47 protein-coding genes (1 of these 47 cut by a window edge) are annotated in these 52,142 nt (G+C 67.6%); 30 read left to right on the forward strand and 17 right to left on the reverse strand.

Going from position 1 to position 52,142, the window contains the following annotated elements; all coding sequences use genetic code 11:
* Both BKG60_RS14185 and BKG60_RS14190 read left to right on the forward strand, forming a co-directional pair.
* Positions 1-379 carry the 3' portion of a nitrilase-related carbon-nitrogen hydrolase gene (locus BKG60_RS14185; protein WP_070946423.1) on the forward strand. It extends 617 nt beyond the left edge of the window, so 379 of the gene's 996 nt are visible here — the last part of the coding sequence; its start codon lies off the left edge, out of view; the stop codon is at positions 377-379.
* A complete protein-coding gene (locus BKG60_RS14190) occupies positions 376-1,407 on the forward strand; it encodes an agmatine deiminase family protein (RefSeq protein ID WP_070946424.1) in 1,032 nt (343 codons plus the stop codon). The genes BKG60_RS14185 and BKG60_RS14190 overlap by 4 nt, the downstream gene beginning before the upstream one ends.
* Before the next feature lie 26 nt (positions 1,408-1,433).
* On the opposite strand, the gene BKG60_RS14195 is transcribed toward BKG60_RS14190, so the two are convergent.
* Positions 1,434-1,703 (reverse strand): hypothetical protein, encoded by a 270-nt coding sequence (locus BKG60_RS14195; RefSeq protein WP_070946425.1) that lies wholly within the window; start codon positions 1,701-1,703, stop codon positions 1,434-1,436.
* Positions 1,704-2,040: 337 nt separating this feature from the next.
* Between BKG60_RS14195 and pafA the strand changes: the two genes are divergently transcribed.
* The 7 genes from pafA to BKG60_RS14230 all read left to right on the forward strand — a co-directional run bounded on the left by pafA (position 2,041) and on the right by BKG60_RS14230 (position 10,318).
* Positions 2,041-3,399, forward strand: a complete 1,359-nt coding sequence (pafA, locus tag BKG60_RS14200; RefSeq protein WP_110765169.1) for a Pup--protein ligase — start codon at positions 2,041-2,043, stop codon at positions 3,397-3,399.
* An 18-nt stretch (positions 3,400-3,417) separates the two neighbouring features.
* A complete protein-coding gene (locus BKG60_RS14205) occupies positions 3,418-4,407 on the forward strand; it encodes a helix-turn-helix transcriptional regulator (RefSeq protein ID WP_070946426.1) in 990 nt (329 codons plus the stop codon).
* Entirely contained in the window at positions 4,404-5,360 is a 957-nt protein-coding gene (locus BKG60_RS14210; protein WP_070946427.1) for a helix-turn-helix transcriptional regulator, read from the forward strand. Before BKG60_RS14205 ends, BKG60_RS14210 begins: the two co-directional genes overlap by 4 nt.
* Positions 5,361-5,390: 30 nt before the next feature.
* The gene (gene tatA / locus BKG60_RS14215; protein WP_070188734.1) at positions 5,391-5,636 is read left to right on the forward strand and encodes a Sec-independent protein translocase subunit TatA; all 246 of its coding nucleotides are present in this window, start codon (positions 5,391-5,393) and stop codon (positions 5,634-5,636) included.
* Positions 5,637-5,712: 76 nt separating this feature from the next.
* The gene (gene tatC / locus BKG60_RS14220; protein ID WP_070946428.1) at positions 5,713-6,669 is read left to right on the forward strand and encodes a twin-arginine translocase subunit TatC; all 957 of its coding nucleotides are present in this window, start codon (positions 5,713-5,715) and stop codon (positions 6,667-6,669) included.
* A complete protein-coding gene (locus BKG60_RS14225) occupies positions 6,659-9,487 on the forward strand; it encodes a DEAD/DEAH box helicase (protein WP_070946429.1) in 2,829 nt (942 codons plus the stop codon). Before tatC ends, BKG60_RS14225 begins: the two co-directional genes overlap by 11 nt.
* Positions 9,488-9,526: 39 nt before the next feature.
* Entirely contained in the window at positions 9,527-10,318 is a 792-nt protein-coding gene (locus BKG60_RS14230; protein WP_070188737.1) for a DUF4333 domain-containing protein, read from the forward strand.
* A 21-nt stretch (positions 10,319-10,339) separates the two neighbouring features.
* Here the strand turns inward: BKG60_RS14230 and BKG60_RS14235 are convergent, their stop codons facing one another.
* Positions 10,340-11,302, reverse strand: coding sequence for a 5'-3' exonuclease (locus BKG60_RS14235; RefSeq protein ID WP_075909699.1), 963 nt, complete (start codon positions 11,300-11,302; stop codon positions 10,340-10,342).
* Complete coding sequence (locus BKG60_RS14240) at positions 11,299-12,150, reverse strand: hypothetical protein (RefSeq protein ID WP_070946430.1); 852 nt, start codon at positions 12,148-12,150, stop codon at positions 11,299-11,301. Before BKG60_RS14240 ends, BKG60_RS14235 begins: the two co-directional genes overlap by 4 nt.
* A 42-nt stretch (positions 12,151-12,192) precedes the next feature.
* On the opposite strand from BKG60_RS14240, the gene BKG60_RS14245 reads away from it, so the two are divergent.
* Complete coding sequence (locus BKG60_RS14245) at positions 12,193-13,320, forward strand: M24 family metallopeptidase (protein WP_070188739.1); 1,128 nt, start codon at positions 12,193-12,195, stop codon at positions 13,318-13,320.
* On the opposite strand, the gene BKG60_RS14250 is transcribed toward BKG60_RS14245, so the two are convergent.
* On the reverse strand, positions 13,317-13,742 hold the full coding sequence (locus tag BKG60_RS14250; protein WP_070188740.1) for a F420-dependent biliverdin reductase: 426 nt from the start codon (positions 13,740-13,742) through the stop codon (positions 13,317-13,319). The two genes, BKG60_RS14245 and BKG60_RS14250, sit on opposite strands and share 4 nt — an antisense overlap.
* A 35-nt stretch (positions 13,743-13,777) precedes the next feature.
* On the opposite strand from BKG60_RS14250, the gene dprE2 reads away from it, so the two are divergent.
* The 4 genes from dprE2 to BKG60_RS14270 are packed head-to-tail and all read left to right on the forward strand — an operon-like array spanning position 13,778 to position 17,218.
* Positions 13,778-14,536, forward strand: coding sequence for a decaprenylphospho-beta-D-erythro-pentofuranosid-2-ulose 2-reductase (gene dprE2, locus BKG60_RS14255; protein ID WP_070946431.1), 759 nt, complete (start codon positions 13,778-13,780; stop codon positions 14,534-14,536).
* A gap of 29 nt (positions 14,537-14,565) precedes the next feature.
* The gene (gene cbiE, locus BKG60_RS14260; protein ID WP_070946447.1) at positions 14,566-15,747 is read left to right on the forward strand and encodes a precorrin-6y C5,15-methyltransferase (decarboxylating) subunit CbiE; all 1,182 of its coding nucleotides are present in this window, start codon (positions 14,566-14,568) and stop codon (positions 15,745-15,747) included.
* Positions 15,744-16,499 (forward strand): precorrin-4 C(11)-methyltransferase, encoded by a 756-nt coding sequence (cobM, locus tag BKG60_RS14265; RefSeq protein WP_070946432.1) that lies wholly within the window; start codon positions 15,744-15,746, stop codon positions 16,497-16,499. The genes cbiE and cobM overlap by 4 nt, the downstream gene beginning before the upstream one ends.
* Positions 16,499-17,218, forward strand: a complete 720-nt coding sequence (locus tag BKG60_RS14270) for a cobalt-precorrin-6A reductase (protein ID WP_070946433.1) — start codon at positions 16,499-16,501, stop codon at positions 17,216-17,218. Before cobM ends, BKG60_RS14270 begins: the two co-directional genes overlap by 1 nt.
* Here BKG60_RS14270 and BKG60_RS14275 read toward each other — a convergent pair.
* From BKG60_RS14275 to cobG, 5 genes are all read right to left on the reverse strand, one after another.
* Positions 17,208-18,281, reverse strand: a complete 1,074-nt coding sequence (locus BKG60_RS14275) for a phosphotransferase family protein (RefSeq protein WP_070946434.1) — start codon at positions 18,279-18,281, stop codon at positions 17,208-17,210. The genes BKG60_RS14270 and BKG60_RS14275 overlap by 11 nt on opposite strands.
* Positions 18,278-18,916 carry a TetR/AcrR family transcriptional regulator gene (locus tag BKG60_RS14280; protein ID WP_070946448.1) on the reverse strand — a complete coding sequence of 213 codons (639 nt, stop codon included), beginning with the start codon at positions 18,914-18,916 and terminating at the stop codon, positions 18,278-18,280. Before BKG60_RS14280 ends, BKG60_RS14275 begins: the two co-directional genes overlap by 4 nt.
* Positions 18,917-19,016: 100 nt before the next feature.
* Positions 19,017-20,543 carry a precorrin-2 C(20)-methyltransferase gene (locus BKG60_RS14285; RefSeq protein ID WP_070946435.1) on the reverse strand — a complete coding sequence of 509 codons (1,527 nt, stop codon included), beginning with the start codon at positions 20,541-20,543 and terminating at the stop codon, positions 19,017-19,019.
* A complete protein-coding gene (locus BKG60_RS14290; protein WP_070946449.1) occupies positions 20,540-21,166 on the reverse strand; it encodes a precorrin-8X methylmutase in 627 nt (208 codons plus the stop codon). The genes BKG60_RS14285 and BKG60_RS14290 overlap by 4 nt, the downstream gene beginning before the upstream one ends.
* 9 nt (positions 21,167-21,175) lie before the next feature.
* Entirely contained in the window at positions 21,176-22,294 is a 1,119-nt protein-coding gene (gene cobG / locus BKG60_RS14295) for a precorrin-3B synthase (protein ID WP_070946450.1), read from the reverse strand.
* 355 nt (positions 22,295-22,649) lie between these two features.
* On the opposite strand from cobG, the gene cobN reads away from it, so the two are divergent.
* From cobN to BKG60_RS14330, 7 genes are read left to right on the forward strand one after another with little or no spacing between them, the layout of a single operon-like run.
* Positions 22,650-26,285: a cobaltochelatase subunit CobN gene (cobN, locus tag BKG60_RS14300; protein ID WP_165617831.1), complete on the forward strand. Its 3,636-nt coding sequence runs from the start codon at positions 22,650-22,652 to the stop codon at positions 26,283-26,285.
* A 27-nt stretch (positions 26,286-26,312) separates the two neighbouring features.
* Positions 26,313-26,696, forward strand: a complete 384-nt coding sequence (locus tag BKG60_RS14305) for a PPOX class F420-dependent oxidoreductase (RefSeq protein ID WP_070188746.1) — start codon at positions 26,313-26,315, stop codon at positions 26,694-26,696.
* 5 nt (positions 26,697-26,701) lie between these two features.
* Complete coding sequence (locus BKG60_RS14310; protein WP_070188747.1) at positions 26,702-27,127, forward strand: PPOX class F420-dependent oxidoreductase; 426 nt, start codon at positions 26,702-26,704, stop codon at positions 27,125-27,127.
* A 6-nt stretch (positions 27,128-27,133) separates the two neighbouring features.
* Complete coding sequence (locus BKG60_RS14315) at positions 27,134-27,628, forward strand: FxsA family protein (RefSeq protein ID WP_070188748.1); 495 nt, start codon at positions 27,134-27,136, stop codon at positions 27,626-27,628.
* A gap of 17 nt (positions 27,629-27,645) precedes the next feature.
* The gene (locus tag BKG60_RS14320) at positions 27,646-29,241 is read left to right on the forward strand and encodes an amidohydrolase (RefSeq protein WP_070188749.1); all 1,596 of its coding nucleotides are present in this window, start codon (positions 27,646-27,648) and stop codon (positions 29,239-29,241) included.
* Positions 29,231-31,153, forward strand: coding sequence for an apolipoprotein N-acyltransferase (lnt, locus tag BKG60_RS14325; RefSeq protein ID WP_083339386.1), 1,923 nt, complete (start codon positions 29,231-29,233; stop codon positions 31,151-31,153). The genes BKG60_RS14320 and lnt overlap by 11 nt, the downstream gene beginning before the upstream one ends.
* A complete protein-coding gene (locus BKG60_RS14330; RefSeq protein WP_070188750.1) occupies positions 31,150-31,935 on the forward strand; it encodes a polyprenol monophosphomannose synthase in 786 nt (261 codons plus the stop codon). The genes lnt and BKG60_RS14330 overlap by 4 nt, the downstream gene beginning before the upstream one ends.
* Positions 31,936-31,999: 64 nt before the next feature.
* Here BKG60_RS14330 and rbpA read toward each other — a convergent pair whose 3' ends face one another.
* Positions 32,000-32,338 (reverse strand): RNA polymerase-binding protein RbpA, encoded by a 339-nt coding sequence (rbpA, locus tag BKG60_RS14335; RefSeq protein ID WP_070188776.1) that lies wholly within the window; start codon positions 32,336-32,338, stop codon positions 32,000-32,002.
* A 123-nt stretch (positions 32,339-32,461) separates the two neighbouring features.
* Here rbpA and BKG60_RS14340 point away from each other — a divergent pair, with 123 nt between their 5' ends.
* Positions 32,462-32,800 (forward strand): hypothetical protein, encoded by a 339-nt coding sequence (locus tag BKG60_RS14340; RefSeq protein WP_070188751.1) that lies wholly within the window; start codon positions 32,462-32,464, stop codon positions 32,798-32,800.
* On the opposite strand, the gene BKG60_RS14345 is transcribed toward BKG60_RS14340, so the two are convergent.
* The gene (locus BKG60_RS14345; RefSeq protein WP_070188752.1) at positions 32,797-33,513 is read right to left on the reverse strand and encodes a hypothetical protein; all 717 of its coding nucleotides are present in this window, start codon (positions 33,511-33,513) and stop codon (positions 32,797-32,799) included. The genes BKG60_RS14340 and BKG60_RS14345 overlap by 4 nt on opposite strands.
* 76 nt (positions 33,514-33,589) lie before the next feature.
* Here BKG60_RS14345 and BKG60_RS14350 point away from each other — a divergent pair, with 76 nt between their 5' ends.
* From BKG60_RS14350 to BKG60_RS14360, 3 genes are all read left to right on the forward strand, one after another.
* Positions 33,590-35,104 (forward strand): carboxylesterase/lipase family protein, encoded by a 1,515-nt coding sequence (locus BKG60_RS14350; protein ID WP_070188753.1) that lies wholly within the window; start codon positions 33,590-33,592, stop codon positions 35,102-35,104.
* A gap of 65 nt (positions 35,105-35,169) precedes the next feature.
* Entirely contained in the window at positions 35,170-37,107 is a 1,938-nt protein-coding gene (locus BKG60_RS14355) for a primary-amine oxidase (protein ID WP_070188754.1), read from the forward strand.
* A gap of 45 nt (positions 37,108-37,152) precedes the next feature.
* Positions 37,153-39,168 carry a DUF7064 domain-containing protein gene (locus tag BKG60_RS14360; RefSeq protein WP_070946437.1) on the forward strand — a complete coding sequence of 672 codons (2,016 nt, stop codon included), beginning with the start codon at positions 37,153-37,155 and terminating at the stop codon, positions 39,166-39,168.
* Here BKG60_RS14360 and BKG60_RS14365 read toward each other — a convergent pair.
* The 5 genes from BKG60_RS14365 to BKG60_RS14385 form a co-directional block, all read right to left on the reverse strand.
* Positions 39,146-39,367, reverse strand: a complete 222-nt coding sequence (locus BKG60_RS14365) for a DUF167 domain-containing protein (RefSeq protein WP_070946438.1) — start codon at positions 39,365-39,367, stop codon at positions 39,146-39,148. The two genes, BKG60_RS14360 and BKG60_RS14365, sit on opposite strands and share 23 nt — an antisense overlap.
* Positions 39,368-39,437: 70 nt before the next feature.
* Positions 39,438-40,640 (reverse strand): lipid-transfer protein, encoded by a 1,203-nt coding sequence (locus BKG60_RS14370; RefSeq protein WP_070946439.1) that lies wholly within the window; start codon positions 40,638-40,640, stop codon positions 39,438-39,440.
* The gene (locus tag BKG60_RS14375) at positions 40,637-41,074 is read right to left on the reverse strand and encodes a Zn-ribbon domain-containing OB-fold protein (RefSeq protein ID WP_070188758.1); all 438 of its coding nucleotides are present in this window, start codon (positions 41,072-41,074) and stop codon (positions 40,637-40,639) included. The genes BKG60_RS14370 and BKG60_RS14375 overlap by 4 nt, the downstream gene beginning before the upstream one ends.
* A 62-nt stretch (positions 41,075-41,136) precedes the next feature.
* Positions 41,137-41,823: an alpha/beta fold hydrolase gene (locus BKG60_RS14380; RefSeq protein ID WP_070946440.1), complete on the reverse strand. Its 687-nt coding sequence runs from the start codon at positions 41,821-41,823 to the stop codon at positions 41,137-41,139.
* Entirely contained in the window at positions 41,823-42,965 is a 1,143-nt protein-coding gene (locus BKG60_RS14385) for an FAD-dependent monooxygenase (protein WP_070946441.1), read from the reverse strand. Before BKG60_RS14385 ends, BKG60_RS14380 begins: the two co-directional genes overlap by 1 nt.
* 70 nt (positions 42,966-43,035) lie before the next feature.
* On the opposite strand from BKG60_RS14385, the gene BKG60_RS14390 reads away from it, so the two are divergent.
* The 3 genes from BKG60_RS14390 to BKG60_RS14400 all read left to right on the forward strand — a co-directional run bounded on the left by BKG60_RS14390 (position 43,036) and on the right by BKG60_RS14400 (position 47,897).
* Positions 43,036-43,923, forward strand: coding sequence for a LysR family transcriptional regulator (locus tag BKG60_RS14390; RefSeq protein ID WP_070946442.1), 888 nt, complete (start codon positions 43,036-43,038; stop codon positions 43,921-43,923).
* Positions 43,924-44,011: 88 nt separating this feature from the next.
* Entirely contained in the window at positions 44,012-46,672 is a 2,661-nt protein-coding gene (gene polA / locus BKG60_RS14395) for a DNA polymerase I (protein ID WP_207549610.1), read from the forward strand.
* A gap of 7 nt (positions 46,673-46,679) precedes the next feature.
* Positions 46,680-47,897: a threonine/serine exporter family protein gene (locus BKG60_RS14400; RefSeq protein ID WP_070946452.1), complete on the forward strand. Its 1,218-nt coding sequence runs from the start codon at positions 46,680-46,682 to the stop codon at positions 47,895-47,897.
* 5 nt (positions 47,898-47,902) lie between these two features.
* On the opposite strand, the gene BKG60_RS14405 is transcribed toward BKG60_RS14400, so the two are convergent.
* On the reverse strand, positions 47,903-49,093 hold the full coding sequence (locus BKG60_RS14405; RefSeq protein ID WP_374242727.1) for a PrsW family intramembrane metalloprotease: 1,191 nt from the start codon (positions 49,091-49,093) through the stop codon (positions 47,903-47,905).
* Between the two features lie 239 nt (positions 49,094-49,332).
* On the opposite strand from BKG60_RS14405, the gene rpsA reads away from it, so the two are divergent.
* Positions 49,333-50,772, forward strand: coding sequence for a 30S ribosomal protein S1 (gene rpsA, locus BKG60_RS14410; RefSeq protein WP_070187137.1), 1,440 nt, complete (start codon positions 49,333-49,335; stop codon positions 50,770-50,772).
* A gap of 78 nt (positions 50,773-50,850) precedes the next feature.
* Positions 50,851-52,014, forward strand: a complete 1,164-nt coding sequence (coaE, locus tag BKG60_RS14415; protein WP_070946445.1) for a dephospho-CoA kinase — start codon at positions 50,851-50,853, stop codon at positions 52,012-52,014.
* Positions 52,015-52,142 lie beyond the last annotated feature (128 nt).

Raw genomic sequence — 52,142 nt, forward strand, 5'->3', positions numbered from 1 at the left:
CTACCCGACGGCCATCGGTTCGGAACCGGTGTTCCCGGCCTTCGACACCCAACCGCTGTGGCAGCACGTGATCGTCGCCAACGGCATCAGCAGCGGCCTGTTCATGGTGGTGCCCAACCGCACCGGTGACGAGGGCAAGGTCAGCTTCTACGGCTCGTCGTTCATCTCCGACCCGTTCGGCCGGGTGCTGGTACAGGCTCCTCGTGACGAAGAAGCCGTGCTGGTCGCCGATCTGGATCTGGATCAGCGCCGGGACTGGCTGGAGCTGTTCCCGTTTCTGCTCACCCGGCGGCCGGACACCTACGCCGCGCTGACCGCGCCCGTCGACGCGGCGCATCCGTATGGGCTCGGCCACGAAGCCACGGCGGTAGTGAAATGACCACCTACCGGATGCCGGCCGAGAGTGCACCGCAGGATCGGGTGTGGATGGCGTTCCCGTCCGCAGGCTATTCGCTCGGCGACAGCGTGGCCGAACATCACGAAGCGCGCAGCACCTGGGCGGCAGTCGCGCACGCGGTGCTGGAGTTCGAGCCGGTGACGATGGTGGTGGACCCCGCCGAGATGGCCGCGGCCCGGCGCTACCTGTCCGCTGCTGTCGACATCGTCGAGGCGCCGCTGAACGACGCCTGGATGCGCGACATCGGTCCCACCTTCGTCCATACCGGGGACGGCTCGGTGGCTGCGGTGGACTGGGTGTTCAACGGTTGGGGGGCCCAGGATTGGGCGCAGTGGGATCGGGACTCGAAAATCGGTGCCGCCGTGGCTGACTGGTCTGGCGTGCCGGTGGTCGATTCGCGCCTGGTGAATGAGGGCGGCGGAATCCAGGCCGACGGGCTGGGCACCGTCCTGCTCACCGAAACCGTGCAACTGGATCCCGGCCGCAACCCCGGATCCACCAAGGCCGATGTGGAAGCCGAGTTGGCCCGCACCATCGGTGCCGACCACGCGGTCTGGCTGCCGCGCGGGCTGACCCGCGACTCGCAGCGCTTCGGCACCCGTGGGCACGTCGACATCGTGGCGGCGATCCCCGCGCCCGGGCGGTTGATGCTGCATACGCAACGCGCGGCCTCACATCCGGATCACCTGGTGTGCAAGGAAATTCGGGCAGCGATTGAGCAGACGCACGATGTCGCCGGGCGGCCGTGGGAGATGGTGGAGCTACCCGCGCCCGACCAGTTGACCGATGCCGAAGGGTTCGTCGACTACAGCTACATCAACCACCTGGTGGTCAACGGCGGGGTGATCGCCTGTGCGTTCGGCGATCCGAGGGACGCGGACGCAGTGGCGATACTGGCCGAACAATATCCGGGCCGCCGGGTCCTCAGCGTGGATGCCCGTCCGTTGTTCGAACGTGGCGGTGGCATTCACTGCATCACCCAGCATCAGCCTTCGCCCTTCCGGCGGTGATCAGATTGCCGGCCCGCCGGCGGTGATCAGACGGTGACGGCGCTGACGTCCGGCGTGTGTTCGCGCCGCCGGCCGACGTAGGTCAGCCACAGGCCCATGGCGGTCATCAGCAGGAAGAAGATGCGGGCAGCCATGGCCAGCTCGCGCAGCGCCACGAACCAACCGAACGGGGAGATGAGCGCCGCCGTGACGCGGTACCAGTACTGGTGGAACACGATCACGATCAGACCCATCATCAGCATCACCGCGCGGGCTGTGGTCGCCGACGACAGCCTCGACGCAGTCGCCAGCTGCATGCCTATTTCGGGGCGTCGGCCGCCTGGAAGGCCGACAACCCGGAGATCGTGGCCGTCCCGGACCTGTGGCGGGACGAGAACGCGCCGTTCCGTCAGAAGCCGGCCAAGGAATCCATGCGCACGCGGTCGCGCCGAGGGCGACGGATCCAGTGGTGTCGAGGCCGGCGGTCCGCGCGCAGCGGGTGGTCGGCGCATAGCCGGTCACCCCACGTCGGCCCGGCTCAGATCGGTGATGCCGGTACCGATCAGCCCGAGCATCTGCGATGTCCAGATTTTGCCGCACGGTCACCGCGCGCTTGTCCACCGTTGCGGTGAACCACCCCGTAAGCTCGTTAGCGTGCAGCGACGAATCATGGGTATCGAGACGGAATTCGGTGTGACCTGCACGTTCCATGGCCATCGCCGGCTCAGCCCCGACGAGGTTGCCCGCTATCTGTTCCGGCGGGTGGTGTCGTGGGGCCGCAGTTCCAACGTGTTCCTGCGCAACGGTGCGCGGTTGTATCTCGACGTGGGCAGCCACCCCGAGTACGCGACCGCCGAATGCGACAACCTGACCCAGCTGGTCACCCACGATCGCGCCGGCGAGCGCGTCCTGGAAGACCTGCTGATCGATGCCGAGCAGCGGCTCGCCGACGAGGGTATCGGCGGGGACATCTACCTGTTCAAGAACAACACGGATTCGGCGGGCAACTCCTACGGCTGCCACGAGAACTACCTGATCGTGCGGGCCGGTGAGTTCTCCCGGATCTCCGATGTGCTGCTTCCGTTCCTGGTCACCCGCCAGCTCATCTGCGGTGCGGGCAAGGTGCTGCAGACGCCCAAGGCCGCCACCTACTGCCTGAGCCAACGTGCCGAGCACATCTGGGAGGGCGTCTCCAGCGCGACGACCCGGTCACGTCCGATCATCAACACCCGCGACGAGCCGCACGCCGACGCCGAGAAATACCGTCGGCTGCACGTCATCGTCGGTGACTCGAATATGTGCGAGGCCACCACGATGCTCAAGGTGGGCACCGCCTCGCTGGTGCTGGAGATGATCGAGGCCGGCGTCCCGTTCCGCGACTTCTCCCTCGACAACCCGATCCGCGCCATCCGCGAGGTGAGCCACGACCTCACCGGGCGGCGCCCGGTCCGGCTGGCCGGCGGGCGCCAGGCCAGCGCATTGGATATTCAGCGCGAGTACTACAGCCGGGCCGTGGAGTATCTGCAGACCCGTGAGCCGAGCACCCAGATCGAGCAGGTGGTCGATCTGTGGGGCCGCCAACTGGACGCGGTCGAGAGTCAGGACTTCGCCAAGGTCGACACCGAGATCGACTGGGTGATCAAGCGCAAGCTGTTCCAGCGCTACCAGGATCGCTACAACATGGAGCTGTCGGACCCGAAGATCAGCCAGCTGGATCTGGCCTACCACGACATCAAGCGCGGTCGCGGGGTCTTCGACCTGCTGCAGCGCAAAGGACTGGCCGCCCGCATCACCACCGACGAGGACATCGACGCCGCGGTCGACACCCCGCCGCAGACCACCCGGGCCAAGCTGCGCGGCGAGTTCATCAGCGCCGCACAGGAAGCGGGCCGGGACTTCACCGTCGACTGGGTGCACCTCAAGCTCAACGATCAAGCGCAACGCACCGTGCTGTGCAAGGATCCGTTCCGGTCGGTCGATGAGCGGGTCAAGCGCCTGATCGCCAGCATGTGAGCTCTAAGCTTTCATCTCGTGGCGGTATCCAAAGTCGAGCGGTTGATGAACCTTGTCATCGCCCTGCTGTCCACCGATCGTTTTCTGCCGGCAGAAAAGATCCGCAAAATCGTCCAGGGCTACGACGACAGCGCCAGTGACGAGGCGTTCTCGCGAATGTTCGAGCGCGACAAGAACGAATTGCGCGATCTGGGAATTCCGCTGGAGACCGGTCGGGTGTCGAAGTTCGATGCAGGCGAGGGGTATCGGATCAACCGCGAGGCGTACGCGCTTCCGGCCGTCGAGCTGACCACCGACGAGGCCGCTGCCGTCGCGGTGGCCACGCAGCTGTGGCAGTCACCGGAGTTGATCACCGCGACCCAGGGGGCGGTGCTCAAGTTGCGGGCGGCCGGTGTGGACGTCGAGGGTGGTGATCCGGCGGTCGCGATCACCTCCACCGCGGTGTTGCCCGGCATCCGCGGTTCGGAGAAGGTGCTGGGAACCTTGCTGTCGGCCATCGACACCGGCCGGGTGGTGCAGTTCGAACATCGCTATTCGCGCAGCGATCCCTACACGACGCGCACCGTCGAACCGTGGGGAGTGGTGACGCACCGGGGTCGTTGGTACCTCGTGGGTCATGACCGGCTCCGTGACGACACCCGTACCTTCCGGCTGTCCCGGCTCGGTGAGACGGTCGCCGCGATCGGCGAGGCCGGTGCCGTGCAGAAACCCGACGGCGTCAACCTGCGCGAGGTCGTCGAGCGCGTCGTCGCCGAGTCGCCGACCGGGGAGCAGGCCCGGGTCTGGGTGGCTGACGGGCGGGCCACCGCCTTGCGGCGCCAGGCCACCGCGACCCAGGCGCGAACGCTGGCCGGTCGCACCGGGGAGGAGATCACCGTCGACGTCGGGGGATACGACAGATTGGCCAGGGAGATCGCGAGTTACGGGGCCGACGCCGTGGCGTTGGCGCCGCAATCGCTGCGCGAGGACGTATTGGTGCGGTTGCGGGCGCAGGCGGGCCGCGCATGAGCCAGGTGTCGACCCGGCTGGTCCGGATGCTGAACATGGTGCCGTACTTCCAGTCGAACCCGAAGGTCACGCGCGCGGAGGCGGCCGGGGCGCTGGGGGTGACCCCCAAACAGCTTGACGACGACCTACGGCAGTTGTGGATGTGTGGGCTGCCCGGATACAGCCCCGGCGATCTCATCGACTTCGATTTCGAGGGTGACACCGTCGAAGTCACGTTCAGTGCCGGTGTGGATCGCCCGCTGCGGTTGACCTCTACCGAGGCCACCGGCATCTTGGTCGCGTTGCGGGCTTTGGTCGATGTGCCCGGCATGGTCGATCCGGAGGCCGCACGCAGCGCGATCGCCAAGATCGAATCCGCCGCCGGCAGCAAGCTGGCGGCCGTCGACGAGCCGGCGCCGTCCGAGAGCGTCGCCGCCGCTGCCGTGCGGGCTGCGGTGCGCGACGGGCGGGCGGTGACACTGGAGTACTACTCGGCGTCGCGGGACTCGTTGAGCCGTCGCACTGTCGATCCGATCCGGGTCGCACTCGTGGGCGACAACAGCTATCTGGAGGCGTGGTGCCGCACTGCCGAGGCGGTGCGGTTGTTCCGTTTCGACCGCATCGTCGACGCACAGGTGCTCGACGAGGCGTCGGTACCGCCGCCACCGGCGGTGCAGGCCGGCCCCGACACGTCATTGTTCGACGCCGATCCGGCGCTGCCGTCGGCCAGCCTGCTGGTTGATGCGACTGCGGCGTGGGTGTTCGACTATTACCCGCTGCGGGTGGTCAACGAACTGCCCGGCGGAGCCTGCGAAGCGGCGATGACCTACGCCTCCGACGAGTGGATGGCCAGGTTCGTCCTCGGTTTCGGCTCGGCGGTCACGGTGTTGGCCCCGCAGTCGTTGGCGCAGCGCGTGCGTGACGCGGCCGCTGAGGCGCTGCGTGTCTACGACGCCGACGACGCACGCGGGTAGACTCGGCACGGACGTCTGGAGGTAACCAAATTGGGTGGTCTACAACCCTGGCACTGGGTCATTGTCATCGCGGTGTTCGTGCTGCTTTTCGGCGCCAAGAAGCTGCCGGATGCCGCGCGGTCGCTGGGCAAGTCGATGAGGATCTTCAAGTCGGAGATCAAGGAGATGCAGTCGGATTCCTCCTCCTCGGCCGAGGCCCCGCCGGCCAAGCCGATCGCCTCCGAGCGGGTCGACGCTCCGGCTCCCGAGCAGTCTCCGGACCGCCACACGGCCTGACCGGTCCGGCACCTCATCGCGGCCATCGCCCGCGATGGACGTGCCGTGTCTACGACCAGGCCGCTAGAACACGCCCGTGACCTCCGGATTCATCAAGAAACTCGATCCCCGTCGCCGCCGTTCTCGGGTCAATCCCGACGGCACGATGTCGTTGGTCGACCACCTACACGAGCTGCGCAATCGTCTGTTGATCAGCGTGCTCGCCGTTGTCTTGACGACAATCTTCGGCTTCCTCTGGTACACCAACGGCTTTTTCGGCCTGAACAGTCTGGGGGAATGGCTGCGCGGCCCGTACTGCGCGCTACCTGACTCGGCGCGGGCGACCATCGCACCCGACGGTGAGTGCCGACTACTGGCCACCGGCCCGTTCGACCAGTTCATGCTGCGCCTGAAGGTGGCGCTGGCCACCGGGTTGGTGCTGGCCTGCCCGGTATGGCTCTACCAGTTGTGGGCGTTCATCACCCCAGGCTTGTACAAGAAGGAACGCCGCTTCGCGATGGCGTTCGTCGGTGTCGGCGCGGTGCTGTTCATCGCGGGTGCCATCCTGGCCTACGTGGTCCTGGCGACCGCGCTCGGCTTCCTGCTCACAGTTGGCAGCGATGTGCAGGTCACCGCGCTGTCGGGTGAGCAATACTTCGGGTTCTTGATCAACCTGTTGCTGGTGTTCGGCATCAGCTTCGAGTTCCCACTTCTGATCATCATGCTCAACCTGGTCGGCATGCTCAGCTATGAGCGGCTCAAGGTCTGGCGCCGCGGACTGATCTTCGGCCTGTTCGTGTTCGCGGCGTTCGCTACGCCGGGCTCTGACCCGTTCACCATGCTGGCGCTGGCCTGCGCGCTCAGCCTCCTGCTCGAGTTCGCCATCCAGATCGCGCGGGTCAACGACAAACGCAAGGCCCGGCGCGCGGCGCTGGAGGTGCCCGAGGATGAGGCCGCGCCGATCCCGACGGCGGAATCGATTGGACGGCCCGAACCGGTGACAGAGCCGGATTTGGGGACGGCAAGGATCGACATCGACGACGATGCCACCTGATTCGGGTGACCGACCCGGCGTTGAGCTGACCAGGTTCACCGCCGAATATCCGTTCGCCCTCGACGATTTCCAGCTGCGAGCGTGCCGCGCACTCGAAAACGGCCACGGCGTATTGGTGTGCGCACCGACCGGGGCCGGCAAGACGGTGGTCGGTGAGTTCGCGGTGCACCTGGCGTTGGCGGCGGGCGGCAAATGCTTCTACACCACACCGATCAAGGCGCTGAGCAACCAGAAGCACAACGATCTGGTGGCTCGCTACGGCGCGGAAAAGATCGGGCTCCTCACCGGCGACCAGTCGGTCAACGGTGACGCCGACATCGTGGTGATGACCACCGAAGTGCTGCGCAACATGTTGTATGCGAATTCGCCTGCACTGCAAGGACTTTCCTATGTGGTGATGGATGAGGTGCATTTCCTGGCCGACCGGATGCGCGGTGCGGTGTGGGAAGAGGTCATCCTGCACCTGCCAGAGGACGTGCTGCTGGTCAGCCTGTCGGCGACAGTCAGCAATGCCGAGGAGTTCGGCGGCTGGATCCAGACCGTCCGCGGCGACACCACCGTCGTCGTCGACGAACACCGGCCGGTGCCACTGTCGCAGCACATGCTGGTCGGCCGTCGGCTGTTCGACCTGTTCGAGGGCACCGGAAGCCGTGGCGGAGCCTCCCCGACATCAAGCTTGGTCGACCCGGAGCTGTTGCGTCACATCAGCCATCGCCGCGAGGCCGATCGACTGGCCGACTGGCAACCGCGCGGGCGGGGCCGTGGACGTGGCACCGGAGGCCGCCCGCACCTGTACCGCCCGCCCATCCGGCCCGACGTCATCGCCACCCTCGACGCCGCTGGGCTGCTGCCCGCCATCACTTTCGTGTTCTCGCGTGCCGGTTGCGATGCGGCGGTCCAACAGTGCCTGCGGGCGCCGCTGCGGCTGACCACCGACGAAGAGCGCGCCCGGATCGCCGATATCGTCGAGCGTCGCTGCGCCGACCTGGCCGAATCCGATCTCATCGTCCTCGATTACCACCAGTGGCGCGAAGGCCTGCTGCGCGGGCTGGCCGCCCACCACGCCGGCATGCTTCCGGTGTTCCGGCACACCGTGGAAGAGCTGTTCACCGCAGGCCTGGTCAAGGCGGTGTTCGCCACCGAGACCCTGGCACTCGGCATCAACATGCCCGCCCGCACCGTGGTACTCGAGCGGCTGGTGAAGTTCAACGGCGAGCAGCATGTCCCGTTGACCCCGGGGGAGTACACCCAGCTGACCGGGCGCGCAGGCCGCCGCGGCATCGACGTCGAAGGTCATGCCGTGGTGCTGTGGCGGCCCGACGACAGCAATGCCGAACCCGCCGAGGTCGCCGGGCTGGCCTCCACCCGAACCTTTCCGCTGCGCAGCTCGTTCGCCCCGAGTTACAACATGACCATCAACCTGGTGCAGCAGATGGGTCCCGAACAGGCCCACAAACTGCTGGAGCGTTCCTTCGCCCAGTACCAGGCGGACCGGTCGGTGGTCGGGTTGGTCCGGGGGATCGCGCGCGGCGAGCGGATGATGGGCGAGCTGGCCGCCGAACTCGGTGGGGCCGACGAGCGCTCGCGCGAGGAGCCGTGGACTGAGCCGCCCATCCTTCAATACGTCCGGTTGCGGACCAAGATCGGTGAACGCGAACGCGCGCAGTCGCGGGCATCGAGGCTGCAGCGGCGCAGGGCCGCCACCGACGCCTTGGCCGCGTTGCGGCGCGGCGACATCATCACCATCACCCACGGCCGCCGCGGCGGACTGGCAGTGGTGCTGGAACCTGCCCAACGCGACAGCGACGATCCCCGGCCGCTGGTGCTCACCGAACATCGTTGGGCCGGCCGGATTTCGTCAGCCGACTATTCGGGGGCCTCGGCCCCGCTGGGAACGATGACCCTGCCCAAGCGCGTCGAACATCGGCAACCCCGCGTGCGCCGGGACCTGGCTTCGGCGTTGCGGTCGGCCGCCGCCGAACTTTCGGTGCCTTCCAAGCGCGCGAGCCGGGGCGGCCCGGCCCCGGAACGAGATGTCGACCCCGAGCTTGCCGGACTGCGTGAACAGCTGCGCCGTCACCCGGCGCACCAACTACCCGACCGTGAGGCTCAGGCCAGGATCGCCGAACGCTATCTGCGCATCGAGCGCGACAACGGCCAGATCCAGCAGAAGGTGAACGCGGCGACGAACTCGCTGGCACGCACCTTCGACCGGATCGTGGCGCTGCTCAGCGAACGTGGCTTCATCGGAGTGCACAACGAGGGCGAATCCAAGCCGGATCTCAGGGTCACCGATGCCGGCCGGTTGCTGGCCCGCATCTACAGCGAGAGCGATCTGTTGGTGGCCGAGTGTCTGCGTGCCGGGGTGTGGGACGGTTTGCAGCCCGCCGAACTGGCAGGCGTGCTGTCCGCTGTGCTCTTCGAATCGCGCGGGGACACCGCGGGCGGCACCGTGGGAGTCGACATTCCCACCGCGGGCCTTCGCCGCGCACTGGCCCAGACCCGGCGAGTGTCGGCCGACCTGCGAAGTGACGAACAGCGGCACCGGTTGGCTCCCGGCCGCGAACCCGACGAGGGTTTCGTCACCGCGGTCTACCGCTGGGCTACCACCGGTGACCTGGGCGCCGCGCTCGCGGCCTCCGATGTCGGCGGTTCAGGTTCGGCACTGTCGGCCGGCGATTTCGTCCGGTGGTGCCGGCAGGTAGTCGATCTGCTCGACCAGGTGCGCAACGCCGCGCCCACGCCCGCGCTGCGCAATACCGCGAAACGCGCCGTCAACGATGTTCGTCGCGGCGTTGTTGCTGTTGATGCGGGGTAGGGTGTTTTTGGCTACACACGAACAGGATCAAGGAGAACCATGAGCGGACCGCAGGGACCTGACCAGGGACAGCAATGGCCCGGTCAGCAGCCTGAGCCCGGAGGGGACCAGGCGCAGGGTGCCGAGGCGTGGCAACCGCCCACCCCCGCATCCGAGGACCCCACGCCTCAAGCTCCGGCCTGGCAGCCGCCGGCATACACGCCGCAGCAGTATCCGTCGTACCAACCGCCTGCCCAAGGCGTGCAGCAGCCGGATTACTCGCAGCCCCAGCAGCCGCAGTACCCGGGAACCGAGCAGTACGGCCAGCAGGCGTACCCGGCTCCGGGCCAGCCGCAGTACGGCCAGGTGCCGGGCTACGGTCAGCAGCCGCAGTACGGCCAACCCGGCCAGCCCCCGCAGTTCGGTCAGCCGGGGCCATACGGCCAGCCGGGCCCGTACGGCGCTCCCGGACAGTTCGGGCAATACGGTATGCCGGGTGCCGAGGCGGGCTCCAAGCGCTCGCTGGCGATGGTCGGCGGTATCGTCGGCGGCCTGGTGGGTCTCTTGCTGGTCATCCTCGCGGTGACCGCGTTCTGGCTGCCGGGCTGGGCGATGACGACCAAGCTCGACATCAACAAGGCACAGAGCGGCGTCGAGCAGATCCTGACCGACAAGACCAATGGCTACGGCGCGACGAAGGTCACGGGCGTCAAGTGCAACGACGGTGAGAACCCGACGGTCAAGAAGGATTCGACCTTCGACTGCGAGGTCACCATCGACGGCACCAAGCGCAAGGTCACGGTGACGTTCAAGGACGACAAGGGCACCTACGAGGTCGGTCGACCCCGGTAGCCCTGCGGTCCCGCCGCCGGGCTAGGGGTTGGGCAGTAGGTCCAGGGCCGACTGCAACCGGCTGATCGAGGAGGCCACCCCGTACGCCGCGGCAAGTTCGGCGACCCGCGCCGGGTCCTTGGCGGCCAGCGGCAGCTCATCGGTCGCGCCGGACAGTGTCACCGGCGCATCCGTGGCCACCCGGACCACCGGTTCGGCGGCGGCCACGTAGTCGGCGGCGGCCAGCAGTTTGGCCCGATGCGCTTTGGACAGTGAGGATTTCGGGTCCTCGGCGGCCGCCTGGATACCCCGCAGCGAGCCGTGTTGGGCCAGCAGCGTCGTGGCCGTCTTCTCGCCGATCCCGGGCACCCCGGGCAGTCCGTCGGACGGGTCACCGCGCAGCAAGGCCAGCTCGGCATACGCCGGTCCGGCCCGGTCGACGGGTACGCCGTAGGTCTCGGAGACCTCCGCCGGACCGAACTTCGTCGCCTTGGCCAGTCCACGGCCGATGTAGAGCACACGCACGGCAGGCGCCGGCTCGTCGCGCACCAGTTGCAGCAGGTCACGGTCCCCGCTGACGACCACCACCGGATCGTGCTGTTCGCGCGTGGCCAGCGTGCCGAGCACGTCGTCGGCTTCGAACCCGGGCGCCCCGGCGGTCACGATGCCGAACGCGTCGAGCAAATCCATGATCATCTCGACCTGGGGGGTGAGGTCGTCGGGAACCTCTTCGACATCGGGGAGGCCGTCAGGCTGGGGTTGCTCCACCCGGTGTGCCTTGTACGACGGCACCAGGTCGACCCGCCACTGCGGCCGCCAGTCATCGTCGCGGCACACCACCAGCCGACGCGGCCGCTCCCGGGTGACCAACGTGGCGATCGAGTCCAGGAATCCGCGTACCGCGTTCACCGGTCTGCCGTCGGGTGCCTTGATCGACGACGGCACACCGAAGTACGAGCGGAACCACATGCTGGCACCGTCGAGCAGCAGAACCGGGTCGTTCACTGGATCCTCCCGAACACATATGAGGCAGCGGTGACGGCTTTGTTGCCGGCACCCTCGTCGTACAAGGTGGCCCGCACCGCCATGGTGCCGCCCGCACCAGCCAGCAGCTGCGTGTCGACACGGAACGGTCCGGCCTTGCCGCGCGCCAGAAACATTACGTGAGACGAAATACCTTGCAGCGCATCGGTATCAGCGGCGGCAACCGCTGCCTTCATCGCGGCAGTTTCCAGGATCACGAACTGCGGGCCGATGTGCAGCGCGGCGTCCGGCGAGGCCATTTCGACCGCCAGTTCCGGCAGCGCCCAATGCCCGTCAGATCGCTTCCGGCCGCCGAACACCTGCCACAACGGCGGCAGGTCGGGCCCGTCGGCGATGTCGATCGGGTCGACCGGCATCTTCTCCAGCCCTTCCGGGGGCGTGCCGATCGAGATGCCCTGCCCCTCGGTGAGCGCAATGACCCGCTCCGGGTTGTCGGCGTCGACGATCACCGACCGGCTGTAGGCCAGCTGCCTGCCTTGCTTGAGTACCTCGGTGTCGACCCGGATGCGCGCGACATCCGCGGCCGGGTCCAGCACCTGGCAGGAGTGGATGACCGGGTTGGGTACGGCCTCCAGATCGCTCACGCCACCGCTGTCCGGCGACGAGATGCCCAGCACGGCCAGCAGCACACCGCCTGCCGGGTTGCGCATGTCGCGGCGCAACGTCACCGTGTCGTCGACCGGACCCAGGTCCATGGAGGAATACGAGCGCCCGAGGTAGCGGTAACTCAACAGGCCGCCCCAACGCCTGCGCAGCTCAGCGGCATACGCCTCCGGATCGTCGGTGAGATCCCGGATATCGCGCAACATTCCAGCGACAGTAGTGGACGGGCACCGATTAGCCTCGATGCCATGACCGTCAGCCGATTCAGCACCGATGTCTACGCCCACCGACTTTCCGCAGCCGCCGCAGCCGCGGGTGAGGCCGGTTTGGCCGGGTTGGTCATCACCCCCGGCTACGACCTGCGGTACCTGATCGGCTCGCGTGCGCAGACCTTCGAGCGGTTGACGGCGCTGGTGTTGCCCGCGAAAGGGGACCCCACCATCGTTGTGCCGCGCCTGGAGTTGGCCGCGCTGCGTGAGTCGGCCGCCACCGAACTCGGTGTGGCGGTGCGGGATTGGGTGGACGGCGAGAATCCATACCAGATGGTGGTCGATGCGCTCGGCGGACCGGGTGCCGCGGTCGCGGTGACCGACGCCATGCCCGCGCTGCACCTGCTGCCGCTGGCGAACCTGCTCGGCGTGGTTCCGGTGCTGGCCACCGACGTGCTGCGGCGTCTGCGGATGATCAAAGACCCCGCCGAGATCGACGCGCTGCGCAAGGCCGGTGCGGCGATCGACCGGGTGCACGCCCGGGTTCCGGAGTTTCTGGTGCCCGGCCGCACCGAAGCCGACGTGGCCGCCGACATCGCCGAAGCCATTGTTGCCGAAGGGCATTCAGAGGTGGCGTTCATCATCGTCGGCTCGGGTCCCAACGGTGCCGATCCCCACCACGAATGCTCCGACCGCGAGCTGAGCGCCGGGGACATCGTCGTCGTCGACATCGGTGGCCCGTACGAGCCCGGCTACAACTCCGACTCGACCCGCACGTACTCGATCGGCGAGCCCGATCCCGAGGTGGCGCGTCGCTACGCGGTGCTGCAGCGTGCCCAGCAGGCGGCCGTTGCCGCCGTGCGCCCCGGCGTGACCGCCGAACAGATCGACGCCGCCGCCCGCGACGTGCTGGCCGCCGAGGGCCTGGCCGAGGCGTTCGTCCACCGCACCGGGCACGGGATCGGGCTGTCGGTGCACGAGGAGCCCTACATCGTGGCCGGCAACGATCTCCCGCTGGAGGCCGGGATGGCGTTCAGCGTGGAGCCCGGCGTGTATTTCCCCGGCCAGTGGGGCGCCCGGATCGAGGACATCGTCGTGGTCACCGCCGACGGTGCGGAGTCGGTCAACAACCAGCCGCACGATCTTGTCGTGGTGCCGGTGAGTTAGCCCTCGCTGCGGTCCAGCAGCTCCGACGATCCCAGCACGCGCTCGATGCGTACCTCGATCACGACGCGACGGGGGTTCACCCGCGGGGTGCGGTAGCGCTGGGCGTAGCGCAGCTCGGCGTCACGGACGGCGTCGGGCTCGCTGCTCACCGTCGACTTGCCCTCCAGTGACAGCCAGCGTGCCCCGTCGACCTGGCTGAGCACCGCGATGCCGCGCTCATGCGCATTCACGGCTTTCTGCGAGCCGCCGTTGGTGATGACCCGCGCGATGTGCGTCTTGGGATCGAAGGTGAACCCCACCGCCACGACGTGCGGGGAATTGTCCGAGCGCAGCGTCGTGAGCATCGCCAGGTGGCGTTCGGTGAGGAACGCCAGCGCCTCGTTGGTGAGCTTGGTGGTTGCCTTGCCACGAGATGTAGCCATCGGGGTCCACGCTAGCGCAGGACATAATCGCTGCCATGGATGACACGGCTGGCACGGATCCCCGTGTCGTGGTGATTTTCGGTGGCCGCAGCGAGATCGGTGTCGAACTCGCGGCCCGGCTCGCCTCCGGAGCGGTTGTCGTGCTGGCCGCGCGCCGCACCGATCAGCTCGTCGAGCAGGTCGCGGCGGTGCGGGCGGCCGGTGCCGCCGCCGTCCACACCACCGAGTTCGACGCCGACGACGTTGCCGGCCACGCCCGCGTCGTCGACGCGATCGAAGCCACACACGGACCCGTCGACACCGCGGTGCTGGCCTTCGGGGTGCTGGGAGATCAGGACCGGGCCGAGGTCGACGCCGCCCATGCCGTGGCCGTCGTACACACCGACTACGTGGCCCAGGTCGGCCTGCTCACCGTGCTGGCCCAGCGCATGCGTGCCCGCGGCCGAGGCCGGCTGGTGGTGTTCTCCTCGATCGCCGGGGCCAGGGCCCGACGCGCCAACTACGTCTACGGTTCGGCCAAATCAGGCCTGGACGCATTCGCCACCGGGCTGACCGATGCCCTGCACGGAACCGGGGTGCAGCTGCTGATCGTGCGGCCCGGATTCGTGATCGGCCGGATGACCGAGGGCATGGACCCGGCACCGTTCTCCAGCACACCCGCTCAAGTGGCCGACGCCACGGCCAAGGCCTTGCGCAAGGGCAAGCACGCGGTGTGGGTGCCGTGGGTGATCCGGCCGATGATCTTCGTGACCCGGTTCGTGCCACGGCCGATCTGGCGCAGGATGCCGCGGTGATGAGCGCGCGCGCGAAGATCAGACCGCAGATGAGCGGCACGATCACCGTCGTCGGCATCGGGGCCGACGGGATGGCCGGGTTGTCGCAGACCTCACGCGACGAACTGGCACGTGCCGTCGTCGTGTACGGCGCTCCGCGACAGTTGCAACTGCTCGACGACAGTGTGACGCGCGACCGCCGGGAGTGGCCGTCTCCGATGCTTCCTGCCCTGCCGGAGCTTTTCGGTGACACCGACGTACACGTGGTGGCCAGCGGCGACCCGCTGCTGCACGGCATCGGCGCGACGCTGATCCGATTGTTCGGTGCGCAGCGGGTGCGGGTGCTGCCGCATGTGTCGAGTGTGGCGCTGGCTTGCGCCCGGATGGCCTGGACGGTGCCCGACACCGAAGTGATCAGCCTGGTCGCCGCCGTGCCGCACACCGCGGTGCGCCGTGGTGGGCGGGCGATCGTGCTGTCCCGCGACGCTCAGACCCCGGCAACGCTGGCCCGGCTGCTGAACGAATCCGGCAGGGGCGACTCGGAATTGACCGTGCTGGAGCAGCTGGGCGGTCCGGGGGAGCGGCGCCACGACGGCACCGCCCGGGACTGGGCGACGGCACCACCGACAGGCATCGACGACCTCAACGTGGTCGCGGTGACATACCGTCCCGACGAACGCCGGGCGCAGGCCCTCCCCGATGACGCATTCGCCCACGACGGGCAGCTGACCAAGCAGTACATCCGGGCGGTCACGCTGGCCGCGCTGGGGCCGCGGCCAGGGGAACTGCTGTGGGATGTCGGCTCCGGCTCGGGCAGCATCGCCATCGAATGGTCACGCAGCGCCCCGGGTTGCTCGGCGGTGGCGTTCGAACGCGATGCGCAGCGGCGCGACCGAATCCTGAGCAACGTCACGGCGTTCGGGGTCCAGGTCGACGTCCGCGACGGCGCACCCGAATCCCTTTACGGTGCGCCGGAACCCGCGGCGATCTTCGTCGGCGGAGGCGCGACCCAGCCCGGTTTGCTGCAGGCCTGCTTCGAGCGTCTGCCCTCAGGCGGGCGACTTGTCGTCAATGCGGTCACGTTGGAATCAGAAGCAGTTGTGGCGCAATGGTATTCGAAGGAAGGCGGCGAGGTGCGGCGTTATCAGCACTACCAGGGCGGTGCCATTGGTGGATTCACGGGTTGGCGTCCAGCCCTTCCGGTCACGCAGTGGGCGGTGGTCAAGCGATGACGGTGTACTTCATCGGAGCCGGCCCGGGAGCCGCCGACCTCATCACCGTGCGTGGTGCGAAACTCGTCGGCCGCTGTCCGGTGTGCCTGTACGCCGGGTCGATCATGCCCGACGATCTACTGGCGCTGTGCCCGTCCGACGCCAAGGTCGTCGACACCGGACCGTTGAATCTCGACCAGATCATCGACGAGTTGGTCGCCGCGGACAAAGCGGGTCTGGACGTGGCGCGGCTGCATTCCGGTGACCCGTCGATCTACAGTGCGCTGGCCGAGCAGTGCCGTCGTCTGGACGAGCTGGACATAGAATACGAGATCGTCCCGGGCGTACCGGCATTCGCCGCAGTGGCCGCTGCGCTGGGCCGCGAGCTCACCGTCCCCGGCGTGGCCCAGACCGTCACCCTGTCGCGGGTGGCGACGCTGTCCACCGCGATGCCCGAGGGGGAGGACCTGCGTACGCTGTCGGCGCCGGGAGCGACGTTGGTGCTGCATTTGGCCGCCGCCCAGATCGACAACATCGTCCCGCAACTCATCGACGGTGGATATCTTCCCGAAACCCCTTGCGCTGTGGTCGCATTCGCCAGCTGGCCGCAGGAGATCGTGTTGCGCGGCACGCTGGCCGACATCGCCGAGAAGATGCGTGCCGCCTCGGTGACCAAAACCGCGGTGATCGTCGTCGGCGATGCGCTTGCCGCCCAGGGATTCTCCGACAGCTACCTGTACTCGTCCGGGCGACGCCGCGGAGCCACCCACTGATGAAAGTCCTGCTGCTCGGTGGCACCGGTGAGGCCCGCGCGCTGGCCGTGGCGCTGCATCCGCAGGTCGAGGTGATCAGCTCGCTGGCCGGGCGGGTTCCGGATCCGGCGCTGCCGGTCGGGCCGGTGCGTATCGGCGGGTTCGGCGGAGTGGACGGCATGCGGCAGTGGCTGCAAGATGCCGCCGTGGACGCAGTTGTCGATGCCACCCACCCCTTCGCGGCCACCATCACCGCACATGCGGCGCAGGTGTGCGCCGAACTCGGTCTGCCGCACTTGATCTTGGCCCGGCCGGCCTGGTCGCCGGGAACCGCGATAGTCGTGGCATCGGACACCGAAGCCGCCGAAACCGTGGCGGACAGAGGCTATTCACGGGTGTTTCTGACCACCGGACGTTCCGGTACCCGGGCCTTCAAAGACGTCGACGCCTGGTTCCTGATCCGTGCGGTCACTGCGCCGGATCCAGACACGCTGCCTGCCGATCACCAACTGCTGCTGTCGCGTGGCCCGTACGACTACGGCGGAGAGCTCGCCTTGCTGCGCAAGCACCGGATCGACGCGTTGGTGACCAAGAACAGCGGCGGCGCCATGACCGAGCCCAAGCTGCGGGCCGCCGAGGCAGCGGGGGTGCCGGTGGTGATGGTGGACCGACCGCCACTACCGCCAGGCGCTCACGCGGTAGCCACGGTCGAGGAGGCGGTGGGCTGGGTCAGACGCTGATCAGATCGAGCGTGCCCAGCTCTCGGATCGCCTGACACCCGCGTCGGGCCATCACCACCATCATGTCGTCTCCGCGCTCGGTGGAGCTGGCGAAAGCGGTGCCGAGCACGGTGATCAGCGGCGCCTGCAGCATGCCCAGCCGGTAATCCTGCCAACAGGTTTCGCGATCGTATCCGGTGACGCCATGCGACACCAGCCGGTCATGGTAGGCCGTCACCAGGTCGGCTTCGGCGGCGGCCCGGACGGTCGGATCCAGGCTGGTCGCGGTGAAATACGACAGGTCGCGGGCGGGCAGACCGGATCCGAGGGTTTGCCAGTCCACCACGGTGATCCGGGTGCGGTCGGGGTCGAACAGCATGTTGTCCAGGCGGTAATCGCCGTGCAGGATGGCGAACCGGTCCGGTTCGGCCAGCAGCCACGGGGTGACCACCGACATCGCCGCCCGCATGGTGTCGTGGTCCTCGGCGTCCAGCCGCGCGCCGATCTTGTCCAGGGTGATGTCGGTCGCCATCTTGGCGACATCGCCGAATCCTTTGGCGGAGTCGGGTTCCGGCTTGGGCATCGCGATACCGGGGAAGTTCGCCCACTGCGGGTCGGCCCAGGTCGGCCCGTGCAGATCGGCGAGTGCCAGGACGGCCAACGTGGCTTCCTCCGGTGTGCACCCGGCGATCTGATCGCCTTGTTCGGCGGGCGCCATGTCCGCCAGGAGTAGTACGAAATCTGTTCCGTCACAATCGATCTCACAGTGGTGGCAGCGCGGCACCGGAATCTGAACGTGATCGGCCACCTTGGTGTAGAAGGCGTGCTCCGAACGGTAGCCGATGGTGACGCGGTCACGGACGGTGTCGTCCTGCGACGGTAGCTTGATCGCGAATGTCTGCGGAAGTCCGGTGTTCTCGCGGTAGGTGACCGACACCCGATAGGTGGCACCGGTCTGGCCCGTGCCGATGGGCGCGCTCTGCGCCGAATCCACCTCGGCGCCAAGGATCTGCGACAACCACGCGGCGGTTACCTCGGCGGGTGTGCTCGGAATGGACTTGGGGATCGACCCCGCCGCGGTCATCGAACTGTCCCGTAGATCGATCCCATCCACATTGCCTCAGCACCTTCCGATAGTTGTTGTCGTGACAGCGGCCCACCCAGGATGAACCGTTCCACAAGACGGTCGTTGAATTCGATGAGCAGGCTCGCGAGCACCACCGGGTCGGCGCCGTCGGGCGCACGTCCTGCGGTCCGCTCGTCGGCGATCACCGCCGAGACGGTGGGAACAAAGGACTCGCGCGCCTGGTCCCACAGATCGCGGATGGCCACACTGGAGCCACGCGCCTCTAACATGGCCTGCACCAGGTAGCGGTGATCCTCGGCCGTCTTCAGCACGGCCTCGATGGTGTCGTGGATACGGCTACGTGGTGGACGGGCGGCATCGGCCAGGATGTGGTTGGCGGCGAACAACGCGTCGTACATGGGCTCGAGCAGTGCTGCGACGGCGGCCGCCTTGTTCTCGAAATAGAAATAGAACGCTGAGCGGCCCACCCCGGCCTGACGAGCCACCTCGGCGATGTTCAGCGCGTCGAACCCGGTTCGCCGTAGGTGTTCGTTGAGCGCCTCCAGAATTGCGGTACGGCGCTGATCACTGCGTTGGGGTTGACGCCGGTCAAGGGGCGACCGCGCGGGTGCACCCTGTGGTGCCGTAGGCATGCTGGCCGACCCTCCCATTTGCAACGGGTGTGACGCCGGACACTATCGACCAGTCTGACAACTGTCAACAAAAAGCGACGCGAGTCAGTCGGTGGCCGTCTCAGCCGGGGTACTGGCGCGGCGTGAACACCCGGTCCTCGGTGGTGTCGCCGGCAGCCGAACCCGTGTACCACTGCGTCTGCGACGAGCCGATGATCAGCATCGTGCGCATGTCCACCTGCGTCGGATCCAGGTCTGCCAGCCGCACCACGGTCACCCGCTCACCCGGGCCAGGGTGCGCACCGGAGACGGCGCGGGCGATGACCACCGGGGTGCTCGGATCCCGGTACTCGAGCAGCAGTTCGCGCATGGCGCCCACCTGCCAGGTCCGGCTCTTGGAGGCCGGGTTGTAGATCGCCAGCGCCAGATCGGCTTTGGCCGCCGCGGTGAGACGCTCGACGATCACGTCCCAGGGCTTGAGGCGGTCCGACAGCGAGATCACGGCGTAGTCATGGCCGAGCGGGGCGCCCACCCGGCTTGCGACGGCCTGGGCCGCCGTCATCGCGGGAACCACCCGGACCTGGACGCCGGGCCACTGCTTGGCCTCTTCGAGCACCGCGGTGGCCATCGCGAACACACCCGGATCACCGGAAGACACCACGGCGACCGTCCGGCCCTCCTGAGCCAGCTTGCAGGCCAGCTGAGCGCGGGCCGGCTCGTCGGTGTTGTCGCTGGGGTGGTGGTGCTGCCCGGCGCGGGCCCCGACGCGGTGGAGATAAGGGCCGTAGCCGATCAGGTCGGTGGCCGCGGCGAGTTCGCGGCGGCTCTGCGGGGTCATCCAGTCCGAGTCGCCCGGGCCCAGGCCGACCACCACCACGCTGCCCTGCGGCGAGGTGGACCTGGGCCGGCCGGGAACCATGGCCAGCGAGAAGTACGGCACCTTGATGTCCGCGCCGCCTTCACTGCCCACCTCGCCGGCCGGCGAGACTCGCTGCCGATCCGTGCTGGCACGCTCGACGTAGTAGGCCTCGTCCAGCCGACCGGTCGACTCGAGGGCTTCTCGCACCCGCGTGTAGGACCGGCCGAGCTTGAGCACGACGGCTGCATCGGTGTCGGCCAGGCGCCGTTCCAGCTCCGCCGTGGGCAGCGTGCCGGGCAGGATCGTCAGCACGTCGTCGCCCTGCACCAGCGGGGTGCCCGTGGCGGCCGAGGCCGCGCTCACCGAGGTGACACCGGGGACGATGACGGCGTCGAACCGCTCCGTGAGCCGGGTGTGCATGTGCATGTAGGAGCTGTAGAACAGGGGATCGCCCTCGGCCAGCAGGGCCACGTCGCGGCCGGCCTCCAGGTGCGCGGCGATGCGCTCGGCGGCGGCGGCGTAGAAGTCCTCCATCGCGCCGACGTAGCCGCCCGGATGGTCGGTGGTCTCGGTGGTCACGGGATAGACCAGATGCTCTTCGATCTGGTCCTCGCGCAGGTAGGGCGCGGCGATACCCCTGGCGATGCTGTGCCCGTGCTTGGCGCTGTGATACGCCACCACGTCAGCCGCACCGATCAGCCGGGCCGCCTTGACCGTGACGAGCTCCGGATCGCCCGGGCCGAGCCCGACGCCGTACAGGGTTCCGCGGTTGGTCGACTCGGTGTTCACTCGCGCTCACTTGCAATCGAATTGACGGCGGCCGCGGCCATGGCGCTGCCACCGCGCCGGCCGGTCACCACCAGATAGGACATCCCACGCGGACGCTCGATCAGTTCCTGCTTGGACTGCGCGGACCCGACGAATCCGACCGGCCCGCCCAACACCGCGGCCGGTACGGGCGCGCCCTCGTCGAGCAGCTCCAGCAGCCGGAACAGGGCGGTCGGCGCATTGCCGATCGCGACCACCGCGCCGCCGAGGCGCTCGGCCCACAGATCGACCGCGGCTGCCGAGCGGGTGAACCCCAACTTGGCCGCCAACTCCGGGGCACGCGGATCGGCCACCAGCGAGACGACCTCGTTGTCGGCAGGTAATCGCGAGCGAGTGATTCCGGCCGCGACCATCGACGAGTCGCACAGCACCGGGGCGCCCGCGGCGAGTGCGGTATGCGCCCTGGCCACCACGTCTTCGGTGTAGGAGACATGATCGGCGACGTCGACCTGGCCGCAAGTGTGGATCAGGCGCACCACCACCCGCGACACATCGTCGGGGAAGCGCGACAGGTTCGCCTCGGCGCGGATCGTCGCGAACGACTGCCGGTAGATCTCGGCGGCGTCACGGATGTAGTCGAGCACCCGCATACCCTACGGGGGCGCGATACGCAGCCGGTATCCGTCCTCGCCCGCGACCAGGACCTCCCCGCCGGGAGGGCTGCCGCAGGCCCGCTCACAGCCCACGAAATGCCGGTGCGCGTCCGTGGGGGCGTTGACCGCCTCGGCAGCATCGGCGCGCACATCGGCGGCGGACTTGGCGCATCCGGGGCTGCCGGTGCAGGCGCTGATCCGCAGCCACGGCGAGTTCTCGTCGAACACCAGTCCCAACGGTGCCAGCACGCGCAGCGCGGTGTCCGCGACCCCCTCCGGCACGTCGCACACCAGGACCGAGCGCCATGGGGTGATCACCAGCGGAGCCTCGACGGCGGCCAGGAAGCGGGCCACCCGGGCCTGCAGCACCCCCAGTGGCAGCGCGGCCCCGAGTGCGACGTCGCCATCGCGTTGCTCGATCCAGCCCACCGGCGGGGTCATCGTCGCCGGCCAGGTGGCGCCGGCCGGTGCGGCGGCGGTCAGGCCCTCCAGCAGCGCTGAATGATCGTCAAGTTCGGTTATGCGCCAGGCTTTTCCACGTATCTCGGTGAACCGTCTGGCGATCTCGATCAGGGTGGCCACCACGTCACCGGCATCCAGTCGCACCCCGGTGTCGCGCCCGGCCAGCAGGAGAGCGAATGTGCCGTCATCGTGGGCGTGCACCCCGGCGTCGGCATCGATTCCGGACATGTCGCCGCGGCCGTCGTCCAGGCTGAACCAGAACCTGCCCGGCAAGGACACCAGTGCCTCGTCGGCCTGGATGGCGTGGTCGAGGTCGACGACGAGGGGACGGACATCGCTGACGCCGCCCGAGCGCCCGGACAGGGGCGAGGCGACGATGTTGCGGGCTCGCTCATGGGTCGGTGAGGGCAGCAGGCCCGCTGCCGTCAACGCCGTGGCGGCCCCCTCGGTATCGGTCACCGCGCGGATCTGGATGTTGCCTCGAGAGGTCAGTTCCATTGCGGGAGAGCCGAACTGCTCGGCCACCTGGGCCAATGTCGTCAGCTGGGCCGAGGTGACCATCCCGCCGGGGAGGCGGACCCGCACGAGGGCGCCGTCGGCGGCCTGGTGCACCGTCAGTGCGCCAGGGCAGGCGTCCTGGTCTCGGGTCCTGTTCATCTCGCCCGCCATCTTACTTTCGGGGATGGGTGTGACATCGGTCACTGACCCGGAAACCTGTTCGGTCGCTTACAGATCGGCGATTTTGACCGGCTGAGGACGTACCGTTTACGAGGATTCCCGGAACCGCCGGTACCGGGAACATTGGAAGCAACACCCAAACCTCTGGCGGAAGGAGCGATCCATGCTTGCCTTCGGTGCATTCGCCGCATTCGTCCTTGTGCTCGTCGCAACGGCGGGCTCGCCGTACCGGCAGTCTTGGCACGACCGTTTCGGTGAGACCCAGCCCTGACCCTGATGACCTCGGACCGCACCGACTGCCCCGATCGGGTAGTCCGTGCGGTACGAATGGGGGGTGTTTGCTCCCACTGTCCTGCTGCTGTCGACCTCGGACACCGACCTGATCACTGCCCGCGCCAGCGGGGCCCGGTACCGCTGGGCCAACCCGTCGCGGCTGATCGACGGTGATCTTGAGGAGTTGCTCGAGGGCGCCGACATCGCGGTGATCCGGATCCTCGGTGGCTACCGCGCCTGGCAGGACGGCATCGACAGCGTGGTGGCCAGCGGGGTACCGACGGTCGTGGTCAGCGGTGAGCAGTCGCCGGACGCCGAACTGATGGGGCATTCCACCGCCCCGCAGGGTGCCGCCCTGCAGACGCACATCTACCTGGCCCAGGGCGGGGTCGACAATCTGGCGAACCTGCACTCGTTCCTGTCCGACACCCTGCTGATGACCGGGTTCGGATTCGCGGCACCGGTGACCACGCCGAGTTGGGGAGTGCTGGAGCGGCCCACTGCCACCGTGCCGGATGGGCCGACCATCGCGGTGCTCTACTACCGCGCCCAGCAACTGGCCGGGAACACCGCCTACGTCGAGGCGTTGTGCGACGCCGTCGAGCAGGCCGGAGGGCGCGCGTTGCCGGTGTTCTGCGCTTCCCTGCGTACCGCCGAACCCGAGCTCCTCGAGCTGCTCGGCACCGCCGATGCACTCGTCACCACCGTTCTCGCCGCCGGCGGCGCAACCCCGGCAGCGGTGGGTGCGGGAGGCAGCGACGATTCCTGGAACGTCGCTCACCTTGCCGCACTGGACATTCCGATCCTGCAGGGACTGTGCCTGACCAGTTCGCGGGACCAATGGTCGGATAGCGACGACGGGATGTCGCCGCTGGACGTCGCCACCCAGGTGGCCGTTCCCGAGTTCGACGGCCGCATCATCACCGTGCCCTTCTCGTTCAAGGAGATCGACGCCGAAGGGCTGATCTCCTACGTCGCCGATCCCGAGCGCTGTGCCCGGGTGGCCGGCCTGGCCGTGCGCCACGCCCGGCTGCGCGCCATCCCGGCTGCCGAAAAACGTGTGGCCGTCGTGTTCTCGGCCTACCCCACCAAGCATGCTCGCATCGGAAATGCCGTCGGCCTGGACACACCGGCCAGCGCTGTGGCGCTACTGCGCGCCATGCGCGACGCCGGCTACGACATCGGCGAGGCAACCGGCTCCGGCGACCTCGCCGAAATCGGCGGCTCCGGCGACCTCGCCACAATTGTCGCCTCCGGCGACGGTGACGCCCTGATCCACTCACTCATCGAACGCGGCGGGCAGGACCCGGACTGGCTGACCGACGAAGCGCTGGCCGCCAATCCGATTCGGGTGTCGGCAAAGGACTACCGGGCCTGGTTCGCGACGCTGCCCGCCGAGCTCGCCGATGCCATCGTCGAGCACTGGGGTCCGCCACCGGGCGAGCTCTTCGTGGACCGCAGCCGCGATCCCGACGGCGAGATCGTCATCGCGGCAATCCAATCCGGCAACGTGGTGCTGATCGTCCAGCCGCCCCGCGGCTTCGGCGAGAACCCGGTAGCGATCTACCATGACCCCGACCTGCCGCCCAGCCACCACTATCTGGCCGCTTACCGCTGGCTGGATTCATCGTTTCCCGGTTCGTTCGGGGCGCACGTGCTGGTACACCTGGGCAAGCACGGCAACCTGGAATGGTTGCCCGGCAAGACCCTCGGCATGAGTGCGGCCTGCGGCACCGACGCGGCGCTCGGCGACCTGCCGCTGATCTACCCCTTCCTGGTCAACGACCCGGGGGAGGGCACCCAGGCCAAGCGCCGGGCCCACGCCACCCTGATCGACCACCTCATCCCACCGATGGCGCGCGCCGAAACCTACGGCGACATCGCCAAACTGGAACAGCTGCTCGACGAGCACTCCACGGTCTCGGCACTGGACCCCGGCAAGCTTCCGGCCATCCGCCAGCAGATCTGGACGTTGATGCGCGCCGCCAAGATGGACCACGACCTGGGCTTGGAGGATCGTCCCGACGAGGACTCCTTCGACGACATGCTGCTGCACGTCGACGGGTGGCTGTGCGAGATCAAGGATGTCCAGATCCGCGACGGTCTGCACGTCCTGGGACAGAAGCCCACCGGCGAAGGCGAACTGGACCTGGTGCTGGCCATCTTGCGGGCCCGCCAGTTGTTCGGCGGCGAGCAAACCGTTCCCGGGTTGCGGCAGGCGCTCGGACTCACCGAGGACGGCAGCGATGACCGCTCAGCTGTTGACGCGGCCGAAGCCGGCGCCCGCGAACTGGTCTCGGCACTGCAGGAAACCGGTTGGGATGCCGGCACAGTCGACAAGATCACCGACAACCCGGAGGTGGCCCGGATCCTGCGGTTCGCCGCCACCGAGGTGGTGCCGCGACTGGCCGGTACCGCGGGCGAGATCGACCAGGTGTTGCGTGCCCTGGCCGGTGGCTTCATCGCCTCAGGGCCGTCCGGGTCGCCACTGCGCGGCCTGGTCAACGTGCTGCCCACCGGGCGAAACTTCTACTCGGTGGATCCCAAGGCGGTCCCGTCCCGGCTGGCCTGGGAAACCGGTCTGGCAATGGCGGATTCGTTGTTGGAGCGCTACCGGACCGATTACGGCCGCTGGCCGGAATCGGTGGGGCTCTCCGTCTGGGGTACGTCGGCCATGCGCACCGCCGGTGACGACATCGCCGAAGTGCTGGCCCTGCTCGGAGTGCGGCCGGTGTGGGATGACGCCTCGCGCCGCGTGGTCAACCTGGAGCCGATCGACTTGTCCGAGCTCGGCCGTCCGCGTATCGACGTCACGGTGCGGATCTCCGGGTTCTTCCGTGACGCCTTCCCACACGTGGTCACCATGCTCGACGATGCGGTGGCCTTGGTGGCGGGCCTCGACGAGTCGGCCGAAGACAACTATGTGCGTGCCCACTCCCAGGCCGACCTGGCCGAGCACGGTGACCAGAGGCGTGCCACCACAAGGATTTTCGGATCCAAGCCGGGGACCTACGGGGCGGGCCTGTTGCAGCTGATCGACAGCCGCAACTGGCGTGACGACGCCGACCTGGCCGAGGTGTACACCGCCTGGGGCGGATTTGCCTACGGTCGTGGACTCGACGGCGCACCCGCCGCCGACGACATGAACCGGGCGTACCGGCGAATCGCGGTGGCGGCCAAGAACACCGACACCCGCGAACACGACATCGCCGACTCCGACGACTATTTCCAGTACCACGGCGGCATGGTGGCCACCGTGCGGGCATTGACCGGGCAGGCCCCGGCGGCCTACATCGGAGACAACACCCGCCCCGACGCGGTCCGCACCCGCACGCTGTCGGAGGAGACCAACCGCGTCTTCCGGGCCCGCGTGGTCAACCCGCGCTGGATCACCGCGATGCGCAGGCACGGCTACAAGGGCGCGTTCGAGATGGCGGCGACGGTCGACTACCTGTTCGGCTACGACGCCACCGCGCACGTGATGGCCGACTGGATGTACGAACGGCTCTCGGCCGAATACGTGCTCGACGACGAGAACCGAAAGTTCATGTCCGAGTCCAATCCGTGGGCGTTGCACGGCATGGCAGAGCGATTGCTGGAGGCCGCGGGCCGGGGCATGTGGGCCCAGCCCGAGGCGGCCACGTTGGACGGGCTGCGCCAGGTGCTGCTGGAAACCGAAGGTGAGCTGGAAGGGTGAGCGCGTCCGAGACAGTAGATTGAGTCAATGGCTCTCACCTTCGCCGACGTCGCCAAGGCCAACTACGTTCTGCTGACCACCTTCACCAAAGACGGCAGGCCCAAGCCGACCGCGATCTGGGCCGCTCCGTCGGCCGACGGGCTCGTCGTGATCACCCAGGAGGCGTCCTGGAAGGTCAAGCGCATCCGCAATACCCCGCGGGTCACCGTCGCGGTGTGTGACGTGCGCGGCAATCCCAAGAGCGAAGCGGTCGAGGCCACGGCCGAGGTGCTGCCCAAGTCGGCCAATGGTGCCACCTATGACGCGATCGGTAAGCGTTACGGTCTGCTGGGCAAGACCTTCAACCTGTTCTCCAAGTGGCGTGGCGGAATGGAGAACAATGTTTCATTACTGCTCAAACCGGTGAATTGAGCAACATGGCACCCACGTTCGAGGACGTTTACCGCGAGAAGTACCTGCTGCTGACCACATTCACCAAGGCCGGAAAACCCAAGCCGACCGCAGTGTGGGGCGTACCCGACGGCGACAAGTTGCTGATCATCACCGACGACGGATCGTGGAAGACCAAGCGCATCAACAACACTCCGCGGGTAACGATCCAGAAGTGTGGTGTGCTCGGGGCGCCCAAGGGTGAGCCGGTAGCGGCCGTGGCGCGCAATCTGCCCAAGACCGAGACCCGCCGCGTGTTCAACGCAATCATCAGACGGTATTGGAATCACGCCTGGTACTTCATCCCACAGGCACTTTTGCGGGGTGGCATCGACAGGGTGCACAGCGCGATCGAGGTACACGCAGCCGAGGGCCCGGCAGATCAGGAACCGAACCGCCCACCCGATCGTTGAGCAAGCATGGCTATGCGGCTGTTCCTCATCTACGCCGTCCTCGAGATGGCAGTCGTCGTCGCGTTGACGGCGACGATCGGTTTCGGGTGGACGGTCTTGGTGCTCGCGGCTTCGTTCGTGATCGGGCTGGCGTTGGCGGGTTCGCAGCTCAACCGGCACATCCGCCGATTGCGGGCGGGCCTGTCGGGTGGGTTGTCCCACCCGCAGGGCGCGGTCTCGGACAGCGTGTTGGTGGCGCTGGGCACTGTGTTGGTGGTGATTCCCGGGTTGGCCAGCTCCGTTCTCGGCGCGTTGTTGTTGCTGCCGCCGACGCGTGCGGCTGCCCGGCCGGTGCTCACGGGGCTGGTCGCCCGGCGGATCCCCATCATCGTCGCGGCGCCTGCCGGATTCGGCACGGCCACTGGTACCGCTGGTTATCGGCACGGGAGGGGCGACTACATTGACGGCGAAGTAATCGACGTCAACGACGTCGATCCGTACCGCCTGCCTCCCAAGGCCTAAACGCCACCCGAAACAGCTTGACCACACTTCTGATCAACGGGCGAATCCACAGCCCCAGCTACCCCGACGCGACCGCTTTCGCGGTACGCGACGGGGTAGTGGCGTGGCTGGGTACCGATGACATCGGCCGCGCGCAGTTTCCCGAAGCCGAGGTCGTCGACCTGGATGGCGGCTTCGTCGCACCCGCGTTCGTCGACAGCCACGTTCACCTGACCGCCACCGGCCTCAGCCTGGACGGCCTGGACCTCCGTGGGGCCACCTCACTGCAACACTGCCTGCATCTGGTGGGCCAATACGCGCGCAGGCACCCTGACGGTCCGGTATGGGGACACGGCTGGGACGAGTCGGGGTGGCCCGAGCGCACCGGCCCGAGCACCGAGGATCTGGACGCGGTGCTGGGCGACCGGCCGGCGTATCTGGCCCGGGTGGACGTACATTCGGCCGCCGCGACCACCGCTCTGCGCCGGTTGGTGCCTGCCCTCGTCGAGGTCACCGGGTTCGACCCGCAGCGTCCGCTCAGCGCGCAGGCACATCACCTGGTCCGTGCGGCCGCGCGTGAGCAGCTGACCCCGCAGCAGCGGCACGCCGCCCGCGTCGCGGCACTCGATCACGCCGCGGCGTCGGGCATCGCCGCGGTCCACGAGTGCGCGGGACCACAGATCGGCGGTTTGCTCGACTGGCAGGAACTTCGTGCGCTGGAGCACGGCGTAGAGGTCGTCGGTTACTGGGGCGAGCCGGCTCGCGACGCCGAACACGCCCGTCATCTGATTGCCGAGACCGGCGCCCGAGGTCTGGCCGGAGACCTCTTCGTCGACGGTGCCCTCGGCTCGCGTACTGCCTGGCTGCATGCGCCCTACCACGACGCTCCCGACACCTGTGGCAACTCCTACCTCGACGCAGGTGCCATCGGCACGCACGTGTACGCCTGCACCGAGGCCGGAATCCCGGCCGGGTTCCACGTGATCGGCGACGCTGCCGCGTCGGCGGTCGTCGCGGGATTCGCCGCAGCGGCAGAGCGATTGGGCGGCCCGGCCCTGGCCCGCTGCGGCCACCGTCTCGAACATCTGGAGATGGTCAACCCCGAACAGGCCGCCCAGCTGGGGGCCTGGGGTGTGATCGCCAGCATGCAGCCCAGCTTCGATGCCCTATGGGGTGGGGAAGAAGGCATGTATGCCCAACGCCTCGGGCTTGATCGAGTTCACCAGCTCAACCCGTTTGCGCTGTTAGCATCCGAAGGCGTGCCCCTCGCGTTCGGCTCCGACACCCCGGTCACCAGCATGAACCCGTGGCAAACCGTGCGTGCCGCGGTTTCGCACCGGAGTGCGGGCAGCGCGATCTCAGCTCGTGCCGCGTTCGCTGCGGCCACTCGCGGCGGTTGGCGTGCCGGCGGTGTGCGCGATGGCTCCACCGGGACGCTCATCCCCGGAGCTCCGGCCAGTTACGCCGTGTGGGATGCCGAAGACCTGGAGGTCAGTGCGCCGGCCAACGCCGTGCAGCGGTGGTCGACCGATCCGCGCTCGCGGGTGCCGGCCCTGCCGCGGCTGGCCGCCGATGCGGAGCTGCCGCGTTGCCGTCGGACCGTTCACCGGGGTGTCGTCATCCATGGGCACTGACCTTCCCGGAGACGAGTCGGGCCGTCCGCGGTCGGGACGCGCAGACCGTTTCGGTCTGCGGCGGCCGGGTCCGAACGAGACCACCGAGGTGATCCCGGCCATCGAGAAGGACGAACTCGCCGAGCTCGATGAACTCGACGACGAGTCCTTCGACGAACTCGATGAGGATGCCACCGGCGATCCGGTGGCCGACATCGATCCCGACGATGATCCCGAGGCGCGCGAATATCGCCTGACCGCGGCGGGCACACCCGACCGTTGGTCGGTGGTGACCGTGTCGGCCTCACGCCTGGGCCGGGCCGCGGTGGCGCGGTGGGCGCAGCTGAGCGCGGCGGTCGGCGGCGGTCTCGCGTTGTGCCTGAGCTATCCACCGACCGGCTGGTGGTGGGCGGCCTTCGTCGGGCTGGCGTTGATCGGGTGGGTGCTGACGCTGCGCTCCACCACCCGCGCGGGTGGCTTCGGCTACGGGTTCTTGTTCGGCCTCGCGTTCTACATACCGCTGCTGCCGTGGATCAGCGGCCTGGTCGGCGCGATGCCGTGGCTGGCCCTGGCCGCCGTGGAAGCGCTGTTCTGCGGGCTCTTCGGCCTGTCTGCGGTCGTGGTCAGGCGGCTACCAGGGTGGCCGGTGTGGTTCGCCGCGCTGTGGGTCACCCAGGAGTGGCTCAAATCGACCGTGCCGTTCGGTGGGTTCCCTTGGGGCGTCCTCGGATTCGGTCAGACCAACGGACCACTGCTGGCCATCGCGCGGTGGGGCGGTGCACCGCTGGTGTCGGCCGCGGTGGCGGTCGTCGGCTTCAGCGTGACACTGCTGGCGCTGGAGATCGTGCAGTGGTGGCATCACGGACACAAGCCGGGCTTCCCGGCGCCGGCGGTCATGCTGCCCGGCCTCAGCATCACCGTGGTGCTGTTGTCCACTGCACTGATGTGGCCTCAGGTCCGTCATTCGGGAACCGGTGCCGGCGACGAACCGGCTGTCACCGTGGCCGCCGTGCAGGGCAACGTGCCCCGGTTGGGCCTGGAGTTCAACGCGCAACGCCGCGCCGTCCTCGACAACCATGTGAAGGAAACGCAGCGGCTGGCCGGGGATGTCCGTGCCGGGCGGGCCCCGCAACCCATGTTCGTGGTCTGGCCCGAGAACGCCTCCGACATCGATCCGCTGGCCAACGCCGATGCCGCGGCCCAGATCACCGCGGCGGCCGACGCCATCGGCGCGCCGATCCTTGTCGGCGCCGTCACCAAGGCCGACGGCTACACCGCCGACAACCCGGTGGCCACCAACACCGTGATCGTGTGGGATCCCGAACACGGGCCCGGAGAGCGCCACGACAAGAAGATCGTGCAGCCGTTCGGCGAGTACCTGCCGTGGCGCAGCTTCTTCAAACATCTGTCGTCGTACGCGGACCGGGCCGGCTATTTCGTGCCGGGTGAGGGCAACGGCGTCGTGCACGCGGCCGGGGTGCCGATCGGGGTGACCACCTGCTGGGAGGTGATCTTCGACCGGGCGGCGCGGGAGTCGGTGCTCAATGGTGCCCAGGTGCTGACTGTGCCGACCAACAACGCGACGTTCGATGCCAACATGAGCGCGCAGCAGCTGGCCTTCGGCAAACTGCGGGCAGTGGAGCACGATCGGTACCTCGTGGTCGCCGGCACCACGGGCATCAGCGCGGTGATCGCTCCCGACGGGCGTGAGTTGGCCCGGACCGAGTTCTTCGAACCAGCCTATCTGGACAGTCAGGTGCGGTTGAAGTCCGATGTGACGCCGGCCACCGAATGGGGGCCGGCCCTGCAGGTGGTGCTGGTCACGATTGGATTTGGGGCGTTGCTGGCCGCAATACTGCACAATGGAGGGTTCGTGCAAAAAATTTTGAGGCGTCGCACCGCGAAGGCCCGCGACGATGAAGGAGCCACATGACAGTCCCTGGTGACGGAGCGCGCCCCCAGGACGGTGAACGCCCGAGTCAGCGCAGCCTGGTGATCATTCCCACCTACAACGAGCGGGAGAACCTGCCGTTGATCGTCGGGCGCGTGCATCATGCCTGCCCCGAGGTGCACATCTTGGTGGTCGACGACGGCAGTCCCGACGGCACCGGTCAGCTGGCCGATGAGCTGGCGCTGGCCGACCCGGACCGCGTGCACGTGATGCACCGGACCAGCAAAGCCGGCCTCGGTGCGGCCTATCTGGCCGGTTTCGCCTGGGGGCTCGGCCGCGGGTACTCGGTTCTGGTCGAGATGGACGCCGACGGCAGTCACGCACCCGAGGAACTGAACCGGCTGCTCGACGCCGTCGACGCCGGGGCTGATCTGGCCATCGGCTCGCGTTATGTGTCCGGCGGCACGGTGCGTAACTGGCCGGTTCGCCGGCTGGTCCTGTCGAAGACCGCCAACACCTATTCTCGGCTGCTGCTCGGGGTCGGGATCCACGACATCACTGCCGGGTACCGCGCGTATCGGCGCGAGGTGTTGGAGAAGATCGACCTGTCAGCGGTCGATTCGAAGGGCTACTGCTTCCAGATCGATCTGACCTGGCGGGCCATCAACAACGGCTTCAACGTCGTCGAGGTACCCATCACGTTCACCGAACGCGAGCTCGGGGTCTCCAAGATGAGCGGTTCCAACATCCGCGAGGCGATGTTCAAGGTCGCGGAGTGGGGCATCCGTGGGCGTCTGGACCGTGCCCGGGGCGTGGTGCGCTAACCGGAGACAAAAAACCGCGATATGCCTGCGGCATATCGCGGTTTTTTATGTTTTTATGCGCGGTTCAGCTGCCGCGGCGCTTGCTCTTGATCAGGTCGAGCCGCTCCTTGAGCAGCTCTTCGAGCTCCTCGACGGACCGGCGCTCCAGCAGCATGTCCCAGTGGGTACGCGGCGGCTTGACCTTCTTGGGTTCCGGCACCTCGCCCTCGATCAGGGTGCCCTCGAGCCCGTTGCGGCACAGCCAGGTGCCGGGGATCTCGGCGTCGTCGGCGAACGGGACGTCGAATTCTTCACCGTTCTCGGTGCGGTAGCGGGCCACCTGACGCGGCGCAAGGTCATGGTTGCGGTCGGTCTCGTAGCTCACGGCTCCGAGGCGACTGCCTCTCAGGACGCGATCAGCCATCGTCAACACTCCTTATTTGGCGTTTTTGTCCGGATGTATCAACGCTGCTCGGCGTTGCCAAGTTCCCGACTCGACCATTGATGATACGCGGGTCACGAACCAGCTCCGTCTACAGTCTTGAGCATGGCGCGCCACCACAGACGTGATCGTCCGCAGCCGTGTCGGTGGTGTGGGCGCGAGGTCGCAGATGCGCAGATGGGTCGCCGTCGCCAGTACTGCAGGCAGTCCTGCCGGCAGCGGGCCTACGAACAGCGCGCCATGGTCAGGGGCACCTCGCTGGCCCCGGATTCGGTGGTGCTCAGCGCTGACGAGGCCACTCAGCTGTCCGACCGGGTTTACCAGGTCAGGTGCGCCGCCGAGGATGTGGCCATCGCGGTCGACGAGGGCGCCGGGGCAGACGAATTACGGCAGTTGTGTGACGCGCTGATCCAGGCTGCGAAGGCCGCCGACGGCTGGCGCTAGTCGGGCGGGCAGCTGAGCTGACGCCCCACGCCCACGGGCGGCGGGACCGGCTTCAGGCAGCCCAGCGGTTCCACACCGGAGGAATTCAGCAGCACCCCGGACTGGTGTGCGTAGTTGACGCACACCAGTGAGGTGGCATCGGCCCGGCACCGGTAGTCGCCGAAGGCCAGTGCCTTGCCCTCGGCCAGTTCGGCGCCGTCGCCATAGCCGAATCGGCCCGGATCTCCGTGCAGTGAGCCCACATCCACGGTCTCCCCGGCGAAATCCACCCAACCGGGGATCCACTGACCCTCGACGTCAGCCGGTTTCGACGGCAGGTCGTCGGCCTTGATCAGACATGCCAGTTGGCCGCCGAGATTCTTGTCGGTGGCGCAGCGGGCGGTGCCCGAAGGTGCGACGAACGAGATGTCCTCGCCGAGGTTGGTGGATTGGCCGTCGCGCGTGGCGGTGTGGAAGCCGGACGGCTCGGCCGGGGTGCCTGCCTCGACCCACTTGATCACGCGGTTCATCGGCGTCCCGGCGGCCGGTGCTGTGGTGGGCATGGGAGAGGTCGTCGTAGTGGTGGGCGTGGTGGTCTTGGTGTGTGGGGCGCCGGCCGGCATCGACATCCGGGGCTTTGAGCTCGGTTGCGACTCGTGCCCCCCTCCCGACGAGCAGGCCGCCACCAGAGCCACCGAAAGCACAGCAGCCCCAACAGTCACAACGGTGCGCATACCCGCAAGGCTAGCGGGCGCGTGTCGCGCCCACCGCATGTCCGTCGACACCCGTCCAGTTCGATACGGTCGGTGCATGCACGAGCGGACCGTCCGGGCAAAGATCAGCAGCGGCATCGTCGAGGGATTCACGCGCGACGGCGCACACCGCTGGCGTTCCATTCCTTACGCCAAACCGCCGGTCGGCCGGCTGCGCCTGCGCGCACCCGAACCGGCCGAGCCATGGCCCGGCGTCCGCTACTGCCACGGATTCGGTTACTGCGCCCCCCAGCAACGTCGCTACACGCTCGTCGGCCTCGGCAAGCACCAGCCGATGAGCGAGGACTGCCTGACACTCAACGTGGTCGCGCCGGAGAAGCGCGACGACGCCGACGGCCCACTGCCGGTGATGTTTTTCGTGCACGGCGGCGGTTACATCCTGGGCAGCTCGGCCACACCCATCTACGACGGCGCCGCGCTGGCCAGGCGCGGCTGCGTGTTCGTCTCGGTCAATTACCGGCTCGGCATGCTCGGGTGTGTCGAACTGTCGTCGCTGTCGACACAGGAACATCCCATCGACGACAACCTGTTCTTGCGTGATCTGGTGTTGGCGTTGCGCTGGGTACGCGACAACATCGCGGTTTTCGGCGGCGACCCCGACAATGTGACGATCTTCGGTGAGAGCGCGGGCGCGCACGCGGTCACGACCCTGCTCGCCGTACCCGACGCCGCAGGACTGTTCGCCCGGGTGATCTCGGAGAGCCCGGCCAGCGGGATGGTCAGCTCCGCGGAGTCTGCCGCCCGAATCGCCGGTCAGCTGGCCGAATTGATCAGTCCCGATGGGGGATCGGCGGCCGCAGCGCTGATGTCGGCGCGCCCGGCCGAGCTCGGCCGGGCACTGGAAGCCCAGATCATGCGGGGCCAGACGGACATCCCGGGTGCGTTTCCGGTCGGCCCGACTTTCGGCACCGACTATCTGCCGATCGATCCGGTTACCGCGATGGCCGAGGGTCTGGCTCAACAGGTTCCGTTGATCGTCGGCAACAATGCCGACGAGGGACGCCTGTTCACCCGGTTCCTCCAGTTGCTGCCCACCAACGAGCCGATGATCGAAAAGCTTTTCGCCCGTACCGATCCCGAGGAGCGGCGGCGGATCGTGGAGGCCTATCCGGACTATCCGAGCAGCGCGGCCTGCGTGCGGCTCGGCGGAGATTTCGCGTTCGCCTCGGCCACTTGGCAGATCGCCGAGGCGCACAGCCGGCACGCGCCTACGTACGTGTACCGCTACGACTACGCGCCGCGGACCTTGCATTGGGCCGGGCTGGGGGCGACGCACGCAATGGAGCTGCTGGCCGTGTTCGACACGTACCACACGACATACGGTGCGGCGCTGACCGCGGTGGGCGATCGTGCATCGGCCCGGCGGGTCAGCCGGGACGTGCAGCGGCGATGGCGTGAGTTCACCCGGACCGGGAACCCGGGGCCGGGCTGGCCGGCCTACAACACCGACGAGCGGGCGGTGTTCGTGTTCGACCGCCGGCCACGCGTCGAGTACGACCCGCGGTCGGTGCGGCGTCAGGCCTGGGAAGGGTTCACCCTCGCCGGCAGCTGAGTTCGCCTCCTCCAGTCTGCGCGATTTGCTGCAGGGAATCGGCCGGATGTGGTTGCGTATCCGGTGTGGACTACCCACTGGATCCGCTGTCCGCCGACGAGTTTCGCGCGGTGGCAGCGATATTGCGGCGTGAGCACGGAGTCGGGGAGGGCTGGCGGGTCGCCTCGGTGGAACTTGTCGAGCCGTCCAAGGCCGAACTGGCTGACTTCGACGGCGGCGGTGCCACCCCGCCCCGGCGCGCGGCGGTGATCTGTCTGGATCGGTCGGCCAACGCCACCTACAAGGGCGTGGTGTCGCTGACCGACGACCGGGTCGAGAAATTCGACCATGTCCCGGGTGTCCAGGCCAACTTCACCGTCGACGAGTTCGTGGAATGCGACCAGGTGCTGCGTCGGCACCCCGAGGTGATCACCGCGCTCGCCAAACGCGGCATCACGGACCTGGACAACGTGTTCATGGATACCTGGACCTACGGTGACGCGGTTGCTCCGCCGGAATACCGCGACCGCCGCATCGGATGGTCGGACACCTGGTACAAGCAGGCTGCCGGGGCCAATCCTTATGCCCACCCGATCAGTGGCCTGCACTGCGTGATCGACATAAACACCATGGAAGTGCTGCGCATCGAAGATGACGGTAGTTCCGAAATGCCCGACGTGATGGGCGAATACGTGCCGCATCACATTCCCGAGCGGATCCGGTCCGGATCGCGCCGCGAGCCGCTCAAGCCGCTGAACATCGCCCAGCCCGACGGTCCGTCGTTCACCTTGGACGGCAACCTGCTGCACTGGCAGAACTGGTCGCTGCGGGTCGGCTTCAACCACCGCGAGGGGATGACCCTGCATACCGTGCGATACCGCGACGGTGAGACGGATCGCTCTGTGGCACATCGCATGTCATTCTCCGAGATGGTGGTGCCCTATCGGGACTCCGCGGTGGACCACTACCGCCGCACCGCGTTCGACATCGGGGAGTGGGGGCTGGGGTTCATGACCACCTCGCTGGAGCTCGGCTGCGACTGCCTCGGTGAGATCCGTTATCTGGATGCGGTTCTGCACGACAGCGCCGGCGAGCCGTACACGATCACCAACGCGATCTGCATCCACGAGGAAGACAACGCCGTGCTGTGGAAGCACGTGGACCACGACGCCGGCGCCCAGGTGCGCCGGATGCGCAGGCTCACACTGTCATTCCACGTCACGGTGGCCAACTACGAGTACCTGGTGTACTGGCGGCTCTACCAGGACGGCAACATCGAGTGTGAGGTCCGCGCCACCGGGATCATGGTCACCACACCGTTCCCCGCCGGGCCCACACCCAAGAACGGCACGCTTGTCGACGAGCGCACGTATGCGCCGTTCCATCAGCACTTCCTGATCGCCCGCTTGGACTTGGATGTCGACGGCACCGACAACACCGTCTACATGACCGAGTCATACGCCGAAGAGATGGGCCCCGACAATCCGTACGGCCTCTCGCTGGTGGTGCGTAACCAGCCGCTGCGCACCGAGCAAGAGGGGAAGCAGGACGTCAGCTTCGACACCCAGCGGGCCTGGAAAGTGGTCAACACCAACGTCGTCAACGGGTTGGGCACGCACCCGTCCTACAAGCTGGTACCCACCGGGGCGATCCCGGCGATGTTCGACCCTTCCTCGCCCGTGGTGCAACGCGCCAACGTCATCACCCACACGCTGTGGGTGACCCCGAACCGGCCCGACGAACGTTGGCCGGCGGGGGAGTTCGTCAACCAGTCGGCGGCCGACACCGGGTTGGGCGAGTGGACCAAGGCCAACCGCTCGATCGAGAACACCGATGTAGTGCTCTGGTATGTGTTCGGTATTCACCACATCACCCGTCCAGAGGACTGGCCCGTCATGCCGGTGGACGTGGTGTCGTTCTGGCTCAAGCCGTTCGCCTTCTTCGACCGCAATCCGGCGCTGGACGTGCCGGCCACTCCGCCGGGAGCCTGCGCACACGGGCATGCCACGGCAGCACACCATTAGTTGACACCTGTCATATGTGATGCGGAACACTGCTAGGTTGCCTGTGTGCAACCGACTCAGACCGCCGTACTGGAGCGCCCCGAAGACCTGACCTGCGATTGGCTGACCGCCGCCCTGGACGTCGGCCCCGTCAGTGGATTCCGTTTCGAGCGGATCGGAACCGGCCAGATGAGCGAGTGCTACCGCGTCTCGCTGAACTACGCCGGGGACGTGAACGGACCGGCATCGGTGGTGCTGAAGGTGGCCGCCACCGATCCCAGCAGTCGCCAGACCGGACTGGCGATGGGCCTCTACGAGCGTGAGGTGCGGTTCTACACCGACATCGCACCTGCCCTGGTGGCCGGGCCGGTGGCACCCTGTTACCACGCCGCAATCGATACCCAGACGGGCGCCTTCGACCTGTTGCTCGGCGACGCCGTGCCCGCCGTGGTGGGTGACGAGATCCGCGGGGCGACAGCCGCACAGGCCGCGGTGGCGCTCGGCGAGCTCGGCCGTATCCACGGGTCGGCGGCCGGTGCCGAGGCGCTCGAGCGGGCTGAATGGCTCAACCGTGAGGCGCCGGTCAACCAGGCGCTGATCGCCGGACTGTACGCGGCGTTCGTCGAGCGCTACGCGGACGTGATCACGCCGCAGCAGCGCCAGGTATGCCAGCGGCTCGTCGAGAGCTTCGACACGTACCTGGCCGACGAGAGTGCGCCCGAGCGGCCCACGGGTCTGGTCCACGGCGACTACCGGCTCGACAACATGCTGTTCGGCGACGCGGGCGCGGACCGGGCCCTGACGGTGGTCGACTGGCAGACTGTCACCGAGGGACCGGCGTTCACCGACGTCGCGTACTTCATCGGTTGCGCCCTGCCCGTCGAACAGCGTCGTGCCCACTACGACGAGTTGCTGACCGCCTATCACCGGGCCCTCGGGCCGGACTCGACGCTCACACTCGACCAGGTGCGTGACGGCGTACGCCGGCAGAGCTTCTTCGGTGTGATGATGGCGATCATCTCGTCGATGTTGGTGGAGCGCACCGAACGCGGCGATGCGATGTTCATGACGATGCTCGAGCGGCACTGCAGCCATGTGCTGGACACTCAGGCGTTGGATGTCCTTGCGTCACCGGAGGTTCCGGAGCCACTGGTGCCCGCCGCCGAGGATGAGCTTGCGCACCCGCCCACCGATGAAGCGCTGTGGAACGAGAGCTGGTACTTCGACTTCGTCGATGCCGAGGCGGACTTCGGCGGCTGGGTCCGGCTGGGCCTGATCCCGAACCAGGAGACGGCGTGGATCAATGTGCTGTTCTGCGGCCCGGGGATGCCGACCGTGGCGCTCAACGACTTTCACGCGCCACTGGCCGAACCGTCGTCGGTCAAGGGGGACGGGGTCGAGCTGAACCTGCACCCCGACGAACCGCTCGAGACGTATCGCCTGACGGCCACGGGCACCGGCGAGGCGTTCGACGACCCGTCGGCGTTGCTGCGGGGTGAGTCGGGACAGGCCACCTCGGTGACGCTGGACCTGACCTGGACCACCGTGGGCACGCCGTACCAGTACCGCGTCACGCCCCGGTACGAGATTCCGTGCGTGGTGTCAGGAACGGTGATCATCGGCGATCACACCCACACCGTCGAAGCCGTCGTCGGTCAGCGCGATCATTCGTGGGGAGTCCGTGATTGGTGGGCGATGAACTGGGTGTGGAGCGCGATCCACCTCGACGACGGCACCCATCTGCACGGTGTGGACGTTCGAATCCCCGGTATGCCTCCGATGGGTATCGGCTATTCGCAGCGCGAAGGGGAACCGCTCGTCGAATTGCAGAGCATCACAGCGGATTACCAGCTCGGCGCCGACGATCTGCCGGTATCGACGACGTTGGTTCTGCAACCCGGCGACATCGAGGTGACCGTCGACATCGCGGCTCATGCACCCGTGCTGTTGGTGGCCCCGGGAGAAGACGGGCGCGTCAGCCAGTTCCCGCGGGCCTGGGCGAAGGTGCGCACGGCGGACGGTCGCAGTGGGGTGGGCTGGCTGGAGTGGAACCGCAACCTCAGCGGACCCGGAAACGCTTGAGCCGCGCAGTCGCGCCGGAGATCAACTCCACGCGGCTGCGCGGCACTCCCAGATGCTGGGAAAGCAGTTTGGTGACGGCATCGTTGGCCTTGCCGTCGACGGCGCGCTCCTGGACGTAGATGGTGAGCGCGCCGTCGTCGTCGACCTCGACCAGCGGGCCTTTGCGGCTACCGGGCTTGACCCGGACGGTGACTATCACGCGCCGAACCTGAAGAAATGTGCGAATTTTCGAGAGGAACTCGACATCTAGCTCAGATTCGGCGTCCGGATCAGCGGGCGACGATCACCGAGGAGCCGTGGCCGAAGAGGCCCTGGTTGGCGGTGACGCCCACCTTGGCGCCCTCGACCTGCCGGCCGGTGGCCTGGCCCTTGAGCTGCCAGGTCAACTCGCACACCTGCGCGATGGCCTGCGCCGGGATGGCCTCGCCGAAGCAGGCCAGACCGCCGGACGGGTTCACCGGAACGCGGCCGCCGATGGTGGTGGCACCGGAACGCAGCAGTTGCTCGCCTTCGCCCTTGGCGCACAGGCCCAGGTGCTCGTACCAGTCCAGTTCCAGCGCGGTGGACAGATCGTAGACCTCGGCCAGGCTGACGTCTTCGGGGCCGATGCCCGCTTCGGCGTAGGCCGCGTCGAGGATCTGGTCCTTGAACACCCGCTCCGGTGCCGCTACGACAGCGGTGGAATCGGTTGCAATATCTGGCAATTCGGGCAGATGTTGCGGGTATTGCGGGGTCACCGTCGAGACCGCGCGCACCGAGGGGACGCCTTCCAGCGAGCCGAGGTGCTTTTCGGCGAACGACTTCGACGCCACGATCAGAGCGGCGGCTCCGTCGGAGGTGGCGCAGATGTCGAGCTGACGCAGCGGGTCGGACACCACCGGGCTGGCCAGCACGTCCTCGATCGCGGATTCCTTGCGGTAGCGCGCATTCGGGTTCTGCAGGCCGTGGCGCGAGTTCTTCACCTTCACCTGGGCGAAGTCTGCGGCGGTGGCGCCGTAGAGGTCCATCCGGCGCCGGGCCAGCAGGGCGAAGTACACCGGGTTCATCGCGCCGAGCAGGTGGAAGCGCTGCCAGTCCGGGTCGTTCTTGCGCTCGCCGCCGACGGGCGCGAACGCACCCTTGGGCGTCGTGTCGGCGCCGATCACCAGCGCGACGTCGCAGAAGCCGGCCAGGATCTGGGCCCGCGCGCTCTGGAGCGCCTGCGAGCCGGACGCGCAGGCTGCGTAGCTGGACGACACCGGCACGCCGTTCCAGCCCAGCTTCTGGGCGAACGTCGACCCGGCGATGAAGCCCGGGTAGCCGTTGCGGATGGTATCGGCGCCGGCGACCAACTGGATCTGTCGCCAGTCCAGGCCGGCCTCGGCCAGGGCGGCGCGCGCGGCGACGACGCCGTATTCGGTGAAGTCACGGCCCCACTTGCCCCACGGGTGCATGCCCGCGCCGAGGATGTACAGCGGTTCGGGAGTGCTCATGCGATCCTCCAGGCGTGGGTGGTGCGCTCGACGCCCTCGTCGTCGGTGTAGAGCGTCATGGTGGTCAGCTCCATCTCCATACCGACCTTGAGATCGGCGGCCAGCGTGCCTTCGACGACCTTGCCGAGCACGATCAGCCCTTCATCGGCGAGCTCCACCGCGGCGATCGCGAACGGCTCGAACGGGTCGGACTTGGGATACGGTGCGGGCGGGAGGTACCGGTTTTCCGTGTAGCTCCACACCTTCCCGCGGCGCGACAGCCGAACCAGGTCGAGGGTGTCGCTGTCACAGGCCGGGTTGGGGCAGTTGTTCTCGCGCGGCGGAAACACGTACGTGGCGCACTGGGTGCACTTGCCGCCGATCAGGTGAGTGGCACCGGCGTCGTCGGTGGCGAACCATCCGTCGATCGCGGGTTGCGAAGATGCTGCTGGCACGCGGCCCAGCCTAAACGATCGAGACCGCAAAACTGAAACGTGTTGCAGTTTTGTCCCACGGGTCAGGACGCGACATCGAGCAGTATGCGCACCAGGTCCTCAGGATTGTCACGCATCAGGTTGTGCCTGCCGTCGAGTTCATGGCACGTCCAGTGCGGGTCGTCGCGGACGCGCTCGTAGGAGGTCAGCATCGGTGATTCGCCCGGCCAGTCCAGCGCATAGACGAAATCGCGCCGCCGGAACCCATTCAGGTCGCCGGACATCCGCAGTGGCTGCAGGACGCTGGCCAGCGGATGCGAGGTGGCGCGCGCATCGAAGAACGGCATGGGTGGCACGCCGAAGCCCGAGTCGTCCACTCCCAGGTACCACCGGCGTTCCTCGTCGTTGACCAGATCCCAGCAGGACTCGCCGTCGCGGGGCACCAGGGCGTCGAGGAACACGAGTGCGTCGATGCGATCGGGAATCCGGTCGGCGGCGCCGGCGATCACCATCCCGCCGTAACTGTGTCCGACGAGGACGACGTCGCGGCTGGCCTGCGAACCGGGCTCGACGGTGGCTTCGACCACCCCCACCGCCTCGGCGATGTGGGTGTCCAGGTTCACCCCGCCGGGCATCAGGTGTGCGCGTTCGGCGACACCGGTCAAGGTCAGCGGCAGCGTCCGGTGACCGGCGGCGCGCAGTGCGTCCGACAGGTCGTCGAAGCACCATGCGCCATGGCACATTCCGGGAACGAGGACAAATGTGGTCATCAGCGGGCGCTCCGGGCCGTCTCGGTGCGGTACCTCCGGGTGATCAGGTCGAGTTCGTCGGCCGTGCGGGCCGCCCCGGTGCCATGCATGTCGCGGTTGGCTGCGATGACGTCGGCGGTTTCCCGTCGGCGTTCGTCCTCGTAGCCGGATAGCCCCGCAATGCCGTCGGTGGCCACGTGGTCGGCGAGCACGCGGGCATCGACGATCGCCTGCGAGGCGCCGTTGGCGCCGACCGGGTACATCGGGTGCGCGGCATCGCCGAGCAGCGTCACCGGGCCGCGGCCCCAATGGGGCAACGGATCCTTGTCGACCATCGGGTAGCTGAAGATGTCTGCGGTGCTTGCGAGCAGTTCGACCGGGTCGAGCCAGTCGAGGCGCCACCCGGCCAGGTGGGGCAGCACGTCCTCGGCGGTGGCCGGGGCGTTCCACTGGGCCGCGCCGGGAAGCGGGCCGGGCGGATGGTCGGGGACCTGGGCGACCCAGTTCACCTCATGGCCACCGATGGGGTAGGTGATGAGGTCGATTCCATTGGCGCCCTTGATGATTGCCATGGTGCGGCCGTCGCGGAACGGTGTCATCCGGGCGGCACCGCGATACATGGTGACGCCGGAGGTCAGCAGCGGGTCGGGTCCCGGGTGCAGGATGGCCCGCACTCGGGAGCCGATGCCGTCGGCGCCGACGAGTGCCGCGCCGCAAACGTCACCGGCGGTGGTGTGTACGACGACCGCCCGGCGACGGTCGTTGAACCCGGTGACGCGGGTTCCGGTATGCACCGCATCGGGACCCAGCCGGGATCGGACCGCGTCGAGCAGCAGCATCTGCAACCGGCCGCGATGCACCGAACACTGCGGATGGCCGTAGCCGCCCTCGATACCGCGGGGCTCGCGGAACAGCAGCGCGCCGTCGGAGCGGTAGAAATCGATCACGGCTGGGTTCGCTGACATGGCCGGCAAGGCCTCGCCGAGGCCGAAGTCGGTAAGTTCGCGTACCGCGTGCGGCAGCAGGTTGATGCCGACGCCGAGCGGTCGCAGTTCGCGGGCGCTGTCCAGGATCTGAACGCGAAACCCTCTCGCATGCAGTGCGAGTGCGGTGGTGAGGCCGCCGATGCCGGCGCCGGCGATGACGATCGGTTCTGTGGACATGACTCCAGCCTGGGCAGCGCCAAACGATAAGTCCAATACATACTCAGTCCACAAACTATTGTGAACTCTTATGGAACTGCGGCAGCTCGAGTACCTCGTCGCGGTGGCCGAGGAAGCTAACTTCACCCGCGCCGCCGAACGGGTACACGTGGCGCAACCGGCGGTCAGCGCCCAGATCCGCCGGCTGGAGCGTGAGCTCGGCCAACAACTGTTCGATCGCAGCCGCCGTGCGGTCCGGTTGACCGCCGCAGGCGAAGCCGTGTTGCCCCACGCCCGGGCGGCACTGGCTGCCGTCGTCGCCGCCCGCGCCGCAGTGGAGGAACTCGGCGGATTGGTGCGCGGCTCGGTGGTGGTGGGCACCGTGACGGCTCACGACTTCGACATGCCGGGACTGCTCGCTCAGTTCCACGCCGCCCATCCGCTGGTCGACATCACGTTGACCACCGACGAGTCCGACGCATTACTGGACGGCCTGCACTCGGGGCGCCTCGATGCGGCCATCGTGTCGGTGGGCGCCGACCTGCCCGCCGGACTGACTGCTGAGGTGGTGACCGATCAGCGCATCGTCGCCGCGGTGGCGGGCGACCATCCGTGGCGTCGACGACGCACCGTCGCGTTGCGCGATCTCGTGGAGCATCCGGTCATCGCCCTGCCGAGTGGTGCCGGCATCCGCGACCAGTTCGACCTGGCTTGCCGGGCAGCAGGGGTGGCGGTGCGGGTGGCTTTCGAGGCGAATACCCCGAACGCGTTGGCCGAACTCGCCGAGCGTGGACTGGGAGTCGCGGTGTTGCCGGAATCGGCGGCTGCCGCTCATACCGCGCTGCATCCGCTGCCCATCACGCCTGAGTTGCGCGGCCGGCTGGTATTCGCCTGGCGGGCGCAAGGCCCGACGAGCCCGGCCGCCAGGGTGCTGACCGACATGGCTCGGAGTCGTCTGCGCGTCGGTGGGCCCGCATAGAGTGAGGGCCGTGAGCCCCGCGAAGACCGAGACGAAAAGCGCACCGAACACCACCGCCGATCCAGCGACGGCCGGAAAACCCACCCTGATGCTGCTGGACGGCAATTCGCTGGCTTTCCGGGCGTTTTACGCGTTGCCCGCCGAGAACTTCAAGACGCAGGGCGGGTTGACCACAAACGCGGTCTACGGGTTCACCTCGATGTTGATCAACCTGCTGCGTGACGAGCAGCCCAGCCACGTGGCCGCCGCGTTCGACGTCTCTCGCCAGACCTTCCGCAAGGACAAGTACCCGGAGTACAAGGAAGGCCGGTCGGCCACACCCGACGAGTTCCGTGGGCAGATCGACATCACCAAGGAGGTGCTCGGCGCCCTGGGAATCACGGCACTGGCCGAGGCCGGCTTCGAGGCCGACGACATCATCGCCACCCTGGCCACCCAGGCCGAGCAGGAGGGCTACCGGGTGCTGGTGGTCACCGGTGACCGGGACTCGCTGCAGTTGGTCACCGACAACATCACCGTGCTCTACCCGCGCAAGGGTGTCAGTGAACTGACCCGGTTCACACCGGAGGCAGTGGTGGAGAAGTACGGGCTGACTCCCGCGCAGTACCCGGATTTCGCCGCCTTACGGGGCGACCCGAGTGACAACCTGCCCGGCATTCCCGGAGTGGGGGAGAAGACCGCGACGAAGTGGATCGTCGAGTACGGCACTCTGCAGTCACTGGTGGACAACGTCGAGAAGGTCAAGGGCAAGGTGGGTGACTCGCTGCGGGCCAACCTGTCCAGCGTGGTGCTCAACCGTGAGCTGACCGATCTGGTCCGGGACGTCCCTCTGGCGCAGACGCCGGACACGCTGCGGATGCAACCTTGGAACCGTGACCAGATCCACCGACTGTTCGACGACCTGGAATTCCGGGTTCTTCGCGATCGACTGTTCGAGACGCTGGTGGCTTCCGAACCGGAGGTTGAGCACGGGTTCGACGTGCGCGGCCGGGCGTTGGAGCCCGGTGAGCTCGCGGCGTGGCTCGCCGAGCACAGCCTGGGCAACCGGTTCGGGTTGGCCGTCGTCGGCACGCACCTGGCCTTCGACGCCGACGCCACCGCGCTCGCCATCGTCGCGGCCGACGGCGACGGGCGTTACATCGACACGGCGACGCTGACGCCCGAGGATGAGGAGGCCCTGGCGCGCTGGCTGGGTGACCCGGGCCCGCCGAAGGCGCTGCACGAGGCCAAGCTGGCCATGCACGACCTCGCCGGCCGGGGCTGGACGCTGCGCGGTGTCACCTCCGATACCGCGCTGGCCGCTTACCTGGTCCGGCCCGGGCAACGTAGCTTCGCCCTCGATGATCTGGCGGTGCGCTATCTACGCCGTGAACTTCGCGCTGAAAGCCCCGAGCAGCAACAACTTTCGTTGCTCGATGATTCCGACGGCGTCGATGAGCAGGCGGTGCAGACGCTGATCCTGCGGGCCTGCGCGGTCTTGGATCTCGCCGATGCACTGGATGAGGAGCTGGCCCGGATCGACTCGTCGTCCCTGTTGGGCCGGATGGAGTTGCCGGTGCAGCGGGCGCTGGCCGAGATGGAGTCGATCGGCATCGCCGTCGATATCGACAAGCTCCAAGAGTTGCAGAGCGAGTTCGCCGATCAGATCCGCGACGCCGCCGAGGCCGCCTACGCGGTGATCGGCAAGCAGATCAATCTCGGGTCGCCCAAGCAGCTGCAGGTGGTGCTGTTCGACGAGCTGGAGATGCCCAAGACCAAGAAGACCAAGACGGGTTACACCACCGATGCCGATGCGCTGCAATCGCTGTTCGACAAGACCGGGCACCCGTTCCTGCAGCATCTGTTGACCCATCGCGACGTCACCCGTTTGAAGGTGACCGTCGACGGGCTGCTCAACGCGGTGGCCTCCGACGGGCGCATACACACCACGTTCAACCAGACCATTGCCGCCACCGGCCGGTTGTCGTCCACCGAGCCCAACCTGCAGAACATCCCGATCCGGACCGAGGCGGGCCGGCGTATCCGAGACGCGTTCGTCGTCGGCAGCGGTTACGCCGAGCTGATGACGGCTGATTACAGCCAGATCGAGATGCGGATCATGGCGCACCTGTCCCGCGACGAAGGCCTGATCGAGGCATTCAACACCGGTGAGGATCTGCACTCGTTCGTGGCATCACGGGCCTTCTCGGTACCGATCGACGAGGTCAACGCGGAGCTGCGCCGCCGCGTCAAGGCGATGTCGTACGGCCTGGCCTACGGGCTGAGCGCCTACGGGTTGGCCAGCCAGCTCAAGATCTCCACCGAAGAGGCCAAGGTGCAGATGGAGCAGTACTTCGACCGGTTCGGCGGGGTGCGTGACTATCTGCGGGATGTGGTCGATCAGGCCCGCAAGGACGGGTTCACCTCGACCGTGCTGGGCCGGCGCCGATACCTGCCGGAACTGGACAGCAGCAACCGGAACGTGCGCGAGGCGGCTGAGCGTGCCGCGCTCAACGCCCCGATCCAGGGCAGCGCCGCCGACATCATCAAGGTGGCGATGATCAACGTCGACGCAGCCATCAAGGAAGCCGGGCTCACGTCACGCATGCTGCTGCAGGTGCACGACGAGCTGTTGTTCGAGGTGGCCGAGGGGGAGCGGGACACTCTGGAGGCCTTGGTGCGCGAGCACATGGGCAACGCCTATCCGTTGGATGTGCCGTTGGAGGTGTCGGTCGGGTATGGGCCCAGCTGGGACGCCGCGGCGCACTGAGCTCACCATGACGGAACAGCAGATCCGGTTCGTTGCCCGGCTGGGCGCCGCGATGAGTGCATCGAATTATCCGGTGACGCTGGTCCGCGACATGTTGGAACGCAGCTCCGGCAAATACTCCGTCATCACCGACGTCGTGGCACTGCCCAACCACGTGCAGGTGGTCGGACCGGTGGGCGCGGGCGGTTCGGTCGTCAAGACCGCCCACGTCGAGAAGCCGTTGCGGTTCGACCAGGTGTTCCCGCTGGCCCGACTGGTGTCCGCGGCACGGTCGGCACGGGTGAGCCCGGCCGACGGCGAGGCCCTCCTCGACGAGATCCTCGACCGCCCGGCGCCGTACCCGGCCTGGGTGACAATCCTCGGTTACGGGATCCAGAGCGCGGGTCTGGCCCTGGTACTTGAGCCCACGTGGTTGAACACGCTGACGGCCTTCGTGCTCGGCCTGCTGGTCGGCGTGTTCTGGACGACGGGGCAGCGGATGGACGGTCTGGCGGCCCTGACTCCGGTGGTCAGCGCGTTCGTGGTCACGGCGATCTGCGTGATCGGCGCGCAGCATCTGGGCCTCGACCATGTCGGCCTGCGCGCCCTGATACCCCCGCTGGCGATGTTTCTGCCAGGGGCGGCCATCACCCTGTCGGTGATCGAGCTGACCTCCCGCGACGTCATCTCCGGGTCGAGTCGCCTGATCGCCGGGTTCATCCAGCTGATCCAGTTGGCGTTCGGCATCCTGATCGCGGCGCAGCTGTTGCGCATGACCGAAGACCACCTCAGCGCGGTGGCGGTGAACCGGATCGGTCCGTGGGCGCCGTGGCTGGGTGTCGCGGTGTACTCGATCGGAGTGATGCTCTTCCTGGCGCCACCGCGGAGCTTCTTGCCGTGGCTGCTGTTGATCACCTATGCCGCCTATCTCGCCCAGTTCGTCGGAGACCTCACCCTCGGCAGTTACGCCAGCGGGTTCTGCGGTGGTCTGGTGCTGACGGTGGCGGCCCTGGTGATCTCGCGGCGTCAGACGGCACCACCGGCGATCACGCTGATCCTGCCGGGCTTCTGGCTTCTGGTTCCCGGATCCATGGGTCTGATCGGCATTACCGAGTTGTTCGGTGCCGAGGGAGACTCCGCACTGCCGGCCACCTTGATCTCGATGATCTCAGTGGCATTCGGTCTGCAGGCCGGGTTGGTGATCTGGCAGCTGACCAGGCGTAAGGCAGCTCGTCGCAGCGACTGAGCGGCTCAGTCGCGAACCGGCGCCTGATAATGCGCCATCCAGTGCAGGATCGGCGCGGCTGACCGGGCAGCGGTCAGGGCATACACCTCTTCCTGTTGCAACGCGTATGCCTGTGCATCGCCGAAGCCGCGGTCGATGCGGTCGCGGACGAAGGCGAGCTCGACGACGGCGGCGGCGAACGCCGCGACTGCTTTGCCTGCGGGGCGTCCACCGGCCAGCGTGGCCTGCTTGATGGCGCCGTGGCGGGTCTTCAACGACCCGAGCCAGGTGGCCTCGTTGTGGGTGATCAACCCGGCGGCGACCATGCCGGGCAGTTTGGCGGCCACGACGCGTTGCTCCCGGTGGCGGCTGGTGATGCCGACCACGATCATCGCGATGAAGATCGGCACCATCCACACCGCATAGACGATGAAGTAGGTGCCCGCGCCCAGCAGCGACGAACCGTTCCACAATCCGTGCATGAACACCGCACCGAGATAGCCGGCGAGGATGCACAGCACCTTGGCCCCGCTACTGCGCCGTTGCAGGGCGAAGTACACGCCGATGGCGGTCATCGTGGTGAACAGCGAGTGGGCGAACGGGGCCATCACGAGGCGCATCGCGGCGGTGACGAGCGAACCGGCCAGCGAGTCGGCGCTGGAGATGTACATGATGTCTTCGAGCCAGGCGAAACCGAGACCGACCAGGCCGGCGTAGACCAGGCAGTCGGTCAGCGAATTGAGCTCGTTACGCCGCCGCCCGGTCATCATGACCAGCAGGAACAGGCCTTTGGCGGCCTCTTCGATGAACGGGGCCCGGACCGCCACCGAAGCGAAGCTGTGTGCCGATTCGGCCGAGTCGACGCCGGGTGCCAGCAGTGCATCGGTGAACAGGCTCAGCACCAGGGACAGTACGACGGCGACGGCGGCGCCCCAGCCGAACGCCAGCAGCAGTAGTCGGGGAGGTTCCGGTTCCCAGCGGTCCAACCACAGGTAGGCGAACACTGCCCCGGTCATCACGATGCTGGACAGCACAAATCCGATGATCGCTCCGACCGGATTGAGCGCGGTGAACAGAAGTACCAGCGCGCCGATGACCACGCCGCAGGCGATGATCGCGGCCAGCGGGGCGCCGACCTTGCGCACCGGCCTCGGCATGGGAGCGGTGACCGGGAACCACGGCCGGTGGACAGGGCCTGGGGTCGGGTAATACGCCACTGCAGCAGAGTAGCCGTGGGTAGGCTGCGGTCCCGGCACAAATTCGGACGACGGTCCGAAGCGCCCCTGGCACTCCCGTCGCAGGGGCGGTTTGTCCTGCATGTGCCTGGTCGAGTACCCTCGTTACGTATCTGTGCGCACAGCTTGACACCGTCTGGTCACTGCCACGGATCTGCACGAACGCAATACACGCAACAGAATTGTCCCTACGAGTAAACCTGTCCGGAGCAACCCACCACATGCCAAGTCCCTCCGTCACCTCGCCGCAAGTAGCCGTCAACGACATCGGCTCGGCTGAGGACTTTCTCGCCGCCATCGACAAAACCATCAAATACTTCAACGATGGCGACATCGTCGAGGGAACCATCGTCAAGGTTGACCGTGACGAGGTCCTGCTCGACATCGGTTACAAGACCGAAGGTGTCATTCCTTCCCGCGAACTCTCCATCAAGCACGATGTCGACCCCAACGAGGTCGTTTCCGTGGGCGATGAGGTCGAGGCCCTCGTTCTCACCAAGGAGGACAAGGAAGGCCGCCTGATCCTGTCCAAGAAGCGGGCTCAGTACGAGCGCGCCTGGGGCACCATCGAGGAGCTCAAGGAAAAGGACGAGGCCGTCAAGGGCACCGTCATCGAGGTCGTCAAGGGCGGCCTGATCCTCGACATCGGTCTGCGTGGCTTCCTGCCCGCATCGCTGGTCGAGATGCGTCGTGTCCGCGATCTGCAGCCGTACATCGGCAAGGAGATCGAGGCCAAGATCATCGAGCTGGACAAGAACCGCAACAACGTGGTGCTCAGCCGCCGCGCCTGGCTGGAGCAGACCCAGTCCGAGGTGCGCAGCGAGTTCCTGAACCAGCTGCAGAAGGGCGCCATCCGCAAGGGTGTCGTCTCCTCGATCGTCAACTTCGGCGCCTTCGTCGATCTCGGCGGTGTCGACGGCCTGGTGCACGTCTCCGAGCTGTCCTGGAAGCACATCGATCACCCGTCCGAGGTGGTTCAGGTGGGCGACGAGGTCACTGTCGAGGTGCTCGACGTCGACATGGATCGCGAGCGGGTTTCGCTGTCGCTCAAGGCGACTCAGGAAGATCCGTGGCGCCACTTCGCCCGTACCCACGCGATCGGCCAGATCGTGCCGGGCAAGGTCACCAAGCTGGTGCCGTTCGGTGCGTTCGTCCGCGTCGAGGAGGGCATCGAGGGTCTGGTGCACATCTCGGAGCTGTCCGAGCGCCACGTCGAGGTCCCGGACCAGGTGGTCACCGTCGGCGACGACGCGATGGTCAAGGTCATCGACATCGACCTGGAGCGTCGTCGGATCTCGCTGAGCCTCAAGCAGGCCAACGAGGATTACACCGAGGAGTTCGACCCGTCGAAGTACGGCATGGCCGACAGCTACGACGAGCAGGGCAACTACATCTTCCCCGAGGGCTTCGACGCCGAGACCAACGAATGGCTCGAAGGCTTCGACAAGCAGCGGGAAGAGTGGGAGGCCCGCTACGCCGAGGCCGAGCGCCGGCACAAGATGCACACCACGCAGATGGAGAAGTTCGCCGCGGCCGAGGCCGAGGAAGCTGCCCGTCCGGTGTCCAACGGTTCCTCGCGTTCGGAGGAGTCGACCGGCGGCACGCTGGCCAGCGATGCACAGCTGGCCGCGCTGCGTGAGAAGCTCGCAGGCAACGCCTAACCATAAGTACGACAACGAACGCCCCGGCCCATTGGGCCGGGGCGTTCGTCGTTCCGGGGGCCTGACACACTGTGGAGCGTGCTTCGCATCGGGTTAACCGGCGGTATCGGCGCCGGGAAGTCAACAGTGTCGGCCACATTCAGCGATCTCGGCGGCATCGTCGTCGACGGCGACGTCATCGCCCGTGAGGTGGTCGAGCCCGGAACCGAGGGGCTGGCCAGGCTGGTCGAGGCATTCGGGGACGGCATCCTGCTGCCCGAGGGGGCGTTGAACCGTCCGGCTCTGGCGGCGGTCGCCTTCAGCGACGACGAGAAGCGCGCCACACTGAACGGCATCGTGCATCCGCTGGTGGCACATCGGCGGTCGGAGCTCATTGCCGCGGCCCACGAAGATGCCGTCATCGTCGAGGACATTCCGCTTTTGGTGGAATCGCAGATGGCGCCGATGTTCCCGTTGGTCATCATCGTCAACGCCGACGCCGAACTGCGCGTCAGGCGACTCATCGAGTATCGCGGATTCACCGAGGAGGACGCCCGCGCCCGCATCGCCGCACAGGCCACCGAGGAGCAACGCCGGGCTGTCGCCGATGTGTGGCTGGACAACTCGGGCAGTCCGGGCGCCGTCGTGGAGCAGGCTCGCGCACTCTGGCACGAGCGGATCCTGCCCTTCGCGCACAACCTGAAGGTTCGCCGCCCGGCCCGTCGCGATCCCGCCGTGGTGCCCTACGACGCGGCTTGGCCGGATCAGGCGCGCCGGATCTTGGCCCGGCTGAACACCGCTTGCGGGCACCGTGCGGTGCGTATCGACCACATCGGTTCGACCGCGGTGCCCGGGATGGACGCCAAGGACGTCATCGATGTGCAGGTGACGGTCGAGTCGCTGGACGTTGCCGACGAGCTCGCCGAGGCGTTGCTGACGGCCGGATATCCGGTGGTGCCGGGAATCACCGCAGACAACCCGCACGATGACGATCCGGCGCTCTGGCACAAGCGTTTCCACGCCTCGGCCGATCCGGGCCGGCCAACGAATGTGCACATCAGGGTCGACGGTTGGCCCAATCAGCGGTTCGCGCTGATGTTCGTCGATTGGCTGCGGGCCAACCCCGGTGTGCAGGCCGACTACCTGGCCGCCAAGCGTGCCGCTTTGGCCACACCCGACTACGCCGTGGCCAAAGAGCCGTGGTTCCTGGATGCCTACCGCCGCGCCCAGCAGTGGGCTGACGCGACGGACTGGCAGCCCTAGGTGTAATTCCCACACAGGTTGTGAACGGCGTGGTTAGCGGAAAATAGGTGAGGACCTCCGGTATCGGTGTGGTTACCACACACACCCCGATCACCGAGAGGTCCTCATGTCTCACCGTAATGCGTTCC

Origin of the sequence: Mycobacterium syngnathidarum (assembly GCF_001942625.1) — a bacterium.
Classification (GTDB): Bacteria; Actinomycetota; Actinomycetes; order Mycobacteriales; family Mycobacteriaceae; genus Mycobacterium; species Mycobacterium syngnathidarum.

Coding starts and splice junctions, on each gene's coding strand:
- BKG60_RS14190 (WP_070946424.1), top strand. CDS start 376: ATGACCACCTACCGGATGCCGGCCGAGAGTGCACCGCAGGATCGGGTG.
- BKG60_RS14195 (WP_070946425.1), bottom strand. CDS start 1,703: ATGCAGCTGGCGACTGCGTCGAGGCTGTCGTCGGCGACCACAGCCCGC.
- BKG60_RS14210 (WP_070946427.1), top strand. CDS start 4,404: ATGAGCCAGGTGTCGACCCGGCTGGTCCGGATGCTGAACATGGTGCCG.
- BKG60_RS14225 (WP_070946429.1), top strand. CDS start 6,659: ATGCCACCTGATTCGGGTGACCGACCCGGCGTTGAGCTGACCAGGTTC.
- BKG60_RS14230 (WP_070188737.1), top strand. CDS start 9,527: ATGAGCGGACCGCAGGGACCTGACCAGGGACAGCAATGGCCCGGTCAG.
- BKG60_RS14240 (WP_070946430.1), bottom strand. CDS start 12,150: ATGTTGCGCGATATCCGGGATCTCACCGACGATCCGGAGGCGTATGCC.
- BKG60_RS14245 (WP_070188739.1), top strand. CDS start 12,193: ATGACCGTCAGCCGATTCAGCACCGATGTCTACGCCCACCGACTTTCC.
- BKG60_RS14250 (WP_070188740.1), bottom strand. CDS start 13,742: ATGGCTACATCTCGTGGCAAGGCAACCACCAAGCTCACCAACGAGGCG.
- dprE2 (WP_070946431.1), top strand. CDS start 13,778: ATGGATGACACGGCTGGCACGGATCCCCGTGTCGTGGTGATTTTCGGT.
- cbiE (WP_070946447.1), top strand. CDS start 14,566: ATGAGCGGCACGATCACCGTCGTCGGCATCGGGGCCGACGGGATGGCC.
- cobM (WP_070946432.1), top strand. CDS start 15,744: ATGACGGTGTACTTCATCGGAGCCGGCCCGGGAGCCGCCGACCTCATC.
- BKG60_RS14270 (WP_070946433.1), top strand. CDS start 16,499: ATGAAAGTCCTGCTGCTCGGTGGCACCGGTGAGGCCCGCGCGCTGGCC.
- BKG60_RS14275 (WP_070946434.1), bottom strand. CDS start 18,281: ATGACCGCGGCGGGGTCGATCCCCAAGTCCATTCCGAGCACACCCGCC.
- BKG60_RS14280 (WP_070946448.1), bottom strand. CDS start 18,916: ATGCCTACGGCACCACAGGGTGCACCCGCGCGGTCGCCCCTTGACCGG.
- cobG (WP_070946450.1), bottom strand. CDS start 22,294: ATGAACAGGACCCGAGACCAGGACGCCTGCCCTGGCGCACTGACGGTG.
- BKG60_RS14305 (WP_070188746.1), top strand. CDS start 26,313: ATGGCTCTCACCTTCGCCGACGTCGCCAAGGCCAACTACGTTCTGCTG.
- BKG60_RS14310 (WP_070188747.1), top strand. CDS start 26,702: ATGGCACCCACGTTCGAGGACGTTTACCGCGAGAAGTACCTGCTGCTG.
- BKG60_RS14315 (WP_070188748.1), top strand. CDS start 27,134: ATGGCTATGCGGCTGTTCCTCATCTACGCCGTCCTCGAGATGGCAGTC.
- lnt (WP_083339386.1), top strand. CDS start 29,231: ATGGGCACTGACCTTCCCGGAGACGAGTCGGGCCGTCCGCGGTCGGGA.
- BKG60_RS14330 (WP_070188750.1), top strand. CDS start 31,150: ATGACAGTCCCTGGTGACGGAGCGCGCCCCCAGGACGGTGAACGCCCG.
- rbpA (WP_070188776.1), bottom strand. CDS start 32,338: ATGGCTGATCGCGTCCTGAGAGGCAGTCGCCTCGGAGCCGTGAGCTAC.
- BKG60_RS14340 (WP_070188751.1), top strand. CDS start 32,462: ATGGCGCGCCACCACAGACGTGATCGTCCGCAGCCGTGTCGGTGGTGT.
- BKG60_RS14345 (WP_070188752.1), bottom strand. CDS start 33,513: ATGCGCACCGTTGTGACTGTTGGGGCTGCTGTGCTTTCGGTGGCTCTG.
- BKG60_RS14350 (WP_070188753.1), top strand. CDS start 33,590: ATGCACGAGCGGACCGTCCGGGCAAAGATCAGCAGCGGCATCGTCGAG.
- BKG60_RS14370 (WP_070946439.1), bottom strand. CDS start 40,640: ATGAGCACTCCCGAACCGCTGTACATCCTCGGCGCGGGCATGCACCCG.
- BKG60_RS14380 (WP_070946440.1), bottom strand. CDS start 41,823: ATGACCACATTTGTCCTCGTTCCCGGAATGTGCCATGGCGCATGGTGC.
- BKG60_RS14385 (WP_070946441.1), bottom strand. CDS start 42,965: ATGTCCACAGAACCGATCGTCATCGCCGGCGCCGGCATCGGCGGCCTC.
- BKG60_RS14390 (WP_070946442.1), top strand. CDS start 43,036: ATGGAACTGCGGCAGCTCGAGTACCTCGTCGCGGTGGCCGAGGAAGCT.
- polA (WP_207549610.1), top strand. CDS start 44,012: ATGCTGCTGGACGGCAATTCGCTGGCTTTCCGGGCGTTTTACGCGTTG.
- BKG60_RS14400 (WP_070946452.1), top strand. CDS start 46,680: ATGACGGAACAGCAGATCCGGTTCGTTGCCCGGCTGGGCGCCGCGATG.
- rpsA (WP_070187137.1), top strand. CDS start 49,333: ATGCCAAGTCCCTCCGTCACCTCGCCGCAAGTAGCCGTCAACGACATC.